Raw genomic sequence first — 56,637 nt, 5'->3', positions numbered from 1 at the left:
CACGGCCCAGACCCTTATCCAGGAGCCGGCGTACGACGCTGTTCGGCGTATTCGCCGCCTGCTTCGCACTGCTCCTGACCGTCCCCGCCGCCGGTGCGTCGGCGGCCGGGACGGAGTCGTTGCCGCTGTCCGGGGCGACGGGTTCCGGACTGCACAACGCCTACGACCCGGCCTCGTTCACGTATCTGGCGCAGGCGCTGGACACCGGCACCTCGATGGTCGAGATCGACGTGTGGGACGACTTCATCACCAAGGAGTGGAAGGTGAGCCACTCCAACCCGCTGGGCAACAAGAACAACTGCGTCAACGCCTCGACCCCGGCCCAGCTCTACAGCGGCAGCGCCAACAAGAACCTGGAGAGCTGCCTGGACGACGTACGCGTCTGGCTGGCCGCCCACCCCGGCCGCGGACCGCTGATGATCAAGCTGGAGATGAAGGCGGGCTTCCAGGCCCAGTACGGCCTCGGTCCCGCCCAGTTGGACCGCGCGATCAGCGCCCACCTGGGCTCGGCCGTCTTCCGCCCCGCGGACCTGCTGGCGAAGCCCGGCGGCGGCCAGTACGCCACCCTCGACGAGGCCGCGGTCGCGGGCAACTGGCCGACCCGCGCACAGCTCGCGGGGAAGGTCGTCCTCCAGGTCATCCCGGGCACCGTGGAGGAGGCCAACCCCACCGACTCCCTGTGGACCGACGCCGAGTACGCGGGCTACCTGCGTGACCTCCGGGCGAGCGGACACATCGGCCAGGCGCAGATCTTCCCGACGGTTCACAAGGCCCAGGCGGGCGACCCCCGTTCACGCTACAAGGACGCCTCGCTCCGCCCTTGGTTCGTGGTGTTCGACGGCGACGCGACCGCCTACGTCGACGGAACCATCGACACCGCCTGGTACGACACCCGCCACTATCTCCTCGTCATGACCGGCGCCCAGAGCGTCGCCCCGGCACTCGACGACAGGAACCCCGCCCCGGCCGACGCCCGGGCCCGCGTCGCCCGGCTCGCGGCGGCCCACGCCAGCATCGTCTCCAACGACTGGACGGGCCTGCCCGACGTGCAGGGGCTGACGCTGCCCCGCGGAACCGGCTGACCGCCGGCCGGAGCACCACGTGCCCGCAGGACGTTCAGCCCGAGGACCGCTTCGACGGGCTGGAGCCGGCCTGCGGGCCGTAGGTGGTCAGGAAGCGGTCGCGGAAGGTGTCCATGCGCCAGACGGGGGCCTGCGGGCCGGGCTTGAGCCCGCTCTGCCATTTCCAGCCCGACATCCGGTCCAGCACGGCCGGATCGTGGGCGACGATCGCGACGGGCACGTCCCGGCTGGCGTGCACACCGGAGACGATCGGGGCGGGCTGGTGGTCGCCGAGGAAGACGAGGACCGTGTTCTTGTTCCCGTACTTCTCGACGTACGACACGAGGCTGTTCACCGAGTACTGGATGGAACGGCCGTACTCGGTGCGCACCTGGGAGGCGTCCTTCCACACCTGCTTCGGGTCCTTGCCCGCCTTCGCGATCCCCTTGTAGACGGAGCCGTCGCCGACCTGGTCCCAGCCGAGCGTCTTCGGCAGGGGCGCCCAGGGCTCGTGGCTGGAGGTGAGGATGACCTCCGTCATCAGGGGCTTGTCGTGCCGCTTGCCGTGCTCCAGCCGCTGGAAGGCCGAGAGGGTGTACTGGTCGGGCATGCGCGACCAGCTGAAGTTCGGGCCCTGGTAGCCGAGGTGGTGCGAGTCGTAGACGTGGTCGAGGCCGTAGAACTTCGCCTCCGGCCAGGACCGTCGGACGCCGGGCATGATGCCGACCGTCCGCCAGGCGCCGGTGCGCTTGAAGGCGTCGGTGAGGCTCATCCGGCTGCTCGAGGTCACGGTGCGGTACCGCTGCTGGTCCTTGATCCACAGGCCCGACATGAAGGTCGAGTGGGCCAGCCAGCTCCCCCCGCCGAACGTGGGTGAGGTGAGCCAGGCGCTGCGGGTGGAGTATCCGGCGGCGCGCAGCCGCTCGGTGTCCTTCGCAAGCACCGCGTCGACCCCCGGCGCCATCCCCGGGTCCTCGACCGCGCCCCGGCCGTAGCTCTCGATGAAGGCGAAGATCACGTCCTTGCCGCGCAGCCCGGTCAGCAGCTGGTCGGACGGGGTCCGGGCGAAGTCGTCGTGTGCCGCGGCCTTGGCGAACGCCGCGTTGTCCTTGATGTCGGCGCGCACCTGGCCCACCCGGTCCTCGACGAGCGCGGCCACGTTCCTGGACGCGACCGGCGAGCCGATGACCTGGACGCCGAGCGCGGCGCAGGTCATCCACACCGTGCCGAGTATCAGGGTGGTACGGGTCGCAGCGACCCGGTGCCGGGCCATGAGCCGGGTCAGCCGCAGAACCGAGAAGACCATGAGGACGGGCAGTCCGAGGGCAAGGACGAGGATTCCGATGACGGCGCCGGTGGCGGCCGTCTGGCCCGCCGAGTCCCGGAAGGCCGACTCGGCGTCGCCGAGCAGGGGCCAGTCGAGCATCAGGTCGAAGGGCCGGTCGAGGATCGAGTAGAAGCCCATGTCGATGAGCTTCACAAGAGTGAGCAGGCCGAGTACCAGCCCCAGGAGCACCGCGACCGTCCGCCTGGCCCGGGACCGCAGCGCGAGCAGCGCCGCGGCGGCGAGTATCGCCTCCACGGGCAGTCGCACGAAGGTGCTGGGCTTCAGATAGGGCAGCGAGTTGGGGAGCAGGAAGGCGCAGAGCACGAGGACGGTGGCCGCGCCGGTGGCGACGAGCCCGGCCGTTCGGGCCACGGCCGGGTACCGGTCCCGCCAACTGCCGCCTGTGCCGGACGTGTCCGGGGAGCTGCTCGCGGTGGCCCCACCCGCGTCGGGGGCAGTGCCGTCGGCTGCTTGTTCCGTGGCCGAGGCGGTGTCTCCGGACACCCTCGCGGCACCCGAAGCGGAGCCTGCGGACACAACCTCGGTATCCGAAGCGGAGCCTGCGGACAAGCTCTTGGCATCGGGGGCAGCGCCTCCGGGCGTGCCCTGCGCATCCACGGGTGCGTCCCCCGCTGCTTCCTCGTCCTTGGTACCGGGGCCGGCTTCCGCCGTGGCGGTGGCTGCGGCCGTGGCTGCGTCGGAGGTGCCGTCATCGGCCGCCCCGTTCGCGCCGGGGGTGGCCTCGCCGTCTTCCGCGGCGTCCTCCCCTTCGGGGACGGTGTCCGCCGTCTCCGGGTTCCCGTCGGGGGTGGCGTCTACGGCGCCTTCGGTGTTCATGGCGCCCTCCGCGCCGGCGGCTCCGCCGGGAGGCGTCTCCTGCGGAGGGCCGGCCTCGGCAGGGTCCTCCGGCGTGGGTGCCTTTTCCGTGCTCGGCTGCTGACGAGAGCTCGAGGTGAGCGACAACCCGACATTCCTTCCACGTGAAGCCCGCTGGTGGCGCGGCGGGCCTAACCGGCACGGTGGGGCCGCCGTGGACTGGTACGGCTCACCGGCGGCTTTCGTTCAATGGCCGGCGCCACGCGCCCGGGAAGCGTACGGGGACCGCGCCGGGCCGCGGACGGCGGTCGCCGCGCAATGGACCTCTTCCCCTCACGGCCTGCGGTAGATCGTGATGGAATGGCCGACTTCGTCGATCTGCCTGCTCCCCTCGATCAGTGCCGTGAGCCGGCGGCCGCCCTTGACGATCGAGGAGTCCGACACCACCAGCAGACCGTGCACCATGCGCGGGGGCACCTTGCGCGGGTCGGAGGCGTGGATGCCGTACGCGGACGGCACGCCACTGCCCTTGTACACGAGCCAGACCCTGTCGTGCGGGTGACGCCGCCGCAGCCGGTCGGCCAGCCGCCCGAGGTCCTGGCCCCAGTCGACGTTCGAGTCGTGCAACCGCAGGTGCGTCTGCGCCGGCCCGCCGAACGCCTCGTTGGAGTAGGGCAGGTAGTACGGGTACGTCAGCAGTGAACTCACCGCGACGAACAGGACCATCGCGGACGTCACCACAGGTGCCCAGCGCCGCCGGAGGACGAGAACGGCGGCCCCGCCGACGGCCAGGAACATCGGCACGAACACGGCGTACCGGACGCCGAGGTCGCGCGATCCCGTCATCGCCGCGCCCAGCAGTACGGCCGTGGGGAGCAGGACGTACCCCGCGGCGGGCCGCAGCCGGGGAACCGTCACCAGCGCGACGGCGCCGATGAGCCACAGCGCGAGCATGCCGAGCGGTGTCTTCACCAGGAGAGCGGCCGGAAGGTAGTACCAGAGCGCACCGCGGTAGTGCCGGCCGAAGAGATATCCGCCCCACGTCCTGTCCTCGAAGCCGAACTGGACCCGCATCCCGTCCCCGTAGGGCCTCGGGAAGGGCAGCCACTCGGCGGCCGCACCCCGCAGCCCGTGGACGACCGGCAGATGGGCGGGCGCCGTCCAGCGCAGCCGTGGATCGACGGCGAGGTAGACCGCCCAGACCACTGCGACCGCGATGAGCGCCACCCCGGCCGCCGCCGCGACGCCGTGCACGAGGAGCCGCGCCCTCTCACGCGGACCGAGGCCGGACCTTCGGCGGGCGTGTCGGTACGACACGACGGCCAGAAGCAACACCACGGGTATCGCCGGCAGCGCACTCATCTTGGTGGCCAGGGCGGCTCCGAGGGCCAGTCCGGCGAGCGGGAGGTGGCGGAGCGGCCGCCGGCGGGCCCGCCACAGGGCCCAGAGCGACGTCAGCAGGAATCCGGCCGCCGGTACGTCGAGCGTCGCCAGCGACCCGTGGGCGATGACGTCCGGTGAGAACGCGAACAGGGCGAGCGCCGCCAATCCCCCGCCGGGACCGGTCAGATCACGGGCGAAGGCGAAGACGACCAGCCCGAACAGCAGGGTCAGTGCGATCACCGGCAGCCGGGCCCACAGGGTGAGCCGCCGCGGGTCGTTGCCCGACTCGTACAGCAGATGCCGCCCGAGGGCGCCCTGGTCGCCGGAGAAGCCCCGGTCGAGGTGCGGATGGGCGAACAGCAGTCCGGCCGCGATGATCAGCTTGCCCAGCGGCGGGTGCTCGGGGTTGTAGCGCAGGCTGTGCTGCTGCGTGTACACAACCGCCGTACCCATGTACACGGGCTCGTCGATGGTCGGGGTCTGCTGCACGGCCGTCGTGACCATCGCGACCGCCATCTCGGCGAGCAGCGCCGCCGCCGCAAGCCCGACCCCCCACCGCCGGAACCACCACGGGAGTGCCGCGGACCGTCGGCCCCGCTGCCCGGCGGCTCCGCCCACGCCCCCGGCACCGTCCGTCCGCTGCGTGGCACCGCCCTCCGTGTCCTCACGGCCGCGCCACGGTGGCGCGTCCCCCGGGGCGGGGGCGGAGCGCTGCGAGGAAACCGCGGGCCACCACGACGGCCGCTGACTCATGAGCGAAAACATCGACATCTCCGACGACGGCCCGGAACCCGATCCCGCCTGGCGGGTGGCTGACAACAATCTGAGCGGCGTACTGCGCGGCGGCCCGGACCCCGCGCTCGTGGCCCGGCGTTTCGTACGCGCGGGCCGGTCGTCCCGTTCATCGCCATGGGATGCGTACGGACGACGAGGGGACGGCCGGGGCGGGAGACCGGCGTCCGGTCTCCCGCCCCGGCCGCCCCCGTGCGTGGGCGACGTGGCGTGTCGGGTCAGGCGACGGCGGGCGGGCGTTCGCGCAGGAGCAGCGCGGCGGTCAGGACGACGAGTGCGGCGGTGAACCCGTGGATGCCGAACGCGGCAGCGGCCGAACCGTGGCTGCTCAGCACGACGACCATGTCCCCCGCGGGTACGAAGGCGATCGCCAGCATCGCCCATCCGAGGGCCCTGCGGTGACCGGTCAGCAGCAGCGCGAGCACGACCAGGCCCGTGGCGATGTCACGGACGCCCTTGACGGCGAGGAACGCGGTGCCCTGGTGCTCGGGCCACGTCGGGACGCCGAAGTCGGACGCGGCCGACTGCGGGGCGAGCAGAAAGCGGAGACCGATGTAGATGATGAACACGCCGCCCAGGACGGCGAGGATGGTGGCGAGACGCTTCATGGCTGATCAGTCCTTCGTGGGAAAGGGTGGGTGGGGCGGGCCCGGTGGGGCGGGAGAGGAAGGGCGCGCCGTGGAGCGCACCCGGCCTTGCAGCGCCGGTCCGTGGGCTCCGGGCGTGAGGCCCTTGTGCGGTCTGCGGACGACGCCGTGCGGCGCGCTGTCAGCCGCGGATGCGGCGCATCCGCCGGGCGTACTGCGGGCGGCCGACGGCGTACCAGAGCAGCCGGGCGGGCAGGGGCAGCCCGCCGAGGACCGTCGGGCGTTCGGTCGCGTCCGCGTCTTCGAGGACCATGCCCAGGAAGAACAGCAGCTTGGGCTTGGGCGTGGCGGCCTGGAAGTGCTCGCCCATCGCCTTCCACTCGTCCACGGTGAGATGCCTCTCGGCGAGCGGCAGCAAGGACCTCTCCTCCTCGTCGAGGTGTGCCACGAGGACCGCCCGGTGGTCGGCGAGGGCGGCGACGAGCGCGTCGCGCTCGGCCTCGCCCGCCCCGGACTCCCAGGCGGGCACGGCGACTTCGGCCGCCGCGAGGGTGGCCGCGACCCACTGGTGCTGGGCCTCCATCCGCAGGACGAGGTCGGCTTCGAGGTCGACACGGGCCAGCAGCGGCGGCCAGAGGTTCTCGTCCTCGCCGTGGTGGTGGTTGTGCAGACCCAGCCGGTAGTCGCGGAAGTGGGCGCCCAGGAGCCGGGCGCGGGCGGTGTCTCCGGGGGCCACGTCGGCGATCAGCTCGACCAGCAGGCGTGACTCGCGGCGCAGGCCCCGATGGATGATCACCATCTCGTGGGTGTTCGGGCGGGGTGTCGTGGTCGTGTTCGTGGTGTCCATGCGACGAGCCTGGCCCGGGGCTCATGGAGGGCACTTGGAGACGGCTTGGAGGGGCCCGGCGAAGATCGAAGGCATCTACGATGTGCGGCGAGATGATGTCCATACGTGTGCTCGGCGCCCTGGAAGCCGAGCGGGACGGCGAGCCGGTCCCGCTCGGCGGTCGTCGGCAGCGCTCGGTGCTCGCCCTGCTGGCCGTGGCGCACGGCCGGGTCGTCCCGGTCGACCGGATGATCGAGGACATCTGGCAAGGGGCGCCGCCTGCGCAGGCGGTGACGTCGCTGCAGGCGTACGTGTCGAATCTGCGCCGTCTGCTGGAGCCCGGCCGGCCGCCGCGCACCCCGGCGCGGCTGCTGGTGAGCGCACCGCCCGGGTATGCGCTGCGGTTGGCGGACGAGGCCGTCGACGGCTGGCGGTTCGAGCGGCTGCTCGGCGAGGCACGCGACGGGGCGGAGCGGCGGCCGGACGTCGCGCGCCGTCTGCTCGGCGAGGCGCTGTCGCTGTGGCAGGGACCGGCGTACGCGGAGTTCGCCGACGAGCCCTGGGCGCGCGCCGAGGTCGCGCGCCTGGACGAGCTGCGGCTGGTCGCGCGTGAGGTGAACGTGACCGCGGCGCTGAGGTCGGCGGATGTGGCCGGGGCCGTCGTCGAGGCCGAACTGCTCACCCGTGACGCGCCGTTGCGCGAGGAGGGCTGGCGGCTGCACGCGCTGGCGCTGTGGGCGGCCGACCGGCAGGCCGACGCCCTGGCTGCGCTGCGCCGGGCACGCGCGGTGCTCGCCGAGGAGATCGGTCTCGATCCGGGACCCGCGCTGAACGAGCTCGAAGCGGCCGTCCTCGGCGGGCACACCGAGCTGTTGCGCCGTGCGACGCAGGCGCCCCGCGGGGCGCCGGCCACCCCGGCGGAGCCTTCCGCACGGCCGTCGCACAACGCACCGGGAGCGTCACAACGGCCGCGCACCGCTCCGCACGCGTCGCACACCGCGCCGGGAACCGTGGCGCAACAGCCTCCTGCCGCGGTGGGCATGCCGGGTCGACGGCCGGGCACGGCGTCCCCGGGGGTACCGGCGCAACAGCCGCACACCGCGGCGGAAAGCCCCGCCCGAGCGCCCCGGGCCACGGCCCAGGATGCTTCCGCGTCTTCGCGCACCGCTCCGCAGGCCTTCACCCACGCACCGGCGGGGGGACCCACCCAAGCACCGCACACACCGGCGGAGGGACCCGCCCAACCACCCCGCACCGCAGCGGACTTACCGCCGCATCCGTCGCCGGGCGGGTCCGACCCGGTGGACCCGGGCCCGGCCCCCGCCGGTCGGGATCCGCAGCCGCCGGGCCGTCCCGCCGCGGAGCCGGAGCTGTTCGTCGGACGCGGTCCCGACCTCGCCCGGCTGGTCGAGTGCGCAGCCCGCGCGGCCGCCGCAGGCCCCGGGGTCGCCCTGGTCACCGGTGAGGCGGGGCTGGGGAAGTCGACGCTGCTGGACCGGTTCGGTGAACGTCTGCGCGCCGACGGCTGGCTCGTCGTGGTGGGCCGGACCACCGACGCCGAGGGTGCGCCGCCCGCCTGGCCCTGGGTCCAGGCGCTGCGCTCCGTCGCCGCCTCGGCACCGCCCCCGCCCGACTGTGCGCAGGACCTGGCCCCACTGCTCTGCGACGACGCCTCCGGTACGGCGCGCGTGACGCATGAGGACGCGGCCGCCGGCCGGTTCCGGCTGCATCGCGCGGTGTGGCGGTGGCTCGCGGCGGTGGCGCACGAGCGGCCACTCGCGGTGCTGTTGGACGACCTGCACTGGGCCGATGCGGAGACCCTCGCCCTGCTGGCGGCGTTGCCCGAGCCGCCGTCGGGGACCGCCCTCCTCGTCACGGCCGCCTACCGTCCGGACGAGATCGACGGCCGGCTCACCGACACTCTTGCCGTACTCGCCCGGCGGGCGCCGCTGCGGGTCGCGCTGGAGGGGCTGTCCGGGACCGCCGTCGCGGACGTGGTCCGGGCGGCGGGTGCGGGTCCGGTGGACGCGGAGACGGTCGCCGCGCTCACCGAGCGCACCGGCGGCAATCCCTTCTACGTCCGCGAGAGCGCCCGGCTGCTGAGCGCCGAGGGCGCGCTGGTGGCCCTCTCGGAGGTGCCGGACGGGGTGCGGGACGTGCTGCGCCGCAGGCTGGGGCGGCTGCCCGAGTCATCGGTCGCGGTACTGCGGCTGACGGCCGTCGCCGGGCGCGAGGCCGAGGTCGAGGTGCTGGTGGATGCCGCGGACACCGGCGAGGAGGCGGTGCTCGATGCACTGGACGCCGGTCTCGTCGCCGGGCTGCTGACGGAGCCGTCGCCGGGCCGGGTGCGGTTCACGCACGCGCTGGTGCGGGACACGCTGCTCGCCGATCTGAGCGGGATGCGGGTCGCACGGATGCACGGCCGGATCGCGGCGGCGCTGGAGCGGCTGGGTTCGGCCGATGTGTCCGCGCTGGCCCACCACTTCGCGCGGGCCTCGTCGTCGCCGACGGCCGCCAAGGCCGTGCAGTACTGTCTGCGCGCGGCCGCCCTGGCCGAGGGGCGCCATGCCCACGATGCGGCGGCCGACCTGCTCACCACGGCGCTGGACTGCCTCGAACGCATCCCGGAAGCGGCCACGGACGACCGGGACGCGGAGCGCATCGACCTGCTGGGCAGACTGTTGCGCGCGCAGGTGAGGACGGGCGCCGTCATGGCCGCCCGCGCGACCCGGCAGCGCGCGATCGAGGCCGCGGCCGGCAGCGGTCGCGACGAGCTGCTGGTCGGCGCGCTCACCGCGTGGTCCGAGCCGACGCCGTGGCAGACCCGGCCCTACGGTGTGGTCGACGAGCCGGTGGTCGCGCTGCTGGAGCGGACGCTGGACCTGCCGGGCCTGGCGCCGGCCGACCGTTGCGGGCTGCTGCTCGCCTACTGCGCCGAGCTCTCCGACATGCAGAACCCACGGGTGCGGGCGGCGGCCGACGAGGCTCTCGCCCTCGCCGGGACGCTCGGTGATCCGCACCTTCGTGCGCGGTCACTCGCGGCACTGGTGCGCGAACTCGACGTCGAGCGCGAAGGCGGCGAACAGGCGGTGCGGAGCGACGAACTCGTCGCGCTGGCCACCGAGCACGACCTGCCCGTGTTCCGCTGGTACGGCCTGTTCACGCTGGCTTCGTCCGCGGCGGCCGAGGGCGATCCGGACGGCGCGTACGAGCGTCTCGACGCGTGCATGGAGCTGGCCCGGGCCTACCGGATGCCGGGGCCGCTCGCGGTCGGCCTCACCGCGTCGGCGACGCGCGCGACGATCGAGGGGCGTGGCGAGGACGCCGAGAGGCTGTACGCCGAGGCGGCCGCCGGCATGGCCCGGCAGGGCTCGCCGCACGCCGAGGGATTCCTGCTCCTTGCGACGGCGATCGTCAGGGCCGGCCAGGGCCGGCTCGCCGAGGTCGTCCCGCAGGCACGAAGGATGGTCGACGACTACGGCTCCGCGGCGGCCGACCTGCTCGCGGCCGCGCTGTGTGCCGCCGGGGAGGAGGACGAGGCACGCGAGATCCTGGCGCGGGTCGGGCCGCTGCGCACCGATTTCTTCTTCAAGGTGTTCGCGACCTTCCGCGCGATGGCGGCGGTGGCGCTCGGTGAGAAGGACCGGGCCCGCGAGCTGTACGAGGCGCTGCTCCCGCACCGCGACGCCCAGCCGCCCTCGTCCGGCTTCACGGTGGCGATCCGGCCCGTCGCGTACACCCTCGGTGAACTCGCCGGTCTTCTGGGGCTCGACGGCGAGGCCGCCGCGCACCGCGCCCGTGCCGCCGCCATCGCCGAACGATGGCACACCGCCGCGGAAGGCGGCGTGCCCGGATGACCGGGCCTCCCGGTCGTGACGGGCGGGACACCGCCTGACGGGACGTGTCCGGCCGGTCGTGCGGCTGCTCCGGTTCCGGCTCACGCCCTGACCGCGGCACGGGGTCGGCGTGGCGATCCGACGGACGCCGAGCGGCACGGATACGGCCGTTCCTGCCGGTCAGAAGCGGGCGTTGCGGACGGCGGACGGCACGTGGGCGCCCGCCGAGCGGCGGCCCAGGACGGGCTCGGCCAGCAGCCTCGCCATCCCACAGAGGGTCTGGCCATGCCGGGCGAAGAGTTCGTCGCGCGAGTCGAAGTGGCCGAGGTCCGCCAGGACATGGGCCGAGAGATCGCACGCGGTACCGACGGCCGGGCAGACCGTCGTGCCGTCCCAGTCGATCGCCGTCCTGGACAGCGCCTCGAAGAGCGTCTCCGTGCCGGCGTTGGTGAAGCCACCACCGTGAGCCTCGCTCAACTCGTCCAGGTCACCGAAGAGTTCCGAGACCGTCAACCAGGGCGCGGTGGGGTGGTCGGTCGGCGACAGACCCCCGATGCGGAATTCCGGCCATGCGAGCACGACCTGGTGCGGGACGATCCGGTGCAGCCGGGGGAAACGCGGATACCAGAACGCCCCGTCCACCAGCAGGCCGCGCACCCGCGTGGCCACCCCTGATGCCCGCGCGACGGACTCCAGGACGGCCAGCCGCTGGCTGCACGAGCCGCGGCGACGGCGAAGCACCTCCGACACGGGCCGCTCGTCCTGCACCGAGTACACCGGCTGCACCGCTGCGGCGATCCATCGGTGGGCCCGACGCAGGGCTGCTGTCCGGCGGGCGGGACCCGAGGTGTCCTCCGAGTCCGCCGTGATCTCGATCCGCCGGAGCAGCGAGGCGACATGCGGATGCCGCCAGTCGAGGATCCGCGTCGGGGACGTGCTCCCCGCTGCCGTACCCCCGTCGGCCGTGCCCGAGCGGGCACGGCCTCGCGGCATGAGAAGCGAGCTCGTCATGACCGTGGTCCTCTCGTCCAGCACCCTCCGGGCGGCACGACGTATCGTGACAGAGAATTTGAACGCGTTCAACCACGGTGCGTCTCCACCGACCCCCTCGGCAGGATCGACCGGACCGTTCCCAGGGCCTGTTCGGAGTCGTGATCTCGGACCAGATGATCGCTTCCGGCAACGGCGATCGAACCGATGGATCTCTTGCGCGCTTCGACGTGAAGTGGCTTGGGTCGGGGTGCTGCCTTGGGCTGGAGTGCCTCTTACCCGAGTGGATGGTCCGCAGACGTTCATCCGCTTCGCCGACCACGTCCCGGCGAGTGCTGCTATTGACCGTGGTTTACCGTCTGATCTGGCACGCGGTCGTCGGCTGGTAGGTTGCTGCACCGTCTTCGGTGCCTTGCGAGCTCGGTCGTCAGGGATGCGCGGCGACCGGACGCAGAGGGGGAAACACCATGATTCAACTGTCGGACGGGCCCATGACCTGGGTGGCGACCGGGGACAGCATCACCCAGGCCGTATTGCACACCCACGGCGCCCGCGGCTGGGTCGAGCACCTGCACGAGCGGGTCAGGTGGCAGATGGACCGGCTCACCGACGTCGTGGTCAACACCGGCGTCTCCGCGTGGAGCGCGGTCGACGTGCTCGCGGCCCACGACCGCCTCATCGGGCGGTTCGAGCCCGATGTGCTGTCCGTGTCGCTCGGCACCAACGACTGCCTCGCCGGAGAGGACGGACTGCCCGACTTCCACGACGCGATGCACCGGATCATCTCCAGGGCGGAGCCGCAGACACAGGTCGTCCTGCATACGCCGGCGCTCGTCAGCGCCTCGGGGCGGAAGCAGCGCGCGGCCCTTCCCGCGTACTGCCAGGCCGTACGGGAGATCGCAAAGGACGCCGGCGCGCTACTCGTCGACCACGAGGCCCACTGGCTGGAGCACTACGGCACGGCCGACCCGATCCCATGGCTCGACGACCCGGCCCACCCCAACGCGGTCGGCCACCTGCACATGGCGAACCACACCCTGCGCGTCATGGGCCTGGGCGAGTTGGATCCCCTCTAGGGTCCGGATAGGGGCCGTACCGCCCGATCGGCAGATGAGGTCCCATCAGATCCCAGTCGGCGTCGCTCAGTTCATGCCGAAGCACGCAAGAGATCTACCGGTTCGATCACGGTTGCCGGAAGCGATCACCTGGACCAGGATCACGACTCCCAACAGGCCCTAGCCGTCCGGGAATCCCATGACCGGCCGGGCCCAGGCCGGCGGGTCCGGTGGCGACTGCCGGGCCGACTCGCCCATGCCTGGCTCCACCAGGGTCGGCGGATGGGTCCCCCGGCGGGGGGCGGCGGCGTCGGCCCGGCGCAGGGCGGCGACGAACTCCAGACAGGAGTCGTAACGGTCGTCGGGGACCTTGGCCAGGGCTCTCGCCATCGCGTCGTCGAGCGCGGGGCCGATACCCGGCCGCCGCTCGGACAGGGCGGGCGGCTGGTCGTACTGGTGCGCCCACAGCAGCGCCATGTCCTCCTCGCGCTGGAAGGGGGGCCCGCCCGCAAGGGTTTCGTACACGACACAGGCCAGGCTGTACTGGTCGCACCTGCCGTCGACGGGGCGTCCGGAGATCTGCTCCGGGGCCACGTAGTCGAGGGTGCCCACGAACTCGCCCACGGTGGTGAAGCCGGTCAGCGACAGGGACTTCTTCGTGAGCCCGAAGTCCGTGAGGTAGACGTGCTCGGGGTGGTCGCTGTCGGTGCCGCGGGCGACGAGGATGTTGCCGGGCTTGACGTCCCGGTGCACCAGGTCGTGCTCGTGGGCGGCGTCCAGTGCGGAGGCCACCTGCGCCGCGATGCGCAGGGCGGTGGTGACGGGCAGGGGCCCGTCACGGTCCAGCAGTGCCCGCAGGTCCAGTCCGGAGACGTAGCGCATGGCGATGTACAGCACGCCGTCGGTCTCGCCGGCCTCGAAGATCGGCACGATGTGGGGATGGTCGATCGCGGCCGCCACCCGTGACTCATGGGTGAAGCGGCGCCGGAAGGTGTCGTTGCGGGCGAGCTCCGGGGCCAGCAGTTTGAGCGCGACCGTGCGGTCCAGGCGGAGGTCCTTCGCGCAGTAGACCACGGCCATCCCGCCGCGTCCGATCACGCGCTCCACGCGGTAGCCCGCGATCTGCACCCCCACCAGCCCGGACGGCCGCCCCTGGACACCCATGTCGTGCGAAGCCGAGGGCATCAGGCACCTCCGCCACCGGTCGTGGCGATACCCCACCGCCGTACGCCCCGCCCGTCACCGCAGGCGCCACCCCCGCCGGGCTCACCCGCGGCCGCCCCGGTCCCGGTCCCCAGGACGGTCGGCACACCAGGCCGCACTCCCATGTTCGAATTCTATCGATCGATCCGCACAAGCGCTTGTACGAACCTGCGGCACCCGGCTCGCCCCGGAGCCGCCGCGTCGGTTCACCAGCCTTGTGGTCACCCCAGGGCCGGCAGCGGGCGGCGGAAGCGTACGCCGGGCCGTCCGGCGAGGACGATGCGTTCCACCTCGGAGAACCCGTTGCGGGCGAGCACGGTCATGGATGCTTCGTTGTCGAGTGTGGTGACCGCGACGAGCGCGGCGAGTGCGTACGTCTCGGCGGCGAGGCGGCACACGTCTCCGACCGCCGCGGTGGCGACACCCCGGCCCGCGGCGCTCTCGCCGATCCGGTAGCCGAGTTCGGCCGTCCCGTCCTCGACGTCCACGAGGTTGACCCGGCCGATCAGGTTCCCCCGGTCGTCCACGACGACGTGGAAGTGGCACACTCCCTCGTCCTGTTCGGCGAGGAGGGCCCGGTGACGGGAGGCGAACTCGGCGAAGTAGGCGTCCCCGCGGTCCGGTACGGACCGTGCGAAGTACTCCCGGTTCTCCCGTTCGAAGGCCAGCAGGGCATCCGCGTGTTCGGCCCGGAGCCGCTCCAAGGTCACCATCCGCCCAGAGTATGGGGGCGATCACGGCCCGTCGAAGGAGATTTCTCGGCGGCGGCCGGGTCCGCCGTACAGCGGTCCGCCTTCCGTGGCGGCGGGCGTCCGCGCGGAGACCCGGGAGGACGCCGGCGGGCGGGGAGGGCGCCCTGCGGGGTCAGTCGGCGTCGATCGGGTGCCGCCAGACGTACCCGCCCACCGCGGAGACGGCGGCGATCACACAGGCCGCGAACACCAGGCCCGCGTTGCGCAGCCCGATCGCGAGCGTCAGCGCGCCGACGCCCACCACCGGGACGGAGATCCCGACGTACGCGGTGACGAAGAACGCCGAGATGGTGGCACCCCGATGCGCGTCGGGGGCCGCGGAGCTCACCGCGGTCAGGGCCGCGCGGAAGGAGAGGCCCTGACCGACGCCGCCCGCCACGGCACCGGCCAGCAGCACCGGCAACGACCCCAGGAGCAACGACACGGCGACGAGGACGAGTCCCGCCACCAGCACCAGGCAGCCCCCCGGCAGGGCCCGTCGCACTCCGATCCTGCCCATCAGCAGCTGACCGCAGGTGGAGGAGCAGAAGACCAGGAAGACCACGGCGCCCGTCACCGCCAGGCTGTGCTCGCCCAGCGTTTCGGCCAGGAAGCTCGGAGCGACCGCCGTGAACAGGCCCAGCAGCGAGAACCCCGCCATGGCGGAGAGCGCCGAGGGCACGAACACGCCGCGCACGTCGGCGGGCACGACCATGCCCTGCGGTCGCAGCGGCGGCCGTGGCACCGGCCGGCGCACGGTCTCCGGCAGCAGCCAGGTCACCGCCGCGGCGGCCGCGAGGAGCCCCAGCTGCGTCAGGAAGGGCAGGCGCAGCGGGTACGGCGCGTACGCGGCCAGCAGACCGGCCAACAGCGGCCCCAGCCCCAGGCCCCCCATGTTCGCGGCGGTGGCGGCGAAAGCGGCCCGCGAACGCTTCCCGGCGGGTGCGAGTTCCAGTACCGCGGCCGTTCCCGTGCCGCTGAGCAGTCCCGCCGAGAACCCCGACAGGACACGGCCCCCGAACAGCAGGGGCAGCCCGCCCTCGAACAGGAAGCACAGCGCGCTGAGCGCGGCGAGGCCCAGGGCGCACAGCAGGACGGGGCGTCGGCCGACGACGTCCGAGAAGTCGCCGGCGACGAGCAGGGCGGCGATGACGCCGACCGCGTACACCGCGAAGACGACGGTGACGATCAGCTCCGAGAACCCGATCTGCTCCCGGTACAGCCCGTACAGCGGTGTCGGCAGGGTGGTGCCGATCATCCCGACCGCGAACACCCCCGCGGCGGCCACGTACCCGGGCCGTGCGGCCCCCTGTCGACGGTCCCCGGCTCGACTGATCACACCCCACCATAGGCAGCCGCCCCGACGGGTCCGTGGCACCTGTTGCCGGAACCGGGACCGAAGTTCAGCCGTCCGATCCGCCGGTCGGCCCTAACGGCCAGTCGGGCCCCGTGGGTTGGCCGGGCCGGGTGGGCGGTACGCCCCGGCGGTCAGGGCTCCGGCGCACTGTCCGGTTCGGGACGTTCGGGTGTGGTGATCTCCAGCCAGATCGTCTTGCCGCGGCCGCTGGGCGCGCTTCCCCACTGGCTTGCGAGCCCGTCGACGATCAGCAGACCCCTGCCGTGCTCCGCTCGTGTGTTGATGGCCTCCGTGGGCATGACGGGCGCGGGCAGGCTGGGGGTGGGCTCGGAGTCGCGCACCTCGAGCCGCACGTGGTCGGGGTACTCGCGCAGTCTGAGGTCCACGTCGCTGTCGGCGTGGATGAGGGCATTGGTGACGATCTCGGACGCCATGAGTTCCAGGTCGCCGACGAGTTCGTCGAGCCCCCAGAAGTGCAGCCGGTCGCGGATGAAGCGCCGCGCCGACTCCACCCCGGCCAGATCGTGACGCGCGATGTTGATACGGCTGATGTGGTGGTGGGGACCGAGCTCGGCCCCCTCGAACCGGGCGAGCAGCACCACCGCGTCGTCCCGGGGCACCGCCGATGCGGGCTGCGCCGCGGCGACCAGCCGGTCGGCGAGACCGTCCGGGAAGGAGTCGACCGCGTCCCCGGCGTCCCGGAACAGTCGCAGCGCGCCCTCGACGGGATCGGCGGCGACCGCGGCCGTGAACCCGTCGGTGTACAGCAGGAGGAGGGTGCCGGGCGTCAGGTCGGTCTCCACACTGCGGTACTCCGTGAGGGGCAGGGCGCCCAGCGGGGGCCCGGTGACCATGTCCGGCACCTCGATGGTGCCCTCCGGCCGGCGGATCAACGGGGCCGGGTGTCCGGCCGAGGCGATCTCGGCGGTGCCGGCGGAGACGTCCAGCCGGACCAGGCAGCAGCTGGCACGGGTCTCGCCGTCCAGCTCCGCGAGCAGCCGGCTGGTGCGGGTGAGCACCTGTCCTGCGTCGCGGCCGTCGGTCGCGTACGCCCGGATGGCGCTGCGCAGCTGGCCCATGAGGACGGCGCTCTGCAGGGACCGTCCCTCCACGTCACCGACCACGAGGGCGACGCCCCCGCCCGGTTCGGTGATCACGTCGTACCAGTCGCCGCCCGCCTCGGCCTCGGCGGGCGCCGGGAGGTAGCGGGCCGTGGTGAGGACCTGCGGGACCTCGGAGAGGGCGCGTGGCAGCAGTCTCTTCTGGATCCCCGAGGCGATCTGGTGCCGGCTCTCGGTGAGCCGGACCCGTTCCAGGGCCTGGCCGAGCAGGTCGGTCATCATCATGACGACGGCTTGCTCCGCGGGGGTGAAGCGGCGCGGCTGCTCGAAGCCGAGCAGACAGGTGCCGATGGGGTGGCCGCTGACCTCCAGCGGCAGGAACGCCCAGGCCTGCATCCCGTCCTCGAAGTCGTCCCTGCGGCCGTCCGCCCGCCAGGCCTCGGGACTGTCGAGGAACAGCGGGATGCCGTCCAGCAGGACGGCCGTGTCGGGGGCATGGCGGTCGATGCTGCGGCCGTGCAGGTGCTTGACCGCGGCCATGGGGTAGCCGCTGTGGCCGGCCACCCAGCTCCTGCCGTCGCTCGCGAGACTGACGACGAACCCCTGGGCCCCGAAGGGCTGCATGATCCACTCGCGGCCGGCCCGGACGACGTCCTGGAGGTCCACGGCCTCGTTGAGGGCCGTGGCGAGCTTGTGCAGGTGGTACATGAAGCTGAGGGTGGAGGAGCCGGGGATCTCGGGGACGCCCCAGTCCAGGCCGTCGGATCCGGTGTCCGGTGTGCGCTCTGCCATCGGCACCAGGACCGTGCGCGGGCCCGCCGTGACGGGCGTACCGCGGTCGGCGAGCGTCGACAGTGCCTGGCACAGGCGGTGTGCGATACCGCTCAGCCGTTCCAGGCATTCCCTGCTCAGGGGCTCCGTCAGCGGCGGAGTCCATACGGTGGTCAGGGCGCCGAGCCGCTGTCCTCCGGCGCTGATGGGCACGGCGGCTGCGGAGTTGGGGAAGGGCACCGTCGTGGCGAGCCGGCTCTGCTCGCCGACGTCCCGGGGCATGCCCGCGAACTCGAGCATGTCGTCCTGGTAGGCCTTGGCCGACACGACGGTCTCGGTCAGGGCGATCCGGTGCCTCAGCGCGAAGACGGCGGGCCGGATGCCGGCCACCGCGGCGGCCTTGAGATCGCCGGACGCCGATGCCGGGTCGACGAGGAAGACCACGGCGGCGGCGCACCCCATGACCTCGACGGCTTCACGGACCGCTGCGGCGACGATGCGGTCGCGCTCGACGGACCTCGCGGGCTGCCCGGTCGGCCGGCCCGGGTCGAGTGCGTCGTGCTTCGGCCGGCTCATGGGAGGTGCCTGGTCACAGGAAGCATGGTCTCCGCCTCGCACGGAGCCGCGCTCCTGCGGGGTGCTGGGGTTTCCCAGTATTCGGCACCGTGGGGGCCGCTGCAACGGACCGTACGCGGTGGATGCACGGCTGCCGGTCCGGTGCCGGCGGGACGAGCGCAGGGACGGCGCCACCCCGCCGCCGCTCCCCGGGACAGGCCCCGCCCCGGGGACGAGCGCGGCGGGACGGGCCCCGGACCAGCGCGACGCGCCGACACGGACTCCCCGGACCACGCCGGACCACCCCAGAATCTCGCATACTGGACAAATGCCCACTGATCCGGACGGGTGGCGGTCGCACGCATCGGGACGCGGGGCGTACGGCGACCGGATGTTCCGCCCCGACGCCAGCGGCGAGGACGCCCGCATCGATCTGGGCGCCCTGGCGTACGACGAGGTGACCGAGGCGAGGTTCCGGACCCTCGGGGTCGGCCCGGGCTGGAACTGCCTGGAGATCGGTGCGGGCACCGGCTCGGTGGCCCGGCTGCTGCTGCACCGGCTCGGCGTCGCCTCCGTTCTCGCCGTGGACAGGGACGTCCGCTTCCTGGCCTCCGAGGCGGTGCCGGGGATGCGCGTGCGGGAGGCGGACATCACAGCCGAGGACTTCACCCCGGGGGTGTTCCGTCTGGTCCACGCGCGATTCGTCCTGATGCACCTGCCCGACCGGGAGAGGGTGATCGACGCACTGAGCAGGCTGGTCGCACCCGGGGGCGTCCTGGTGCTGAGCGACGCGGTGGACCTCACGACCCGGACGGCGCCGCGGACGCCGTTCACCGTGGCGATGCGTGCCATGTGGCGGGCGCTGGCGGAGACCATCGGCACGGACGTCTCGTGGGCCCCCGACTACCCCCGACTGCTGCGGCGGACCGGGCTCTCGGACGTGGCCGCCGAGATCCACGTCCCGCCCCTCGCCCCCGGCAGTCCCATCAGCCGGTTCTGGGCCGACACCTGGAACCGGGCCCGGTCTGCGATGCTGGCCACCGGACTGGTCGACGAAGCCACGATCGACGAGGCCGTCCGCTACCTGGGGTCGGCCGACTGCGCGGATCTGTCACCAGGGATGATCACAGCATGGGGATGGCGCCCCAGGACGGGCCGGGAACCCTGAGGCACCCGTGCGGCGGCGGCCGCCGGGGCCCGGGAGGTCGGCCCGAGCACGTCGTCTCCCTGGCGTAGAGTGACTCCGTCCGTCTACAGGACTGTAGTCGAACCAGCGGTCTTGACCTCTCCTCACCCCAGAATTGGATGCCATGAGCGCGATCAGCATCGGCCAAGCCATTGTCCTTGGTGCCGTGGAGGGAGTGACGGAGTTCCTCCCCGTCTCCTCCACCGGTCATTTGAAGATCACCGAGGGACTCATGGGCATCCCGGTCGACGACAAGGCGGTCGTCGGCTTCTCCGCCGTGATCCAGGTCGGTGCCATCGCAGCCGTGCTCGTCTACTTCTTCAAGGACATCGTGCGCATCGTCTCCGCCTGGGGGCGCGGTCTGGTCAACCGCGAGGAGCGCTACCACCACGACTACAAGTTCGCCTGGTGGGTGATCTACGCAACGATTCCGATCGTGATCGTCGGCCTCGCGGCCAAGCCGCTGATCGACGGGCCGCTGGCCTCGCTGTGGGTGGTCGCCGGGTCCCTCATCGTCGGCAGTGGCGTCATGTGGGCGGCGGACCAGATGGGCCGGCACAAGCGCGGTGAGGACGACACCAGCTTCAAGGACGCGATGCTCGTCGGCTCCTCGCAGATCCTCGCCCTGCTCTTCCCCGGCTTCTCCCGCTCCGGCGCGACCATGTCCACCGCGCTCATCCTCGACCTCGACCGGGTGGCGGCCACGCGTCTGTCCTTCTTCCTCGGCATTCCGGCGCTGACCGGTGCCGGTCTGTACGAGCTGAAGGACGCGCTCGGCACCGGTGTCGGCGCCGCGCCCCTCGCCGTCGGGACCGTCGTGTCGTTCGTCGTCGCGTACGGATCGATCGCCTGGCTCCTGAAGTTCGTGGCCAAGCACTCCTTCAACGCCTTCGTGATCTACCGGATCGTGATCGGCGTCCTGCTCTTCGGCCTGCTCGGCGCGGACGTCATCAGCTGATCCCTGCGGACTCCCCGGGGGAGGCGGGCCCATGGGCCCCCTCCCCCTTCTTCATGTCCGCATCCGGCCCCGCGGGCTCAGAGGTCGGCCTCCTCGCCCAGGTACTGCCCGGCGAACGCCTTCGCCGCCTGCTCGGACCCCAGCAGCCGGCGCAGCCGTGCGGAGGCCGTACCGGCGCGGAAGCGGTCGCCGGAGGACGCGCCGTGGAGGACGTCCGACAGCCACTGGGAGAACTCCTGGTACTGCCAGACCCGCCGCAGACAGGCCTCCGAGTAGCCGGCGAGTCCGCCGTCGTCGCCCCGGTAGTGGCCGCACAGCGCGTCGGCGAGAAGCAGCGCGTCGTTGATGGCGAGGTTCATGCCCTTCGCCGCGATGGGCGCGACGAGGTGCGCCGCGTCACCCGCCAGGTACAGCCGGCCGTACGCCATGGGCTCCACGACGTAGTTGTGCATGTCCAGGACGACCTTCTCGACGAGCGGCCCTTCGGTCAGCCGCGGGGCGCCGGCGGCGGCGAGCCGGGTGTGCAGTTCGTCCCACACACGGGTGTGCGGCCAGTTCTCCGCGTCGTCGCCGGGCGGTACCTGGAGGTAGTAGCGGGTGGTCCGGGGGCCCCGCGCCATGTGGGCGCCGAACCCGCGCTCGTGGATGCCGAAGACCACCCCGTCCGCCGAGGGCGGCGCCTCGGCGAGCAGGGCGAGCCAGGCGACGCCGAGGTCATGGCGCGTCATGACGGTCCGGCCCTCGGGTATCGCGGCCCGGGTCACGCCGCGCGCGCCGTCGCAGCCGGCGACGAAGTCGCAGGTGATGTGGTGCCGGGCACCGCTGCGCGGGTCGGTGAACGACACGGCGGGCCGCTCTCCGGCCACGTCGTGCAGGCGTACGTCGCGCACGCCGAAGCGTATGTGCCTGCCCGCCCGGTCCGCGTAGGCGGCGAGCAGGTCGGTGACCAACAGCGGCTGCGGATAGACGAAGTGGCGTCGGCCCGACAGTTCGGCCGTCTCCACCACGTGCCGGCGCCCGTCGAAGCGGAACTCGAACTCCCCCTGGGTTTCGGCACGTTCGAGCAGCCGGTCGGCGAGCCCATGGGCGGCGAGGGCCCGGACGGCCCACTCCTCCAGGAATCCGGCGCGCGGCCGGCGCTCGATGAACTCCCTGCTCTCCGCCTCCAGCACGATGCAGTCGACTCCGGCTCGGTGCAGCAGATTGGCCAGGACGAGCCCGGCGGGTCCGGCGCCGACGACGACCACGGAGGTGTGTGCGGGGGTGGAGGTGGGGCTGGACGCGGTGGAGGACACGTCGGGGTGTTCCCTTCGGGTGGGGCCGATGATCGCTGGCAGTATCGCGTGTCAGCCCAGTGTCCGGTCCAGGTTGAAGGCCGCGCTGATCAGGGCGAGGTGGGTGAAGGCCTGCGGGAAGTTGCCGTGTTGTTCGCCGGTGTGGCCGATCTCCTCGGCGTACAGGCCGAGATGGTTGGCGTAGGTGAGCATCTTCTCGAAGGCGAGCCGTGCCTCGTCCAGGCGTCCCGCACGGGTGAGGGCCTCGACGTACCAGAACGAGCAGATCGAGAACGTGCCCTCGGTGCCCTGGAGCCCGTCAGGGCTGGCCTGGGGGTCGTAGCGGTAGACGAGCGAGTCCGACACCAGCTCCTCGCCCAGCGCGTCGAGCGTGGAGAGCCACTTCGGGTCGATCGGCGAGATGAACTTCGCGAGCGGCATCATCAGCACGGACGCGTCGAGGACATGACCGCCGTCGTACTGGACGAACGCGTTCCGTTCGTCCGACCAGCCCGCGCCCATGATGCGGCGGTAGATCGCGTCGCGGGCACGCCCCCACCGCGGCATGTCGGCGGGCAGCCCGCGGCGCTGGGCCAGCCGCATGGCGCGCTCGATCGCCACCCAGCACATGAGCCGTGAGAAGAGGAAGGGCTTGCGGCCGCCGCGGGTCTCCCAGATGCCTTCGTCGGGCTGGTCCCAGTTGTCGCACACCCAGTCGACGAGGTCGATGACGCTGTCCCAGTGCGCGCTGGACAGCGGCCGCCCCCACTTGTCGTAGAGATACAGGGAGTCGATGAGCGCTCCGTAGATGTCCAGCTGAAGCTGGTCCACGGCGTTGTTGCCGACGCGTACGGGCGCCGAGCCCCGGTAGCCCTCCAGGTGGCGCATCTCCTGTTCGGGCAGTTCACGGCGCCCGTCGATGCCGTACATGATCTGGAGCGGGTTCTCCGTACGGGGCCGGTCCCCGGGGGCCATATGGACGTACTCGGTCAGGAAGTGTATGAACGACTCGGCCTCCGCGGTGAAGCCGAGCCGGAGCAGGGCGTAGACGCAGAAGGCGGCGTCACGGACCCAGACGTAGCGGTAGTCCCAGTTGCGCTCGCCGCCGATCTGCTCGGGCAGGCTGGTGGTCGGGGCGGCGATGATGGCGCCGGTCGGGGCGTAGGTGAGGAGCTTCAGCGTGAGTGCGGAGCGGTGCACCATCTCCCGCCAGCGCCCGCGGTAGCGGGACTGCGACAGCCAGCGCCGCCAGTAGCCGACGGTGGTGTTGAACTGCTTCTCCGCCTCGGCCACGGCGCAGAAGCGGGGTGCGACCTCGCCGCCCACCCGGTCCAGGGTGAAGACGGCGGCCTCACCCTCGTGCAGCTTGAACAGCGACCACACGTCGGGCCCGGCCACCTCGTACGGCACGGTGGAGGTCAGCGCGAGCCGCAGATCGGCCGATTCGAAGACGGCCTGGCCGTTGTCGGTATGCACGGTGTGCGGCTGCGTCCCGAAGGCGAACCGGGGAGCCACCCGGGCGCGGAAGGGCAGCGTTCCCCGTACGCAGATGACACGGCGGATCAGCCGGTGCCGGTCGGCCTCGCGGGAGTCGTCCGCGACCGGCATGAAGTCCTGGATCTCGCCCACGCCGTCGTCCGCGAAGAAGCGGGTGATCAGCACATTGGTGTCGGGGAAGTAGAACTGCTTGGTGCGTGCCGGCACGTCCGCCGCGAGCTCGAAGCAGCCGCCACGGTCCGCGTCGAGGATCGAGGCGAAGACGCTCGGGGCGTCGAAGCGCGGGCAGCAGTACCAGTCGATGGTGCCGTTCGTGCCCACCAGGGCGGCACTGCGCAGATCACCGATCAGACCGTGCTCGGCGATCGGCAGGTAGCGTGGGCTGGCGCCCGCTGTGGCCTCGCTCGTCACGTCGGCCTCCCGAGGCTGGGTGCATCGTCGGCCCCTCCTCCTTTCACGATACGGGGCAAGGGGGCAGCGGACCGACCGGGCAGGACGAGGCGAGGGGGCCGGAGCGAACCGGGCAGGACGAGGCGAGGAGGCGCAGGACCGACCGGGCCGCCGTCGCCGCACCCGGATTGTCAGTGGCGGCTGGAACGATCATCGCCATGACCGAAACCACGGGTACCGCCGCCACAGCCACGGACGATGCGGCCGCCGCGTCCTCCGACCGCACCACCGCCGCGATCGCCGACTACTGGGATGCCGCGGCGGCCGCCTTCGACGACGAACCGGACCACGGACTGCGCGCGGAGCCGACACGCGACGCCTGGGCCCGGCGCCTGTACTCCTGGCTGCCCTCGGGCCCGCTGGACGTGCTCGACGTCGGGTGCGGGACGGGGTCGCTGTCACTGCTGCTCGCGCGGGCCGGGCACCGGGTCACCGGCGTCGACCTCGCGCCGCGCATGGTCGAGCAGGCGCGCACGAAGCTGGCCGCCGCCGGTCTCGAGGCGCAGTTCCTCGTCGGGGACGCTGCGCGACCGCCGACCGCGGAGCGGAGTTTCGACGTCCTGCTGTCGCGGCACCTGGTGTGGACGCTGCCGGACCCGCAGGCCGCCCTGCGCGCATGGGCCGCGCGGCTGCGGCCGGGCGGCCGGCTGGTGCTGGTCGAGGGGCGGTGGCGCGAGTCGGGGCAGAGCGGTGTGCCCTACGTGGCGGGAGCGGAGTCGCTGCCGTGGCACCTGGGCATCACCGCCCAGGACCTGGCCGCCGCCGTGGCCCCGCTCGTCGCCGAGCTGCGCATCGAACCGCTCGACGGCGACCCGCACTTGTGGGGCGGACCGGTGAGCGACGAGAGGTATGCGCTCGTCGCCCGGGTGTGATCACCGGGCGGAGCGGACCGTCCGGCCCCGCCCGCCCTTCAGCATCGGCCCGCGAAGCCGCACTGTCACCACGGGCCCGCAGGATCACGCTTTCACCGTCGGCCCGCGCCCGGGCCGACGGGACAGCGTGCGGGTCCCGGCCGGCGCCGGCGACGGGGCCGTTCGGTGACGGGCGGCGCGCTGCCGATGGGCGGCGGCTATTCCTCGCGCTCGGCTTCGGCTTGCGCCCGCTGGGCGTCCAGGTCCTTCTGAGCCGCCTGATACAGCTCACGAACGAACTTCCGGGCCTTCTCGTCGTCCGCGTCCGGGTTGAGGTCCTTCAAGCGGGTGGCCCAGGAATCCAGGGATTCGGTCATCTCGGCCTCCAACTGCCTCTCACGGCAACGATACGCCCTCGGACCGGGGCGTGAGGGGCCCTGTACGGGGGCGCCGGCGGCCCGCCGGGCGGCCGCACGATGTGCCGCGGGCCTCGGCTGGATACGATCGGAACTCCGGGCGGGGAACGCCCGCCGCCGCAGCCGGAGAGGCCACAGCTGCCCCTGCGATGGGCACCGCGGGCGGGGATACACCGCGGTCGGGGCGCACCGCGGGACCAGGACTCACCGAAGGACGAGGACTCACCGAAGGCAGGGGGACGGACTCCGGGCGGGGCGTCGGAACGCGAGGTGCGCGGACATGGTGGCCAAGCTCGTATCGGTCAATGTGGGACTGCCCAAGGACGTCGTCTGGCACGGGAGGACCGTGCACACGGGGATCTGGAAGAGCCCCGTCAGCGGTCCCCGGATGGTACGGCGGCTGAACATCGACGGGGACGGGCAGGGCGACCTGGCGGGGCACGGCGGTGAGATGCGCGCCGTCATGGTCTACCAGCTCGACTCCTACCGCTACTGGCAGCAGGAGCTGGGCCGCGACGACTTCGTGGCCGGCCAGTTCGGGGAGAACTTCACCGTGGAAGGGCTCGCCGACGACGAGGTGTGCGTCGGCGACCGCTACCGGATCGGGGAGGCGGTCTTCGAGGTGTCCCAGCCCCGGGTCACCTGCTACCGGGTGGGACTGCGGATGGACGAGCCCCGGATGCCGGCGCTGCTGGTCTCCCACCGGCGCCCGGGCTTCTACTTCCGGGTGATCACCGAGGGCGAGGTGGAGGCCGGGCAGGACATCGTCAAGATCGCGGACGGGCCGGGCCGGATGACGGTCGCCGAGATCGACGGGCTGCTGTACCTGCCAGGACATCCGCAGGACCGGCTCGAGAGGGCGCTGCGCATCCAGGCGCTCAGCCCCGGGTGGCGGGACTCGTTCCGGGCGCTGCTCGCCCAGGCCGGCGGCGGGCCCGACGGCGGGGCCGCGGGGAACGCCGGCCTGAGCGCCGCGGGCGCGGGCCCGCGTCCCGCGTGGGACGGCTTCCGCCCGCTGACCGTGGCCAGGGTCGACACGGAGAGCCAGGGCATCCGTTCCCTGTGGCTGGCGGCACCCGACGGAGCGCCGCTGCCGGCGGCCGCCCCGGGCCAGTACCTCACCGTACGGCTGGAGCCCGACGAGGACGGGCCGGCGCTGGTGCGCAGCTACTCCCTGTCCGGGCGTCCGGGTGCGGACCAGTACCGCATCAGCGTCAAACAGGAGCCGCACGGCACGGTCAGCACGCGGATCCACACCCGGGTGCGGGCCGGCGACACGCTCCAGGCCGCCGCCCCACGCGGCACCTTCACCCTGGCCGCGGGCACCGGCGCCGTGATCCTGGCGTCGGCGGGCGTGGGCGCGACGCCGGTCCTGGCGATGCTGCAGGCCCTCGCCGACGCCCGCTCGGACCGGGAGGTGTGGTGGCTGCACGGCGCCCGTGACGGTGAGCACCACCCGTTCGCCGAGGAGAGCGGGCGGCTGCTGGAACAGTTGCCCCACGCCCGGTCCCGCATCTGCTACAGCCACCCCGGCGCCGACGACCGCAGGGGAATCGACTACACCGACTCGGGCCATCTGACGGCCGGAATCGTCGGGCGCATCGCGCTGCCGACGGACGCCGACGCCTACCTGTGCGGTCCCGTGGCGTTCATGAGCGACCTCACCGACGCCCTCACCGGGCACGGTATGGACCCGCGGCGGATCCATACGGAGGTCTTCGGCGCCGGTCCCGCGATCACTCCGGGCATCGCACCGGCCGCGGCCCGCCCCCCGCACGCACCCACGGGTGCCGCGGGCACCGGTCCCGAGGTGTCGTTCGCCCGCAGCGGTCTCGCGGTCCGCTGGAAGCCCGAGTACCGGACGCTGTTGGAGATGGCGGAGGCCTGCGACGTCCCCGTGCGCTGGTCCTGCCGCACCGGAGTCTGTCACACCTGTGAGACCGCCCTGCTCGCGGGTGCCGTCGACTACGACCCGGACCCCGTGGAGCCCCCCGCGTCGGGCAACGCCCTGATCTGCTGTGCCAGGCCCCGGCAGGACGTCGCCCTCGACCTCTGAGCCACGACGTCCGGCGCGACGGAGCCGGCCCCTTTCCCCTGACATCACGTCACTTCGGGTGGGGAGGAAGCGAATCACGCAGGCCGCCCGCGGTCCGGCGACATCCGACCGCATGGTCGGTGGCCGGCCTCCGAGCGGGCCGGTTACGCATTCAAGTCGGGAACCCTTGATCCCATTACCATCTCGTTAGGGATTCATTCCTTGACGACGGCAGGCCTCCCGGGTTGGCTCTCAGCACCTTGGTTGCGACGTTGCGACCAGGTCAGGGAGGTACACAGAAGTGAAAAACCGTATGCTTGGCGCTGGCGCCACGACCGCAGTGTGTGCGCTGACTTTCTCGCTCACCGCATGCGGAGGTCTGCTGGGCTCGGATGACGGCGGAAAGGCGAGAAAGACCACGGGTGACGCGGTCAGAATCGGCCTGCTTCTGCCGGAGAGAGAAGCGGAACGTTACGAGAAGTTCGACCGGCCCATCATCGAGAAGCACATCAAGGAGCTGACCCACGGCAAGGCGACGGTCGACTATGCGAACGCCGAACAGGACGCCGCAAAGCAGAGCGCCCAGCTCGGCCAGATGGTCGCCGACAAGGTCGACACGGTGCTCCTCGACGCCGTCGACGCGAAGGGGATCGCACCGGCCGTCAAGAAGGCCAAGGAAGCGGGCGTGCATGTGATCGCCTACGACCGCCTCGCCGAAGGCCCCGTCGACGGATACGTCACCTTCGACAGCGATCTTGTCGGCCAGGTCCAGGGCCAGGCACTGCTGGAAGCCCTCGGCGACCGCGCGAAGCCGACCACCAAGATCGTCATGATGAACGGGTCGCCGACGGACCCGAACGCCGCGATATTCAAGCGCGGCGCCCTTTCCGAGCTCCAGAACAACGTCGACATCGCCAAGTCGTACGACACCACGGACTGGAAGCCGGAGAACGCCCGCGCGAATATGCAGGACGCGATCAGCGCACTCGGTGCGCGGAACATCGCGGGCGTGTACTCGGCCAACGACGGAATGGCGGGCGGTGTGATCGCCGCTCTCAAGGCCGCGGGCCTCACCACGCTCCCCCCGGTCACCGGTCAGGACTCGGACCTGCCCGCGGTGCAGCGCATCGTGTCGGGCGAGCAGTACATGAGCGTCTACAAGCCCTATCCGGACGAGGCGGAGAGCGCCGCCGAGATGGCGGTCCAGATCTCGCAGGGCCACATGATCGAATACGAGTCGCTGGCCCTCGACAAGTCCGACAACGCCAGCACGAAGAGCATCCCCACCCACCTGGTTCAGGTCCGCCCGCTGACGCAGAAGTCCATCAGGTCGACGGTCATCAGGGACGGCATTTACACGGTCCGGGAAATCTGCACGCCCAAGTACCTGGCCGCCTGCAAGCAGCTGGGCCTGAAGGGCTGAGCCGGGGCCGAACCCCGCGCACCGGGGCCGGCGCGGCCGTGAACGGGGGGGGACGGTGCGCCTTCCGCGGCGCCCCGGCGGCGCCGCACCATCCGGGCCGGTACAGGCCGCAGGCCGAGGACCTCAAGGGGGTGGTCCTCGGCCTGCGGCAGGCGCGGGAAGGTCGTGACGGCCCTGGCGTCACTTCCTTCCCGCGGCTCGGTGACCGGGGCTAACGGCCTCGGAAGCCGCCCCACGACTCGGTGTCGATGGTCCAGCCCCGGTTGTCGCGGAGGGTGGCGGTGTCACGGCTGTCCCACACGGCGTGGCGCTTGTCCATGAAGACATCGCGGTAGGTGTCACGGCCCGTGCCGGTGTGGACCCGGACGGAGGCACCGCCTTCGAGGCGGAAGTAGCCGAAGCGGTACGAGTTGCCGTCGCGGTCACTGAGGGTGTAGCCGTTCAGGTTGACGGTCTGCCGCCCCTGGTTCCGCACCTCGATCCATTCGGAGTTCAGGCTGCGGTTCGTCAGGCCCAGGCCGTAGCCCGGCTGGACGCTGCCGATCACCACGGAGGGGTAGCGGTCCCGCCCGTGGTCGTTGCCCCAGCGGTCGCCGTGGTCCCGGCCGTCACGGTCCCAGCCGTCACGGTCGTCGCCGTGACGGTCCCAGCCGTCACGGTCGTCGCCGTGACGGTCATCGCCGTGCCGGTCGCCGCGGTCGCTGATGTGGCGGTCGCCGCGGTCGTGGTCGTGTCCGTCGGCGAGCGCCGGCAGGGCCGCCGCGCCGACGAGGGCACCGGCCGCCAGGCAGGTGGCGACCAGACGGGCGGTGGTACGAGAAGCAGACATGGAGCTGTCCCCTCAAGTGTGTGCACACCGGCCCGGATCAGGGCCTCCGTGTGCGATCGGGTTCCCGGCTCGGTGCCGAGGGCCACACTGTGGCCCGTCTCCGCCACGCCACCCGACAGAACGGATTCGTGTTACAAAACACGGACATATCCGTAACCCTCCCTTGTACCGGCCATCGAACCGGGAGCGGCTCGCACCCGAGGTCGCACCCACAGCGCCTGGCCCCGCCCCGCCCGCCGGGAAGCGGACTGCCGGCCCACGGCCCCAAGCCCCGGTGACGCGGCGGGGGTCCAGCCGGAGTCGTTGATTTCGTAACGACACGGATGACTCCGTTCGGGCGACCCGCCACCTCGTGTCGTTCGGCGGCACATAACGCTCCATCTCATGAGATCCCGGGCCATAGTGGGCACATCACCGCAGTGGCCGTGGCAGCGGGCCGCCGAAGCACGGGAGATGCGATGCCGAAGTATCTGATCGAGGCCACCTACACCGCCGAAGGCGCGAAAGGGCTGGTCGCAGAGGGCGGGACCGGTCGGCGGGCCGCCGTTGAACGGGTCCTGCGCTCCTGCGGCGGCTCGCTGGAGGCGATGTACTTCGCCTACGGGGACACGGACTTGTACTGCATCGTCGACTTTCCCGACCACGTGTCGATGGCCGCCGTCGCCATGACGGTCCGGGCCTCCGGGGCGCTCCAGTCCAGGACCGTCCCGTTGCTGTCCGTCGACGACATCGACGAGGCGGCGAAGAAGAAGATCGACTTCCGCCCGCCGGGCAGCTGAGGCCGGGCCCGCGGCCGCTGCGGGGACTTCTCACGGGGAATCGGCTTCGTGACGGGCGCTCAGGGCGCCGCCGGAGCCATACCCGTGGGCCGGAGGCACATGGGCGGACGGCGGACGGTGGCCGAGCACCCCGCGGGCCACTGTCCGGCCGCGGCCCCTGCGCGGCACACCACCAGCGCGACGCGGCGCGGCGCCGTCACGAGGATCGCGCCCCGTGGTCCCCCACGACCGCTGCCACCCGGCCGACGTCGGGGTGGCCCCCCGCGCCCACCGTCACCCGGGCAGCGTCTGGGTGATCCGCCACAACCGCCGGGGCAGCGCACCCTCCTCGAAGGAGTGCAGCTCGTTCAGCACCCAGCCGTCCGCCAAGGTGTCGACCAGGTCGCGGGTGAAGAAGTGGACGGCGAAGCCACCGTGTTCGTGGATGTCGTCGCCGTGGGCGGTGCCGGTGCCGTAGTGGGCGTCGCCGACGTGGCGCACGGTGTACACGAACACGCCGCCGGGGCGCAGTACCCGGCGGACCTCACCGACCAGGGCCCGGATCTCCTCCGTGGACAGGGCCATGCACAGCAGCATGTGCGCGAACACCCCGTCCACGGACCCGTCGGGCCACGGAAGCGGCGCGCGCACGTCGTGCACGAGAGTCGTCACACGCCGGTCGACAGCCTGGTCCCGTGCGGCGCCGCGCAGCTGGTCGAGCGCGACCGAGCTGAAGTCGGCGGCGCACACGGCGAAGCCCTCGCGGGCGAAGTACAGGGTGTCGCGGCCGTGTCCGGCACCGAGTTCCAGGACTTCCCGCACCCCTGCGGCCCGGAACACCCCGACCGCGTGGACGGCCGGGTCGGAGGGCCGCCCACCGTACATCCCGGGATGTTCGATGTACGTCTCCTGCCAGTGCCGGCGCTGTTCCTCCGCCAGCTCCTGCCGATCGTCCGCCACGCCGTTCAGCTCCCCTTCACCCCGTCGGTCACCGCCAGCGTAGGCCCGGTACCCCATGTGCCAGGTCCGTCCGATGCGCTCGACACCCCTGCTCACGGAGCCGGCGGCCGGAGGCCCTGCGGTAAGCTGATCGTCTGCGGCGATCTTCTCGAATCGCCGCGCGGCGGTGGGGCCCGCCGTAACCGAACCGCGGCAAGGATGCCGACAACGGTCCCTACTTGCGAACGAGCGCGTCCCTGCGGATGCCCGCGAGTAGGGAGAGGTGTGTTCATGGGAGCCCGACGGTCATCCGTGGTGGAGGGGTCCGCCGCATCCGGCGTCCCCCGCTCCGGATCGGTGCTGCGGCGTGTTCCGGGACGCGGACAGGGGCCGGTCGTCGGCATGGTGGCGCTCGGCGGTGTGATCGGGGCGTCGGCGCGCTACGGAGCGGCGCTGCTGTGGCCCAGCGGCCCGAGTGCCTTTCCCTGGACGACGCTGCTGGTCAACACCGTCGGCTGTGCGGTGATCGGTGTGTTCATGGTGCTGATCACGGAGCTGTGGGCGGCACACCGGCTGGTGCGGCCGTTCTTCGGCACCGGAGTGCTGGGCGGGTTCACGACGTTCTCGACGTACGCCGTGGACGTCCAGCGGCTGGTGAGCGCGGGCCAGGCCGTGATGGGGCTGGTCTATCTCGTGTCGACGATGGTGGCGGCGCTCGCCGCCGTGTGGGCCGCGGCGGCGATGACGCGCCGCGTGATCGGATGGAGGTCGGCGCGATGACGAGGCTGACGGAACGTGCCCTGCGGGTCACGGTGTTCATCGGCGAGAGCGACACCTGGCACCACAAGCCGCTGTTCGCCGAGATCGTGCACCGGGCGCACAAGGCGGGTCTGGCCGGTGCGAGCGTGTTCCGCGGTGTGGAGGGCTTCGGCGCGTCGTCGCGTGTCCACACACAGCGTCTGCTGTCCCTGAGCGAGGACCTTCCGGTGGCGATCGTGATCGTCGACGCCGAGGACCGGGTCCGGGCGTTCCTGCCGCAGTTGGACGAACTGGTCACCGAAGGGCTGGTCACCCTCGACGAGGTCGAGGTGATCCGGTACGCGGGACGCGAGGGGGGCGAACGGTGAACTGGCTGCTGGTGATGGCCGGGGCGGTGGTCGGGGCGCCGCTGCGCTATCTGACCGACCGTGCGGTGCAGAGCCGTCACGACACGGTCTTCCCCTGGGGCACGTTCGCGGTGAACGTCGTGGGCTGTCTGGTACTGGGGCTGGTGACCGGCGCGGTGACCGCCGGTGCCGCCTCCTCGCAGGTGCAGCTGCTGCTGGGCACGGGTCTGTGCGGGGCGCTCACCACGTACTCCACCTTCTCGTACGAGACGTTGCGCCTGGTCGAGGACGGTGCGGGGCTGTTCGCCGCGGCCAACGCGGTCGGGAGTGCCGCGGCCGGTCTGGGCGCGGCCTTCACCGGTGCGGTGCTGGCCCAGGCGGTTTGGGGGTGAACGGAGGCCCGGCCGGATCCGCCGCCGAGGACCCGCTGAGAGCTGTCGGGGCCGGGATGCGGCCGTGGCGGTTCGTGGTCTGGTTCGGCACGGTGAGCCTGCTGGCCGACTGCGTCTACGAGGGCGCCCGGTCCATCACCGGCCCCCTGCTGGCCTCACTCGGTGCGTCGGCGGTACTGATCGGGACGGTGACCGGAGCGGGGGAAGCCGCAGCGCTGGGGCTCAGGCTGGTCTCCGGTCCGCTCGCCGACCGCACCGGACGGTTCTGGGGCCTGACGATCGCCGGGTACGCGCTGACCGTGGTCACCGTGCCGGTACTGGGCCTGACGAGCAGCCTGTGGGTGGCGTGCACCCTGGTGATCGGGGAGCGCGTCGGCAAGGCGGTGCGCAGTCCCGCAAAGGACACCATGCTGTCGCATGCCGCGTCGGCGACCGGACGCGGCCGGGGCTTCGCCGTGCACGAGGCGCTGGACCAGGTCGGAGCGCTGATCGGGCCGCTGGCCGTCGCCGGGATGCTCGCGCTGACCGGCGGCGACTACGGCCCGGCGCTGGGCGTGCTGGCCGCGCCGGGGGCGGCGGTGCTGGCGCTGCTCGTGCGGCTGCGGGCCGCGGTGCCGAATCCGGCGGCGTACGAGCAGGTCCCGGCGCCCTCCGAGGCGGGCGAGCCGGGCGGCGCGGGACGGCTCCCGGGGGCCTTCTGGACGTACGCGGCGTTCACGGCGGCCACCACGACCGGCTTCACGACCTTCGGCGTGCTCTCCTACCACCTCGTGGAGCGGCATCTGCTGCCGACGGCGGCAGTGCCCCTGGTGTACGCGGGCGCCATGTTCGTGGATGCACTGGCCGCGCTGGCGACCGGCTGGATGTACGACCGCGTCGGCGCGCGCGTCCTGGTGGTCCTGCCGCTGCTGGCCGCGGCGGTGCCGGCGCCGGCGTTCGCCGACACGGTCGGTGCGGCCGTGGCGGGCTCGCTGGTGTGGGGTGCGGCGCTCGGCGTGCAGGAGTCGACGCTGCGCGCGGTGGTCGCGGACCTGGTGCCCATGGGCCGGCGGGCGACCGCGTACGGGGTGTTCGCGGGCGTGGTCGGCGCGGCGAGCCTGGTCGGGGGTGCGCTGACGGGCGCCCTGTACGGGTACTCGATTCCGCTGCTGATCGCGGTGGTCGTGGTGATCCAGGTCCTCGCGCTGGTGCTGCTCGCCGTCACGGGCGCTCTGCGCGGCCGGAGTTCAGTCCGCTGACGCGGCCCGCTTCCGCGACGCCTCGATCTCGGCGTACGCCTGGTCGCGGTTCTCCCAGTGGGAGCCCTCGACGGACTTGCCGGGCTCCAGGTCCTTGTACACCTCGAAGAAGTGGGTGATCTCCAGCCGGTCGAACTTCGGTACGTCGCCGATGTCCTGGTACTCCCCGTAGCGCGGGTCGTGCGCGGGCACGCACAGGACCTTCTCGTCGGGACCCTTCTCGTCGCGCATCACGAACATGCCGATGGCGCGGCACTCGATGACACAGCCGGGGAAGGTCGGGTCGCCGACCAGTACAAGCGCGTCCAGCGGGTCTCCGTCCCCTCCCAGGGTGCCGTCGACGTAGCCGTAGTCGGCCGGGTACTGGGTGGCGGTGAACAGCATCCGGTCCAGCCGGATGCGGCCGCTCTCGTGGTCCATTTCGTACTTGTTGCGGGAGCCTTGCGGGATCTCCACGATCACGTCGAACTCCACGGCGTCCTCCTTGCCTCACCGGGTGTCCACGCCGCCCCTCCCCGGCGGCCGGCCGGTGCACGGCCCCCGTTCCGCCCGCCGTCGGCGGCGCTGCGGTGACCTGCGCTGCCGCGTACGCCTCCAGTGTGCTCCGCCGGACAGGTCGCGGCAGATCGTGTGCCGGCGGGCGGGTCGCCGCCCCCGGTGCCGCCCGCCACGCCCTCCGTACGGGCACGGGTGTGCTCCGGTTTCAGATGGTCCGGACCTGCTCGTTCCGAAACAACCGTTGACAGCAACATCGAACAGAACTGAACATCGCGGCAGAGGGGTGGTCCGGGCGAGTACTTGGGGCGGACCGCGATGTCCACACTGCGTCAGGACACGATCCTGCGTGCCGTGCGCCGCAGCGGCTCGGTCCGTGCGGCCGAGATGGCCGCGGAGCTCGGGGTGCCGGCGATGACCGTGCGACGGGACATCAACGCACTGGCGCGACGGGGAGCGGTCACCCGTGTCCACGGCGGTGCGACACTGCCCCGCCCCACCGAGCGGACACCCGCCCCGGCACCGGCCGCGCCGAGGGGGAGCCGGCCGACGGCCCTGGGATGGTCGTACCCGCCATGACGCACTACTACCGGCAGGTCGTCCAGGGCGCGTAGACGATGGCGGCCTGGGCAGCTCCGGGCCGCTCTCCGCGTCCGCGGCCCCGCCGAGCGGTGACTGCACCGTGACCCGAGGCGCCACCGCCGCCGTCCCGGTGACGATCACCAACACCTCCGGCTCCACCACCGCCGCGACACGGATGCAGACGATCGGCGGCCAGGCGCCGGGAGACCACGGCTACGACACCACCTGGCAGTACTGGGACGTTCCGGCCCTGGCCCCGGGCGCGGCCTTCAGGACGGCCCTGTATCTGCAGATCGACGCGGACCAGGACGACAGCACCGTGCCGCTGCGTCTCGGGACGGGCATCAGCGACACCCGGTGGGCCCTCGTGGTCATGTGACGCACCGCCGGATACACGCGGTGCCCGACCGGAGCCGTCTCCGGTCGGGCACCGCTTCCCCGCCGGGGACGCCCGGGCGGTCGGGCACCGGGGCCGTGCCGTCCCCCTTTGGCCGAAACACTCGACGAACCCCCCGTCGGCACCGGTCCGTTCCGGCCGGTGACGGGCCCCACCCGTCGACGGGCTCGTGGCGTACCGGATGATGCAGAGCGTGTCACTCAACTCCCAGGCCCACGCAATGAAACGTACGGTCGCCCGTGCGGCGGACCGGCCCTGCTCGCTGATCGTGTGCCGCGGCTGCTGCTGCGGCAACTCCCTCAAGCATCCCGGCACCGACCACGCCCGGCAGCTGGAGCGGCTGCGGACGGGCGCCGCGGACTCCGCAGGCCGCTTCACCGTCCGTACGACGGACTGTCTCGGCCCGTGCGACCAGGCCAACGTCGTGGTCGTGCAGCCGTCCTCCGCGGGGCGCCGCGCCGGCGGCCGCCCCACCTGGATCGGTTTCGCACTCGACGACGCGGCGACGGACGACCTGGTGCGCTGGGCGACCGCGGGCGGCCCCGGTGTCGCCGAGCCGCCCGTCGCACTGGAGTTGCAGTTCGTCCGGGCGCCGCGCGGGGCCCGAGCCCGGGCCCGCCGCTGACCCTCGGGACCCCGCGTCGCACACCGGGTGCGCAACGCTGCGGGCCGGTTCACCGTGCGGGCCGGTGGCTCAGCGCGGGTGCCCCGGCCCTTTCGCCGTGTCGTCAGGCGGGCAGTTCCGCCAGCAGCCTGCGGTCCCGCGGGGCCGACGCACGGTCCAGGCGGGCGGCGAGCAGATGCCGTGCCGCCTCGCAGCGACCGGAGGCGACGAGGGCGTAGAGCAGCGTCTCCTCGACGACTTCGCGCTGGGCCGCGCTGCCGCCGACCGTGCGCAGCACGGGCAGCAGTGCGTCGAGTCCGCGGGCCGCGTCGTGGAAGCGCTCCTCGACGAGGGCCGCGAACGCCTCGCAGAGGGGGACGATCACCTGGCGCTGCACGGGGTCGGCGCCCGCGGCGTGGTCGCGGAGCCTGCGCAGCGCCGGGAGGTCCCCCGCGGCACAGAGCGCGACCGCGGAGTGCAGGGCCGTGAACGCGGTGGCGGGCCGCTCCAGGACGTCGCGCGCGACCGCGTCCAGCACGTCGGCCACCGGCATCCGGCCCGGCCAGTTGTCGCTGATCCGGGCGCGCCACAGCAGGGATCCGGAGTCGACGAGGGCGCGTACCCCGGTGACGCGCCCGGGTGCGAGCTGGCTGAACCAGCGTCTGCGTACGGCGGCGGGGTCGTCCAGGGCCAGTTCGTGCAGCGCGATGTGCCAGGAGAAGTGCGCCCGGTGGACGACGCCCCTGCCCTGGCCCGACACCCAGCCGTCGAGCCAGTCGCGGCCCGCTTCGTGGGCGCCCGACTCGTAGTGGACGTGGGCGAGGGCGTGCACCGCGTGCCCGGAGGCCGGCTCCGCGCCGAGTGCGCGGTGGGCCAGCTCCCCGGCCTCGTGGAGGCGGCCCTGTTCCTGGCGCAGGAACGCCAGCAGCGAGGTGTGGAACCAGTGTCCGTCGTACGCGGGCGAGGTGCGCTCCACCAGGCGCAGCGCGTAGTCGTCGTCGAGGTCGTTGACACCGGAGAAGGCGATGGTGGGGACGGCGGCGGACAGCGCGAGGGCGTCGGCGGGGTGGGCGTCGAGATGGCGCAGCAGGGCGCGGTCGCCGTCGTCGCCGTGCACGCGGCGGGTGATGACCTCCACGAAGGAGCGTTCGCGTTCGTCGGCCCGTTCGCGTGCCGACCGCTGCGCGTCGGCGAGTGCGCGGGGTACGTCGACGTCGGCGGCGCACTCGTGCCCGAGCAGGGCGAGGGCGGCGTGGCCGAGTGCGAACCCGGGGTCGAGGGTGACGGCGCGCCGGAAGGCGTGCTCGGCTCCGGCACGGACCTTCAGGACGCGGTCGAGGCCGGTGCGGTACGCGGCGGCGGCGTCGGCGTGCGTGGACAGGGCGAGCCCGTGCAGGTCGACGGGCCTGCGGCGGGCCCGGCCCGGGGTGCGCGGGGGCCGGCTGATGGGCGCGAGCAGTTCCTGGGCCAGGGCCGCGGCCTGGACGCGGATCTCGGGGATGGCGGTGGTCTCCCACAGTTCGCCGCGACGCGGGGCACCGAGGGTGAACAGCGCCCGGTGGGTGCGTCCCTCGGTGTCGGTCAGGCGCCCGTCGCTGGTGGCTACGCCCATGCCGAGGGGGCCGGGGGCCGCGGCACCCGAGGCGAGCAGGGACTGCCACAGGGCATCGGCGGTGTCCGCCAGGCGCAGGCCGGGGCCGGTGCAGTCGATCACCCAGTCGGCGTGCAGTTCCCGTCCGTCGGAGAGCGTGACGGTGAGGGTGCCGTCGTCCCGGGCCACCGCGTCGACGACCCGGCCGGTGTGGACACGCAGCCGGCGCGCGGTGCGCGCGCGGGACACCGACTCGGCGGTGGCGGGGGCCATACGGTGGCGGTGCGTGTTCCACAGGGCGCCCTCACGCTCCAGGAACGAGGCCCGCTCCTCGGGGGTGAGGCTGCGCCACAGGTGCGCGGTGTGCGGACGCAGGCTGTCCAGGGCGGGGCGCCAGTCGCCCCGGGTACGGAGGGTCCTGCTGATGTGCCGGTAGACGACCCGGCGCAGTCCGGACAGGGACTGTCCGTCGAGGCCTTCGGGGCTCGCGACCGCGTCGGCGGGGGCGAGTGCGTGCGGCTGCGGGAGCAGGCCGTTGCGGGAGACGGCGTGCAGCGTGCGTCCGGCGTGGTCGAGGGTGAGCGCGAGGTCGACGGCGGTCAGCCCGGTGCCGACGAGGACGATGTCGGCGGCGGTCTCCGCGAGCGGGCGGTCCAGGGCGCCCACGGCCCAGGGGCCGGCGATGAAGCGGTCGGAGGTGCGCAGTGCGGGCGGGGCCCAGGCGCTCCGAGCGGCGGTGGGTCCGGTGGCGAGGACGACGGCGTCGGCCGTGAGGTGTTGTCCGTCCGCGAGGTGCAGGTCGATCCGGCCGTCCGGGGAGTCCGCGCAGCCCACCGCGCGGGTGCGCAGACGGCGCACGGTGACCGTGCCGTGGGCGCGTGTGATGGCCTGTCCGAGGGTGTCGGCGAGATAGGACCCGTACCGGTAGCGGGTGGCGAAGTCGGCCGCGGAGACGGTGGGTTCGCCGTGGCGGCAGAGCCACCGGGTGAAGTGGCCCGGGTCGTCGGGGTAGCAGCTCATGCCGCCCGCGGGCACGTTGAGCCGGTGGCGCGGATCGCGTGTGGCGTAGGCGATGCCCCGTCCGGCCTCCGGCGCCGGGTCGATCAGGACCAGGTCGAACGGTGCCCTGCGGCGGGCCGCCGTCTCGCAGAGCTGCACCGCGGTCAGGGTGCCGGCCGCGCCCGCTCCGACGACGGCGACGGTGTGCCGCTTGTGGGCTGGAATCACGGACTCCTCCGGCGGGGTCGGGTCGGCGGATGGCACGGTGTTCCTACTGTGGTCACAGCCCTGGTGCCGCGGACAACCGCTCATTCCGGCCGTCCGCGGATGCGGCTTCGGGAGTGTCAGCCCTGTGATATCGGGTTCAACGAATCGGGTGTGCGGTGCTGCGGCTGCGGCTCCCGGGCGGCGCGGTCCGTCGCCGTTGCGGGCCATGGCCGCGTCGGGCGCGTCGCACCCGTCGCCGAGCCGGTTCGATTCCTTCACGACATGAACTCCCTTTCCCTGTACGGGACTTTCTTTGCTTTAGCTCTTGACGACCGGAGTGACGGAGAGCACATTGAGCGCGCAGCCCCGTTGAGAGCGCTCTCACGACACCCGCATCCTTCGCTCCCGAAGAGGCCCCATGAGTGAATCCTCCGGAAGACGCCGCATGTGGCGGCTCCTCGTCGCCGTGCTCGGCACGCTCGGTCTGACCGCGGCGGCCGCCACCGCCGCCACCCTTCCCGCGAGCGCCTCCGCGCCGCCCCCGCCGTCGGGCTGGTCGAGGGTCTTCCTCGACGACTTCGACGGCGCGGCCGGATCCGGCGTCGACACGACCAACTGGCAGTACACGACCGGCACCAGCTATCCCGGCGGCCCCGCGGGCTTCGGCACCGGCGAGGTCGAGACCATGACGTCGAGCACCGACAACGTCGCGCTCGACGGCAGCGGCAATCTGCGCATCACGCCCCGGCGCGACGCCGCCGGGAACTGGACGTCGGGACGCATCGAGACCCGTCGTACGGACTTCCGGCCGCCCGCCGGCGGCACGTTGCGGGTCGAGGCCCGCCTCCAGATGCCGAACGTGACCGGCGCCGCCGCCAAGGGCTACTGGCCCGCGTTCTGGATGCTCGGCGCGCCGTTCCGCGGCAACTACTGGAACTGGCCGGGCATCGGTGAACTGGACATCATGGAGAACGTCCAGGGACTCAACAACGAGTGGGCCACCATGCACTGCGGCACCTCGCCCGGCGGGCCCTGCAACGAGACCACCGGCATCGGCGGCCAGAAGGCCTGCGACGGCACGACCTGCCAGGCCGGCTTCCACACCTACGCCGTGGAGTGGGACCGCTCCACCAGCCCCGAGGAGATGCGCTTCTCCCTCGACGGCACCACCTTCCACACCGTCAGGCAGAACCAGGTCGACGCCACCACCTGGGCCAACGCCACCGACCACGGGTACTTCCTCATCCTCAACGTCGCCATGGGAGGGGGCTTCCCCGCGGCGTTCGGCGGCGGTCCGGACGGCGGCACGGAGCCGGGCCATCCGCTGGTGGTCGACTACGTCCAGGTACTCCGGTCCTCCGGGGGCGACGGCGGCAGCACGCCCCCGCCGAATCCGGGCGGCCGGGACGCCTACTCCCCCATCCAGGCCGAGTCCTACGACGGCCAGGCGGGCGTCGGCACCGAGACGACCGCCGACACCGGCGGCGGCCAGGACATCGGCTCGCTCGCGAACGGCGACTGGACCCTGTACAAGGGCGTCGACTTCGGCTCCACGCCCGCCCGGCAGTTCTACGGCCGGGTCGCCAGCGGCGCCGCCGGAGGCGTCAGCGGACTGGTGGAGGTCCGCCTCGACAGCCGCAGCAGCACGCCCGTCGGCAGCTTCGCCGTGGCGGGCACCGGCGGCTGGCAGAACTGGCGGACGGTCCCTGCGAACATCACCGGCGTCACCGGCACGCACGACGTCTACCTGACCTTCAGCAGCGGCCAGCCCGCGGAGTTCGTGAATCTCAACTGGTTCGACTTCGGTCACTGACCCCGGCCCGGCACGCGTACGCCCGGTACGCGTGCCGGGTGCCCGGGACGGCGGACGACCGCCCGGGCGCGCCCCCGCCGGGCGGCGGCCCGCACGGTCGCGTCGTGGCCCTTTCGCCGCGCTCGCGTCACGGGCAGACCTCGGCCGGGGCACGGGACATCCCCGCCCGCAGATAGTCGGCGGTGACGGGCTCGGGCTCCTCCAGATGCGGTGTGGCGGCTCTCAGATTGGCCCGGTCGTAGCTGCGGATGGTCTGCCAGTGCGGGGTCAGATGGGCCGCGATCGAGCCGACCATCCGCGCGAGGGGACCGGTGTCGTCGGGGTCGAGACCCGGGTCCGGGCGGATGTCCAGCCAGGGCGCGTTCTCCAGCGCGAGGTGGATCAGTGCACCCACGTCGTAGTCGTGAGGGTGCGTCACGTGGAAGGTGCGCAGGGCGGACTCCCGGTGGTGCTCCGCCGCCTCGATCATCGCCCGTGCCGCCCAGGGGGCCTGGACCAGGTTCACCCGCGCGTCCTGCCGTCCGGGCACATGGACGGTCACCGGGCTGTCGCACAGCGGCCCCGAGCGCCCGGCGGCCTGCAGGAGTTGCTCGGGCTGCCGGGCGACGACCTCGACGCGACCGGCCAGCACGGACTGCCAGTGCCGTGGCACGCCCGGCGGGCTCGGCCGGTCCGTGACGAGGAGTCCGGGACGGAAGACGGCGGCGTGGCGGCCGCTGCGGCCGGCCCAGTCGCGTACCAGGCGTTCGGCCTCGAACTTCGACTCCTCGTACGGTGTCAGGAACCCCGCCGCATCGCTGAAGTCGTCCTCGTGGACCGTCCCCTGCCGCCGCCCGCCGGCCACGAAGGCCGTGCTCAGGTGGTGCACCGCGGTGTCGGGGCCCGACTCGTCGGCCAGTTCGAGGACGCGGGCGGTGCCGGTGACGTTGACCCTGCGGAGCTGTTCGCGCGGGCCGAAGGCCTGGGTCAGCGCGGCACAGTGCCAGATCTGCCGGGCCCGGCCGGCCAGGTTGCGGAACACCGCGCGCGGCAGCCCCAGGCCCGGGGCGTCGAGCCGGACGCGCACCGAGTGGACGTGCCGGGCGACATGCTCGCGGGGGACGGCGTCTCCGAGCACGGCGAGGGCGCGTGCCAGGCGGTCGGTGGTGGTGGCGGGGTCGTGGCCGACCAGGGCGGTGACGGGACCGGCCTCGCGGCGCAGCACTTCGGCCACGAGGTGCGCACCGACGAATCCGGTGGCACCGGTCATCACGATCACAGCAGCGCTCCGGGCGCCGGGGCCGACGATGCGTCAGCCGGCCCGGAAGCAGCGGAGAACCGCAGGTGGGGGGAGGTCATGGCCCGGCAGTATCGCAGCGCGGACGGGCCCCGCGACGCCGCCGCTCGGCTTGACGAGTGATTTCTCCCCGCGATGTACCCGCACGGGCGACCCGCGGGGCCCCGGCGCTCCCCTGCCCCGTCCCGGTCGGCCCGGTGGCGTCGGCCTGTTGGAAACGGTGCAGGGGTGCGATGACGCGCGGGCGGCCCTCCTGGGGGACGGGATGGTCCGAGGCCCGCCGCGGGGTGCCGGGACCCGAGCCGTGGTGAGCGATACGGCCTTCGGGGAGGAGCGGTCCGGGTTTGGCGGTAGCCCGGTGATCTCGGTACCGGTTCGGCGACTCGGGCTGTTTGGCCTGTTCAGCAGTCCTACGTTCCGGCTCGTGCCAGTTGATTTCCTGCCTGATGACCAGGTCTCCCGTTACGGCCGGTTCGCGGTGGCGCGGGCGTCACCGACGAGTCGGTGCTGTCCATGGCCCTGCACCTGCGCGAGCAGGAGATGAGCCTGCGCGACATCGCCAAACGCCTCGTCATCACCACCGGCACGAAGAAGGGCCAGCACCCCTCACCCGCCACCGTCATGCGCATGCTGCGTGAACACGACGAGCACACAACCGCTATGGAAACCGCCGGCTGACTCGCGGCCCAGCCCTTGACGCTGATTCCGCGAGATGAGTGATCACCTCGTGCCCGTCTTGGCTTGTGCGCCCACCAACTACCGGTAAGGCCCGTGGGGATGGGCGCCGCGCAAGAGGCCGGTGATCGTCACGGCGGGGGTTGAAAACACCCCCGTCAGGCTTCGGGCGGAGACGGCGCGGCATGGTCTCACCAGGGAATCGGCCCGTCCTCGGCCAGAAGGGCGCCCGTCGGGCCGTCCTCGCCCACAGTCGCCAGGTCAACCGCGACGGCCGCGCCCTCCTCCGCCGTGCGTATCCCGGTGTGGCGGTTGAGGTCGGTCGCGCAGTAGCCGGGACTCACCGCGTTGACCAGGATCCCTTCGGCGCGCAGTTCATTGGCGTAGAGCACGGTGATCGCGTTCAGCGCGCTCTTCGAGGTGCAGTAAGGGAGGAGAATCGAGGAGTAGGCGGACCACGGGCTGCCCGGGTCGGCCAGGTGGGTGAGGGAGCCGAGTTCGCTGGACATGTTGACGATGCGTGCGGCGGAGGAGCGGCGTAGCAGGGGGAGCATGGCGTGGGTCACCGCGATGACGCCGAACACGTTGGTCTCGTAGACCTGCCGGACGGTGGCGGCGGGGGTTTCACTCGGTTTTTGCGGTCCGGCGGCGATCGCGGCGTTGTTGACGAGGATGTCGAGGCGGCCGAACGTGGCGTCGATGTGCCTGGCGGCGGCCTGGACCGAGGTCTCGTCGGTGACGTCCAGCGGTACGAACCGTACGTCGGTGCCGTCGGCGCGAAGCTCCTCGACCGCCGTCTCGCCACGCTCGGCGTTGCGGGCGCCGATCAGCACCGTGATGCCGAGGGCTGCGAGCCTGCGCGCCGTTTCCTTGCCGATGCCCTTGTTCGCGCCGGTGATCAGAGCAGTCTTCTGCGAAGTCGTCATGGCACCCAGCCTCTCCTCACCCACGGGCGGCAGGGAAAGACCGGAAGACTCTGGATCTATAGTCCACAGATATGAGTGAGCTGGAGGTGCGGGAGCTGAGGTACTTCATCGCGGTCGCCGAGGAACTGAACTTCAGCCGGGCCGCGCAACGTCTGGGGATGGCGCAGCCCCCGCTGTCGAAGGCGATCGCTCAGATGGAGTCCCGGCTCGGTGTACGCCTGCTGGAGCGCACCACCCGGCAGGTGAGGCTGACCACCGCCGGTCAGGTGCTGCTCGACCAGGCCCGGATCGCGGTCGACGCGGTGCGCGCGGCGGCCCGGCGTGCACGCCGGGCCGGTCAGCCGACACCCCAGCTCGTCGTGGCGGTCAAGCCGGGAGGCGATGCCGGGCTGCTGCGGGAGATCCTCGCCGCCTACCGGGGAACGGGTTCGCATCTGCCGCCGCCTGAAGTCGTCGTCGGCGGCAGCGGAGAGCCGATCGCCATGCTGCGGGACGGCCGTGCCGATGTAGCGCTGCTGCGCAGCCCGTTCGACGAGCAAGGGCTGGATTCCCAGACGCTCGTGGTCGAGCCGCGACTGGCCGTTCTCCCCGCCGCGCACCGCCTGGCCGGACGCCGGCGACTGCGGCTGACCGACCTCAAGGGCGAACCGATCCCACGCTGGAAAGGGGCCGCCCCCTCCACCACCGCCTACTACACAGGGTGCGACGGAGCGGAAGCAGGCGATGGCCACACAGGCTTGGCGCCGGCCGACACTCCTGAGGGGCCGCTCGTGGCCAGCGTCGAGCAACTCCTGGAGGTGGTCGCGCTGGGCCAGGCGGTGGCGTTCCTGTCACTCTCCACCACCAAGCGGCACCAGCGCCCGGACATCGCATACCGGCCGGTCGTCGGCCTCAGTCCCAGCGCGGTCATGGTCGCCTGGCCGGAGACCTCGCGATCCGCAGCCGTCGCCGCCTTCGTCCAAGCCGCCCACGACGTCGCCGCCCACCACCCCGACCACATGACCGCACTGGCCTACTGACCGGGGACACTCACCCCTCGCCATGACGATCACCGCAGGACCAATTTCAGGCAACCACCAGCGCGAAGAAAGGCCAGCACCCCCTCACCCGCCACCGCCATGCGCATGCCGCCTCGTCCCCGCGCTCGACCGCTACGGCCGGTCCCTCAAGGACCTGGTCAACATGGTCGGCGAACTCCGCCGCCGCGAGATCGGCTTCTGCTCTCTGCACGAATGCCTGGACACCACCACCCCCGGCGGCCGTCTCGTCTTCCACGTCTTCGCCGCCCTCGCCGAGTTCATCCGCGAGCTCATCGTCTCCGGCACCCGCGAAGGCCTGGACGCCGCACGCGCCCGCGGCCGCGTCGGCGGACGCCCCACCGTCGCCACCCCCGAGCATCCGCGCCGCCCGCGACCTGCTCCCCAACCCCGAGAACTCGATCACCTCGATCGCCGAGATCCTCGGCGTCAGCCCGGCACCCTCTACAACCACATCCCCGGCCTACAGGAACTCCGCGCCTCCGGCCGCGTTCCGAACCGGCTCAGCGCAGACTGACCGCTACCGCCAAAACCCGGACCGATCCTCCCCGAAAGCCGATACGGCGGCCGCACGAGGCGGGACCGCGCTGCGCCGGCACCACCCGTGGCACACCGGAGGGCGCCCGCGTCAGGGCAGCGCCTGTTCGGTCCAGATGACCTTGCCGCGGCTGGTGTAGCGGGTGCCCCATCGCCCGGCGAGCTGGGCGACGAGGAAGAGCCCGCGGCCGCCCTCGTCCGCGAGGGTGGCGTGGCGCAGATGCGGAGAGGTGCTGCTGCCGTCCGAGACCTCGCAGATGAGGGTGCGGTCGCGCAGGAGGCGCACATGGACGGGTTCACCGCCGTAGCGGATGGCGTTGGTGATCAGTTCGCTGAGGACGAGTTCCGTGGTGAAGGCGAGTTCCTCAAGGTCCCAGGCGGCCAGCTGCCGGGCGGCGAGCGCACGGATGCGGGAGACCGCGGAGGCTTCGCACGGCACGTCCCACTCGGCGACCTGACCGGCCCGCAGCAGCCGGGTGCTGGCCACCAGCAGGGCGACGTCGTCCCGCTGCCGCGGCGAGAGGACCGCGTCGAGCACGTCCCTGCACGTCTGCTCGGGACTGCGCCGCTGCCCCGCGAGCACGTCCCGCAGCAGGTCGAGTCCGGTGTCGATGTCCCGCTCGCGGTCCTCGACGAGGCCGTCGGTGAACAGCACCAGCCGGCTGGCCTCGGGCAGGTCCACCTCGGTGGCCTCGAACGGCATGCCGCCGAGCCCCAGCGGCAGGCACGCGGGAACCTGGAGGAACTCCACCGTGCCGTCGGGGCGCACCAGTGCGGGCCCGGGGTGCCCGGCCCGGGCGATCGTGCAGCGCCCGCCGACCGGGTCGTAGATCGCGTACAGACAGGTGGCACCGGCCAGTCCGGCGCCGTCGGTGCGCCCGGCCTGCTCCTCCAGGTCGATCCGGCCGACGAGTTCGTCGAGCCTCCCGAGCAGCTCGTCGGGCGGCAGGTCGAGGGTCGAGAAGTTGTGCACGGCGGTGCGCAGGCGCCCCATCGTCGCCGCCGCGTGCATACCGTGCCCGACGACGTCGCCCACCACCAGTGCCACCCGCGCCCCCGGCAGCGGGATCACGTCGAACCAGTCGCCGCCCACTCCTGCCTGTGCCGGCAGATAGCGGTAGGCGACGTCCAGCGCGCTCTGCTCGGGCAGCACCCGGGGCAGCAGGCTGCGCTGGAGCGCCTCGGCCATGGAGTGCTCACGGCTGTAGCGGCGGGCGTTGTCGATGCAGACGGCGGCGCGCGTCGCAAGCTCCTCGGCGAAGGACGCGTCCTCCTCGTCGAACGGCTCGGACGTCTCCGCGCGCCAGAAGTTCGCCATGCCGAGCACCACACCGCGGGCCTGCAGCGGCACCGTGACGAGCGAGTGGATGCCGTACGCGAGGGCCCGGTCCGCGCCGTCGGGGTCCTGGGCGCGCCAGCCGACGGCCGCGTGCAGATCGGTCTCCAGGACCGCATGGCCGCCCATCAGTGCGGCTGCCATCGGCGTGCTGGGCACGACGAACCTGATCACCTCGCCGACCGGTTGCAGCGGAGGGTCCGCTCGGACGCCGCTCAGGGCGGCACGCCGCATCGCGGTGTGGACGCCGGTCGGCTCCTCGCCGCGCAGCACGGGGTCCAGCAGCTCGACCGTGACGAAGTCGGCGAAGCGCGGGACCGCCGCCTCGGCGAGTTCCTCGGCCGTGCGCACCACGTCCAGGGTGGTGCCGATCCGCCCCCCGGCCTCGTACAGCAGTTGCAACCGCAGGCCGGCGGCTGCGGCCCGGCCGGCGAGCGCCTGGAGCTCGGTGGTGTCCCGGAGCGTCGCGACGCTGCCCGGGGGGCCTCCGAACAGCTCGATGGGCCGGTGGTTGACGGCGAGCAGCCGTCCTCCCGCCAGGTGTACCTCGTCGGTGGCGGACCGGCCGGAGACCAGCAGGTCGCGAAGGTCGGCCGGCAGGCCGAGCCCGGTGACGTCGGTGCCCTCCGCGTCCGGGGGCAGGTCGAGAAGGCGGCGCGCCTCGTCGTTGGCGAGCAGCAGGCGCAGGCCGCCGTCGAGGATGAGCACGCCCTCCCGCACGGCGTGCAGGACCGCGTCGTGGTGCTCGTACATGCGGGTCATCTCGACGGGCCCGAGGCCGTGGGTCTGCCGCCGCAGCCGTCGGCTCACCAGCGCCGCGCCGCCGGTGGCCAGGACCAGCGCGCCGGCCGCGGCGCCGACGAGGACGGGGAGCTGGCGGTTCACCATGCCGGAGACATTGCCGATCTGGATGCCGGTGCTGACCAGACCGATGACGTGGCCGTCGCTGTCGAAGACCGGGGCGAGGGCGCGGACCGCGTCGTTCGGCCGGCCCTTGAAGATCTCCGTGAACGTCTCCCCGGTCGCGGCGCGGCGGATGTCCCCTTCGGCGCGCTTGCCGATCAGGTCCGGTCTGGTGTCGCTGAAGCGGACGCCCCGGATGCTCATGACGGAGACGAAGTCGACTCCCGAGGAGCGGGTTGCGGCCACGGTCAGGGGTTGCAGCGTCGTCGTGGGGTCGGGCGACCTCAGGGCCTGCACGATGCCCGGGGCGTGCGCGAAGGACTCGGCGGCGGCCAGCGAGCGGTCGCGAGCGTCATGCTCGGCCTGGCTGCGGGCCTGCACGGTGAGCAGCAGCGCCGCGGCGGCGATCAGTACCAGCACCACCAGCAGCTGGAGGGCGAAGACCTGGCCGGCGACGCTGTGCGCCCCCAGCAGCAGGCGCCTGGGCGGGGGCGTACGCGTGAGGCGGGACGCCTCGGACCCGCTCCCGCGCCCGGTGCCGCCGGAGCCCGGGCGCGCATCGCCGAGCCGGGCCCAGCGCGCCAGGGATCGCCGAAAACGTCCCTTCATGCACCATTTCTAGCACCGTCGGCCGACGCCGTTCCTCCGCACCCCCTCAGGCCCTTCCCGCCTCTTCCGCTTCCTTCCGCTTCCGCCCTCTTCCGAACTCCTCCGACCCCTTACGCCCCCTTCCGCGCTCTTCCGTTCTCAGGACTCCGGCGGAGGCTTGATCCATCCCAGGGAGCGTTCCACCGCGCGCTGCCAGTTGTCGTACTCCGCCTCCCGGCGCTCGGGGTCCATGTCCGGCAGCCACTGGCCCGCCCGGTGCCAGTTGCGGCGCAGCACCTCCAGGTCGGGCCAGTAGCCGGCGGCGAGCCCCGCGGCGTAGGCGGCACCGAGGGATACCGTCTCGGCGACCATCGGCCGGACCACGGGCACGTCGAGAACGTCGGCGATGAACTGCATGAGCAGGTGGTCCGACGTCATGCCGCCGTCGACCTTCAGCTGCCTCAGGGCGAGCGAGGAGTCGGCGTTCATCGCGTCGACGACCTCCCGGGTCTGCCAGCCGGTGGCCTCCAGGACCGCCCGGGCCAGGTGCCCCTTGGTGATGTACGAGGTCAGACCGACGATGACGCCGCGCGCGTCGCTGCGCCAGTGGGGCGCGAAGAGTCCGGAGAACGCGGGCACGATGTAGCAGCCGCCGTTGTCCTCGACGGTGCGGGCCAGGGTCTCGATCTCCGGTGCGCTGCTGATCAGTCCGAGCCGGTCGCGGAACCACTGGACGAGCGAGCCGGTGACGGCGATCGGGCCCTCCAGGGCGTAGACCGGGGGCTGGTCCTGGATCTTGTACCCGACGGTGGTGAGCAGGCCGTGCCGGGACCGCACCACGTCGGCGCCGGTGTTCAGCAGCAGGAAGCTGCCGGTGCCGTAGGTGCACTTCGCCTCGCCCGGCGAGAAGCAGGTCTGGCCGAAGAGGGCCGCCTGCTGGTCGCCGAGGGCGGCCGTGATGCGGACGCCGGGCAGGATCGCGCGGGCGTCGCCGTAGACCTCGGCCGATGAGCGGATCTCGGGGAGCATCACCCGCGGCACCCCGAAGAAGTCGAGCAGTTCCCTGTCCCAGGTGAGGGTGCGGATGTTCATGAGCATGGTGCGGCTGGCGTTGGTCGCGTCCGTGATGTGCAGACCTCCGGACGCGCCGCCGGTGAGGTTCCAGATCAGCCAGCTCTCGATGGTGCCGAACAGCACCTCGCCGTCCCTGGCGCGCTGCTCCAGACCGTCGACGTGGTCGAACAGCCAGCGGATCCGGGGCGCGGAGAAGTAGGTCGAGGGCTGGAGGCAGCAGCGGTCGAGGAAGAACTCGTCTCCGGGGCGCTCCCTCAGCTCGTCGACGAGCTCGGCGGTCCGGGTGTCCTGCCAGACCACCGCCCTGCCCAGCGGCGTGCCCGTGCTGCGGTCCCACAGCACGGTCGTCTCGCGCTGGTTGGCGATGCCGAGCGCGGCGACCTCGTCGGCGGTGATGTCCGCGCCGGACAGCGCCTCGGGCACCACGCGCTGGAGATTGCGCCAGATCTCGACGGCGTCGTGCTCGACCCAGCCGGGCCGGGGGAAGAACTGCTCGTGCTCGCGCTGGGCGACCGACACCAGACGCCCGCCATGGTCGAACAGGATGCATCGAGTGGACGTGGTGCCCTGATCGATGGACATCACATACCGGTCAACCATGATCGGGCCTGCCTTCCGATGCGTCGTGGAGGCGCTGGGACTCACCAGCGGGCCGCCCCCAGGTCTCTGGAGATCGCCCGTGCGGCCTCCCGGAGCAGAGTGATCAGGGCGGGCAGGGGCCGGCCTTTGCTGTCGCAGATCCGCTCGACCGGGCCGGACATCCCGATGGCGCCCACCACCAGACCGCCGTGCCCCCGGATCGGTGCGGCGATCCCCGCCTCGCCCATGCTCATCTCCTGCACTTCGGCGGCCCACCCGACCTCACGGATCTCAGCGAGCGCATGCTTCAGCTCCTCGGGGTCCACGAGGGTGTGCCGGGTGTAGGGCTCGGGGCCGGCCTCCAGCAGCGGCTCGACGGGCGTGGTGCCGTAGGCCAGCAGGACCTTGCCGAGCGAGGACGCGTGCAGCGGCAGCAGGGTCCCCACGTCGAGGGTCTGGAGGGTGTCGTCCGGGCGGAAGACGTGGTGGACGACGAGCACGTTGCCCTCCAGCGGCGTGCCCAGACGGACCGCCTCGCCGCAGCGGGCCGCGAGCGCGTCGGCCCAGTTCAGGGAACGCGACCGCAGCTCGTTCACGTCCAGGTAGCTGGTGCCGAGGTGCAGCAGGGCCGCCCCGAGCTGGTACTTCCCGGTGGCCTCGTCCTGCTCCACGAAGTCCACGTGCTGAAGGGTGCGCAGGATGCCGTGCGCGGTGCCCTTCGCCAGGCCGAGCGACGCCGCGACCTCGCCGAGCCCGAGCCGACGGGGACCACCGGCGAGCAGCCGCAGGATCGCCGCCGCCCGCTCGATCGACTGGACTGGGCCGGCCATGAAGCGATCGTAATCCCGCACCGACCGGTCCGCGTTGCGTGCCCGTTTTCGCAGCTCGCAACCCCCGTTCGGTAATGCCGACCGGGGTTCATTGACCTGCCGTTTTCCGGTTCCTTACCTTCCAAGCAAGTACCGGCGCGGTGCCGGCAGGGCCCTGAGGAGGGCACATGGCAGCACAGCTGCAGATGATGCGTCGCGAGGCGGTGGAACACGTGTGTCCGCTGCCGCACACTCCCGGCGCCGTACCGGCCGTGCGCCGTCGGATACGCAGCGTCCTCGCCCAGTGGGACCTGGCTCCCCACATTGCCGAAGACGCACTCCTGGTCGTCTCCGAGCTGGTCACCAACGCCGTGGTGCACGCCGCACCACTGGCCGTGCTGCGCCTGTCCTGGGTCCGGCTGCACGGGAAGCGTGCCCTGCGCATCGCGGTCACCGACGGCGGACCCGTGGTGCCCGTCGCGCAGCGGGCCGGCCGCTGTGCCGACCACGCCGCGGAGAACGGCCGGGGCATCCTCATCGTCACCGCCCTGGCCGACCGCTGCGGCCTGCGCGTCCACGCGGGCGGGATCACCAGGTGGGCGGATCTCGTCGCCGAGTGACGAGGGGCCGGTCCGGTCCGGGGCGCCGGACGGGCTCAGCGCGCCGCGGGAGCCGACGTCCGTCCCGAGGGTGAGGCGGACGGCTCGGCGGGCAGGTTGAGGCGGTGCCGGGGGGTGACGACACCGGTGATGGCCCGGCCGAACAGGGTGGACGTCTCGTAACCCTGGTACGGGACATCGGTGTTGATGAGGACGACCAGGGTCGCCTCGGCCTCGGGCAGATAGATGGTGAGCGACTGGTACCCGGGCAGCGAGCCGTTGTGTCCGATCCATCCGGCGACGTCGAAGATGCCGAGTCCGTAACCGGCGTTCGGGTATCCGGTGGGCAGCGTGCGCAGCCGCTCCGCCTGCGTGGCGGGGGTGAGCCGGGGAGCCGGTTGCACGACCAACGTACGTCCCCGCCCTCCGGGCGGCAGCCGGAGGACGGGGACGCCGGGACGTTCCGGAAGCGGGCCGAGGACGGTCAGACCCGGGCCGAGGACGGGCGGATGTTCTGGTTGAGGCGGAACAGGTTCGTCGGGTCGTACGTGTCCTTGACCCGCGTCAGACGGTCGTGGACGGCGCCCGGGTACGAGGCACGGGCCCTGTCCTCGGCCGCGTCTCCGGTGAAGTTGACGTACATCGCGCCGTCGCCGTGCGCGGAGATCTCCTCCCGGGACCGGCGCGCCCATGCGACGTGCTCGTCGAAGCCCGCCGCGTCGGGCGAGCGCGCGATCACATTGCACAGGACGCTCGCGTCGCGCCTGCTGAAGGCGGTCGCATCCGCGGGCACCCGTGCGAAGGCACCGCCGAGGTGGTGCAGGTGGAGTTCGCTGCCCGGCGCGGGCGTGGTGAGGTGCAGCCGGGTCACGGTGTCGAGCGCACTGTCGGAGGGCTCGATGAACGCCGAGGTGAAGTAGTTGTGCGCACCGGCGGTCCACAGCGGGTCCAGCATCGACTGCACGCCGAGGTACGGCGCGGGCCCCATCACGTCGGCGATCGGGGTGCCGAGCCGGCGCAGCGGCCGGACCGCCGCCTCTCCCCGCTCCATGGGTCCCGCGTACATCCCGGCGATGACCACGACCCGGGTGCCGTGCACCTCTTCCGGCAGGAACGGCACGGGCGGTGCGGTCGTCAGGTTCGCGAGGGTGGTCAGCTCGTCGGGCAGCTCGGGCATGAGGTCGCGCCACCGGGTGATCACCTGCCGGGCCTCGTCGGCGGGGTAGACGATCAGGCCGCCCAGCACCTGCGGGCCCACCGGGTGCAGTTGGAACTCGAAGGACGTGACGATGCCGAAGTTGCCGCCGCCCCCGCGCAGCGCCCAGAACAGCTCGGGGTTGTCATCGGCGTCGGCGTGCACGGCCTCGCCGTCCGCTGTGACGATGTCGGCGGCGATCAGGTTGTCGCTGGCCAGGCCGTGCCGGCGGACCAGCCAGCCCACCCCGCCGCCGAGGGTGAACCCGGCGATCCCGGTCGACGAGACGAGACCGCCGGTGACGGCGAGGCCGAAGGCCTGTGTCTCGTGGTCGAGCTCCCCCCAGGTCAGTCCGGCCTGCGCGACCACCCGGCGGCGCACGGGGTCGACCCGTACCCCCTTCATCCCGGACAGGTCGATGACGATCCCGCCGTCGCAGGTGGAGAACCCGGCGATGCTGTGCGCTCCGCCGCGGACCGCCACGAGCAGGTGCTGACTGCGGGCGAACTCGACCGCCCGGATCACGTCGGCGGTCCCGACGCAGCGGACGATCAGCGCGGGGTGCCGGTCGTGCGCGGCGTTCCAGACGGCGCGTGCCTCGTCGTAGGACGGGTCGCCCGGGCGGATCACCGTGCCCCGCAGCGCCGCCTCCAGCTCACCGATGGTGGCGTCCCCGAGGACGTTCCTTGCCGTGTCGATGGACATTGCCGGCCTCCTTGGTCGGGCTCGTTCCTGGTCATGGCAAGGACCGTAGGAAGCACCGCTTAGCACCGGCTTAGCGTCCGCTTTGCGCCCCGGCGGCGGTCCGGCGCAGCAGGGCCTGGCCCCTTCTGTCGCCCAGGCGGTCGAACAGGGCGCGGGCCCGTCCGGCGGCGGCGTCGGATGCGGCGCGGTCGCCCGCCCCGGCCGTCAGCTGGGCCAGCATGACCGCCACCCAGGCGGCGGCCCCGGTGGACCCGGCCACGCCTTCGAGGTCCATCGCCCGGGTGAACAGGGCGCGGGCCGTTTCGGTGTCGCCGTCGGCCCGTGCGACGAGTCCGAGGTGGAGGAGGCTGTTGGTGGTGCCGGGCAGGTCGTCGGTCTCCTCGAACCCGGCGAGGGCCCGGCCGATCGCCGCCCGTGCTCCCGCGATGTCGCCCGCGTCGAGGGCGAGCAGTCCGATGCAGCCCTGGCTGATACCGGCCTCGCGGCGGTCGCCGAGCCGGCGCCTGAGCCGCAGACCGGTGTCGAGGTGGCTGCGGGCGGCGTCGTGCTCGCGGCGAACGCGGCAGACGTTGCCGAGGGTGGTGAGGGCGAGGGACTCCCCCCGCGGATCGCCGAGTTCGCGGAAGCGGACCACGCTGCGGCCGGCCGCAGCGGCGGCGGTGTCGAGGTCGCCGTCCAGCCGGGCGGACCAGGCGAGGTTGGACTCCGCGTACCCGTGCGCCCGCGCCGCGCCCACCAGCCGTCCCAGCAGCACGGTCTCCTCGAAGAACAGCGACATCCGGCCCCCGGTGTCCTCCTGCGCCGTGTACCCGGGCGTCATGACCGGGAAGAACGGCGGCGTCGCGTCGTCGACGGCGTCGAGCAGACGCAGGCACAGGGCGAAGGCGTCACGGGCCGCCTGCGCGTCCTCTCGGCACATCGCCGCGATCCCGCGCTGGTGGGCGGCCACCGCGAGCAGCGCCGGATCCCCGTCGGCGAGGGCGCAGGCCTCGTCGAGCGCCGTCGCCGACCGGTCCCAGCTGCCGCGCATCCACAGGAGGACCGCCTGCTGGAAGTACGCGTAGGCGAGTGCCGTCCGGTCTCCTCGCGGCCGGTGGATCGCCACGATGTCCGTGCCGATCGACGCCAGCCGGGAGCTGTCCCCGAGGCGGATCGCGAGCACGCCCTGCCCCATGAGTGCCCGCGCCCGCAGGGGCGTCGGTGCGGGCGCGGCGGCGAGGGCGTCGTCGAGGCGGCGGCGTCCCTCCGCGAAGTGGCCGCGGTCGGCCCAGAACTGCCGCAGCGCCACGGCGAGGCGCAGTGCGGTGTCCGGCTCGGTCCGCAGCGCCGAGCCCAGGGCGGCGCGCAGGTTGTCGTGGTCGGCTTCGAGTCGCAGCAACGTCGGCGCGGGCGCGTCGGCGGGCGGCAGGAACGTGAGCTCGGGGTCGTACGACTCGGCGAGTGCGAGATAGAAGCCGCGGTGCCGGCGCTCGGTGTCGGCGAGTTCACCGCTGTCGCGCAGCCGGTCGCGCGCGTACTGACGGATGGTCTCCAGCAGGCGGTAGCGCGCCTCGTCGCCCTGCCGCTCCACGAGGACGAGCGACTTGTCGACCAGCCGTCCCAGTACGTCGAGGACGCCGGGCGCCGCACCGTCCGCGGCGCACACCTGCTCGACCGCGGTGAGCGAGAAGGACCCCGCGAAGACCGCGAGCCGGCGGAAGAGCCTTCGCTCATCGGCGTCGAGCAGGTCGTGGCTCCAGCGCAGGGTCGCGAGCAGGGTCTGCTGCCGGGTCACCCGGTGGCCGTCGCTGCGCCCGAGGAGGGTGAGGGCGTCGTCGAGCCGGCCGGCGATCTGATGCGGTGTCATCATGCGGACGCGGGCGGCGGCGAGTTCGAGGGCGAGGGGCATGCCGTCGAGCCGGAAGCAGATCTGTGCGACGGCGGCGGCGTTCTCCGCGTCGAGGCGGAACTGCGGTTCCGCCTCTCCGGCGCGTTCCACGAACAGCCGCACGGACGCGAACCGGTCCAGCTCGCCCGGCGGCGGCAGGCGGCGCGGGTCCGGGAGCGGGAGCGACGGCACCCGCCAGGTGCGTTCGCCGTAGGTCTGGAGGGGTTCGCGGCTGGTGGCCAGGACCGTGACACCGGGGCAGTGCGTCAGGACCTCCGTCACCAGTGCGGCGCACGGCTCGATCAGGTGCTCGCAGTTGTCGAGCACGAGCAGCACCTCCCTGACCGCGAGTGCCGCGACGAGGGCGGCCTGCGGGCGGTCTGACGGCGGGAGCTGGATGTCCAGGGCCCCGGCGACCGCTTCCGGCACGAGCCGCGGCTCGGTGAGTGCGCCGAGGTCGACGAACCGCGCGCCGTCGCGGTACCCGTCGGCGGCGCGGCCGGCGACGGCCAGCCCGAGCCTGGTCTTGCCGCAGCCCCCGGGGCCGGTCAGGGTCAGCAGACGGCTGCGTGCGAGGAGGTCCCTCACCTCCTCGCACTCGCGCTCCCTGCCGATGAAACTGCTCACCGGCGCGGGCAGGTTGTGCCGCGGCGGGCGGCCGCGCCCGGCGTCCTCGTCGGCCGTTGCGACGGAGCCCACCAGCAGGGTGCGGTAGAGACGGCGGGTCTGCGGGTCCGGGTCGGCCGCCATGTCACGGCGGAGTACGTCGCGCAGCCCCTCGTAGACCGCCAGCGCCTCCCGGCGTCGCCCGGCCGCCGCGAGGACCCGCATCAGGGCCCGGTGTCCCGGCTCGTTCCACTCGTCGTCGGCGACCAGGGCCCGCAGCACCTCGACCGCCTCCTCCGGGGCGCCCTCCCGTTCCAGGGCTTCGGCGAGCCCGGTCCGCAGCGCGGTGCGGCGTACGGCGAGTGCCTCGCGCGGCTGCTGCGTCCACGGCTCGAAGACGTCCTCGGGGAGCAGGTCGGGCGCGGCCAGGCCGAGTGCGTGGCGGTACGCCGCCGCGTCGCCGGCGGCCGCCGCGCGGCGTGCCGCGTCCTCCAGTTCGTCGAGGTCGACGGCGACGTCCCCGTCCGGCCCGAGGATCAGCACGTCGTCGCGGAGGCCCACGACATCTCCGGGGGTCCCGGCAGAGGCCAGTGCACGGCGGACGGCGTGCAGCACCTGGTGGAGGTTGTTGGCGGCGGCCGTGGCGTCGAGGTCCGGCCACAGCAGGTCGTAGACGCGGTCCCGGTGCAGCCGGTGACCCGGGGCCAGCGCAAGCAGCTTGAGCAGGCTCCTGGCCTTGCGCAGCCGCCATGCCCCGGCGGCGACGGGGCGGTCCGCGACCGCGACGCCGAAACCGCCGAGCACGCGAATGCGCACGTCGTCGGCCATCTCTGTCCCTGCTGGCAGATTATCGACGCGGGGTGCTCCCGTCGACCGGCGGCCGGGGCGGCCCGGGCCGGGTCGGGGCAGGGCGGGGGTACGGCCCCGGGACGGCGTGGAGGGCGCCGGGGTGTTCCTGCGGGACGGAGAGGGTGCGGGTCCGGGCCGTCGGCCCGGACCCGCGCGTGCGGCCGGTCAGGTCTGGACGGCGGGGAGCAGTCCGGTGACGGGCGCGATCAGGTCGGTGACCTGGTGCAGCTGGCCGAGCTGCTGCTGGGCCTGGCCGAGCCCGGCGAGCTGGCCGGACACCGTGGGCAACTCCTGCCGGTGCTCCGCGGGCACCGAGCTCGCGGACAGCTCGTCGAGTTCGTGGAGCACGGACGGAGCCTGTACCCCGTGCTGCTCGGCGGTGGCGGCCTGCGCGGCGGGGGCGACGAGACCTGTGGCGCCGGCGGCCAGGGCCATGGCGGCGAGGATGCGTTGCTTGTGGGTCATGCCCGTCCAACGTCCGGCGGTCACCCACGGACACGGTTCGCCCCGCGTCCTCACCCATGAGGTGCAGGGCGGTACCGGACAGGGCGGAGAACACGGCGCGGCCCGTGCGCTCATGCCACCGGGGCGACCGTGCGGGCGATGTCGAGGGTGAGCCGCTGCCAGGGGTCGCGCGGGTCGCGTCCCGTGAGGTCCCGGATGCGGCGAAGGCGGTAGCGCAGGG

47 protein-coding genes (2 of these 47 running past the window's edge) are annotated in these 56,637 nt (G+C 72.7%); 21 read left to right on the top strand and 26 right to left on the bottom strand.

Annotated elements, in window-relative coordinates:
* Window positions 1-1,082, top strand: the 3' portion of a protein-coding gene (locus ACWCP6_RS24015) for a phosphatidylinositol-specific phospholipase C domain-containing protein (protein ID WP_450934574.1). 10 nt of this gene lie to the left of the window's left edge; 1,082 of the gene's 1,092 nt are visible here — the last part of the coding sequence; its start codon lies beyond the left edge, outside the window; it ends in the stop codon at window positions 1,080-1,082.
* 34 nt (window positions 1,083-1,116) lie between these two features.
* Here ACWCP6_RS24015 and ACWCP6_RS24010 read toward each other — a convergent pair whose 3' ends face one another.
* The 4 genes from ACWCP6_RS24010 to ACWCP6_RS23995 all read right to left on the bottom strand — a co-directional run bounded on the left by ACWCP6_RS24010 (window position 1,117) and on the right by ACWCP6_RS23995 (window position 6,813).
* Window positions 1,117-3,225, bottom strand: a complete 2,109-nt coding sequence (locus ACWCP6_RS24010; protein ID WP_450934573.1) for a sulfatase — start codon at window positions 3,223-3,225, stop codon at window positions 1,117-1,119.
* Window positions 3,226-3,537: 312 nt separating this feature from the next.
* The gene (locus ACWCP6_RS24005; protein WP_450934589.1) at window positions 3,538-5,103 is read right to left on the bottom strand and encodes a phospholipid carrier-dependent glycosyltransferase; all 1,566 of its coding nucleotides are present in this window, start codon (window positions 5,101-5,103) and stop codon (window positions 3,538-3,540) included.
* A 494-nt stretch (window positions 5,104-5,597) separates the two neighbouring features.
* Window positions 5,598-5,987 (bottom strand): DUF4267 domain-containing protein, encoded by a 390-nt coding sequence (locus ACWCP6_RS24000; RefSeq protein ID WP_450934572.1) that lies wholly within the window; start codon window positions 5,985-5,987, stop codon window positions 5,598-5,600.
* 160 nt (window positions 5,988-6,147) lie between these two features.
* Window positions 6,148-6,813 (bottom strand): hemerythrin domain-containing protein, encoded by a 666-nt coding sequence (locus ACWCP6_RS23995; protein ID WP_450934571.1) that lies wholly within the window; start codon window positions 6,811-6,813, stop codon window positions 6,148-6,150.
* A 92-nt stretch (window positions 6,814-6,905) separates the two neighbouring features.
* On the opposite strand from ACWCP6_RS23995, the gene ACWCP6_RS23990 reads away from it, so the two are divergent.
* Window positions 6,906-10,649 carry a BTAD domain-containing putative transcriptional regulator gene (locus ACWCP6_RS23990; RefSeq protein WP_450934570.1) on the top strand — a complete coding sequence of 1,248 codons (3,744 nt, stop codon included), beginning with the start codon at window positions 6,906-6,908 and terminating at the stop codon, window positions 10,647-10,649.
* A 159-nt stretch (window positions 10,650-10,808) separates the two neighbouring features.
* Here ACWCP6_RS23990 and ACWCP6_RS23985 read toward each other — a convergent pair whose 3' ends face one another.
* A complete protein-coding gene (locus ACWCP6_RS23985) occupies window positions 10,809-11,639 on the bottom strand; it encodes a transglutaminase domain-containing protein (RefSeq protein ID WP_450934569.1) in 831 nt (276 codons plus the stop codon).
* A gap of 446 nt (window positions 11,640-12,085) precedes the next feature.
* On the opposite strand from ACWCP6_RS23985, the gene ACWCP6_RS23980 reads away from it, so the two are divergent.
* Entirely contained in the window at window positions 12,086-12,694 is a 609-nt protein-coding gene (locus ACWCP6_RS23980; RefSeq protein WP_450934568.1) for an SGNH/GDSL hydrolase family protein, read from the top strand.
* Between the two features lie 159 nt (window positions 12,695-12,853).
* On the opposite strand, the gene ACWCP6_RS23975 is transcribed toward ACWCP6_RS23980, so the two are convergent.
* The 4 genes from ACWCP6_RS23975 to ACWCP6_RS23960 all read right to left on the bottom strand — a co-directional run bounded on the left by ACWCP6_RS23975 (window position 12,854) and on the right by ACWCP6_RS23960 (window position 18,372).
* On the bottom strand, window positions 12,854-13,858 hold the full coding sequence (locus ACWCP6_RS23975) for a serine/threonine-protein kinase (RefSeq protein ID WP_450934567.1): 1,005 nt from the start codon (window positions 13,856-13,858) through the stop codon (window positions 12,854-12,856).
* Window positions 13,859-14,097: 239 nt separating this feature from the next.
* Window positions 14,098-14,589 (bottom strand): GNAT family N-acetyltransferase, encoded by a 492-nt coding sequence (locus ACWCP6_RS23970; protein WP_450934566.1) that lies wholly within the window; start codon window positions 14,587-14,589, stop codon window positions 14,098-14,100.
* 151 nt (window positions 14,590-14,740) lie between these two features.
* Complete coding sequence (locus ACWCP6_RS23965) at window positions 14,741-15,946, bottom strand: MFS transporter (RefSeq protein WP_450934565.1); 1,206 nt, start codon at window positions 15,944-15,946, stop codon at window positions 14,741-14,743.
* 149 nt (window positions 15,947-16,095) lie between these two features.
* Window positions 16,096-18,372: a SpoIIE family protein phosphatase gene (locus ACWCP6_RS23960; protein WP_450934564.1), complete on the bottom strand. Its 2,277-nt coding sequence runs from the start codon at window positions 18,370-18,372 to the stop codon at window positions 16,096-16,098.
* A 307-nt stretch (window positions 18,373-18,679) separates the two neighbouring features.
* On the opposite strand from ACWCP6_RS23960, the gene ACWCP6_RS23955 reads away from it, so the two are divergent.
* Both ACWCP6_RS23955 and ACWCP6_RS23950 read left to right on the top strand, forming a co-directional pair.
* Window positions 18,680-19,519 carry a class I SAM-dependent methyltransferase gene (locus ACWCP6_RS23955; protein ID WP_450934563.1) on the top strand — a complete coding sequence of 280 codons (840 nt, stop codon included), beginning with the start codon at window positions 18,680-18,682 and terminating at the stop codon, window positions 19,517-19,519.
* A 142-nt stretch (window positions 19,520-19,661) separates the two neighbouring features.
* Window positions 19,662-20,495, top strand: a complete 834-nt coding sequence (locus tag ACWCP6_RS23950; protein WP_450934562.1) for an undecaprenyl-diphosphate phosphatase — start codon at window positions 19,662-19,664, stop codon at window positions 20,493-20,495.
* 77 nt (window positions 20,496-20,572) lie between these two features.
* Here ACWCP6_RS23950 and ACWCP6_RS23945 read toward each other — a convergent pair whose 3' ends face one another.
* Window positions 20,573-21,790 (bottom strand): 4-hydroxybenzoate 3-monooxygenase, encoded by a 1,218-nt coding sequence (locus tag ACWCP6_RS23945; RefSeq protein WP_450934561.1) that lies wholly within the window; start codon window positions 21,788-21,790, stop codon window positions 20,573-20,575.
* Window positions 21,791-21,841: 51 nt separating this feature from the next.
* A complete protein-coding gene (locus ACWCP6_RS23940) occupies window positions 21,842-23,677 on the bottom strand; it encodes a glycoside hydrolase family 15 protein (RefSeq protein ID WP_450934560.1) in 1,836 nt (611 codons plus the stop codon).
* A gap of 197 nt (window positions 23,678-23,874) precedes the next feature.
* Here ACWCP6_RS23940 and ACWCP6_RS23935 point away from each other — a divergent pair, with 197 nt between their 5' ends.
* Window positions 23,875-24,588, top strand: coding sequence for a class I SAM-dependent methyltransferase (locus tag ACWCP6_RS23935; protein WP_450934559.1), 714 nt, complete (start codon window positions 23,875-23,877; stop codon window positions 24,586-24,588).
* A gap of 197 nt (window positions 24,589-24,785) precedes the next feature.
* Here ACWCP6_RS23935 and ACWCP6_RS23930 read toward each other — a convergent pair whose 3' ends face one another.
* Window positions 24,786-24,944 (bottom strand): hypothetical protein, encoded by a 159-nt coding sequence (locus tag ACWCP6_RS23930; RefSeq protein WP_450934558.1) that lies wholly within the window; start codon window positions 24,942-24,944, stop codon window positions 24,786-24,788.
* A gap of 319 nt (window positions 24,945-25,263) precedes the next feature.
* Between ACWCP6_RS23930 and ACWCP6_RS23925 the strand changes: the two genes are divergently transcribed.
* Window positions 25,264-27,039 (top strand): MOSC domain-containing protein, encoded by a 1,776-nt coding sequence (locus tag ACWCP6_RS23925; RefSeq protein ID WP_450934557.1) that lies wholly within the window; start codon window positions 25,264-25,266, stop codon window positions 27,037-27,039.
* A gap of 292 nt (window positions 27,040-27,331) precedes the next feature.
* Window positions 27,332-28,441: a sugar ABC transporter substrate-binding protein gene (locus ACWCP6_RS23920; protein ID WP_450934556.1), complete on the top strand. Its 1,110-nt coding sequence runs from the start codon at window positions 27,332-27,334 to the stop codon at window positions 28,439-28,441.
* Between the two features lie 211 nt (window positions 28,442-28,652).
* Here ACWCP6_RS23920 and ACWCP6_RS23915 read toward each other — a convergent pair whose 3' ends face one another.
* Complete coding sequence (locus ACWCP6_RS23915) at window positions 28,653-29,270, bottom strand: lamin tail domain-containing protein (protein ID WP_450934555.1); 618 nt, start codon at window positions 29,268-29,270, stop codon at window positions 28,653-28,655.
* A 458-nt stretch (window positions 29,271-29,728) separates the two neighbouring features.
* On the opposite strand from ACWCP6_RS23915, the gene ACWCP6_RS23910 reads away from it, so the two are divergent.
* A complete protein-coding gene (locus ACWCP6_RS23910; protein WP_450934554.1) occupies window positions 29,729-30,049 on the top strand; it encodes a GYD domain-containing protein in 321 nt (106 codons plus the stop codon).
* A gap of 273 nt (window positions 30,050-30,322) precedes the next feature.
* On the opposite strand, the gene ACWCP6_RS23905 is transcribed toward ACWCP6_RS23910, so the two are convergent.
* Window positions 30,323-30,988, bottom strand: a complete 666-nt coding sequence (locus ACWCP6_RS23905) for a class I SAM-dependent methyltransferase (protein WP_450934553.1) — start codon at window positions 30,986-30,988, stop codon at window positions 30,323-30,325.
* A gap of 381 nt (window positions 30,989-31,369) precedes the next feature.
* Here ACWCP6_RS23905 and crcB (ACWCP6_RS23900) point away from each other — a divergent pair, with 381 nt between their 5' ends.
* The 4 genes from crcB (ACWCP6_RS23900) to ACWCP6_RS23885 are packed head-to-tail and all read left to right on the top strand — an operon-like array spanning window position 31,370 to window position 33,703.
* The gene (crcB, locus tag ACWCP6_RS23900; protein ID WP_450934588.1) at window positions 31,370-31,747 is read left to right on the top strand and encodes a fluoride efflux transporter CrcB; all 378 of its coding nucleotides are present in this window, start codon (window positions 31,370-31,372) and stop codon (window positions 31,745-31,747) included.
* Window positions 31,744-32,094, top strand: a complete 351-nt coding sequence (locus tag ACWCP6_RS23895) for a DUF190 domain-containing protein (RefSeq protein WP_450934552.1) — start codon at window positions 31,744-31,746, stop codon at window positions 32,092-32,094. Before crcB (ACWCP6_RS23900) ends, ACWCP6_RS23895 begins: the two co-directional genes overlap by 4 nt.
* The gene (gene crcB, locus ACWCP6_RS23890) at window positions 32,091-32,465 is read left to right on the top strand and encodes a fluoride efflux transporter CrcB (protein ID WP_450934551.1); all 375 of its coding nucleotides are present in this window, start codon (window positions 32,091-32,093) and stop codon (window positions 32,463-32,465) included. The genes ACWCP6_RS23895 and crcB (ACWCP6_RS23890) overlap by 4 nt, the downstream gene beginning before the upstream one ends.
* Window positions 32,462-33,703 (top strand): MFS transporter, encoded by a 1,242-nt coding sequence (locus ACWCP6_RS23885; protein ID WP_450934550.1) that lies wholly within the window; start codon window positions 32,462-32,464, stop codon window positions 33,701-33,703. Before crcB (ACWCP6_RS23890) ends, ACWCP6_RS23885 begins: the two co-directional genes overlap by 4 nt.
* Here the strand turns inward: ACWCP6_RS23885 and ACWCP6_RS23880 are convergent.
* Window positions 33,692-34,177 (bottom strand): inorganic diphosphatase, encoded by a 486-nt coding sequence (locus ACWCP6_RS23880; RefSeq protein WP_450934549.1) that lies wholly within the window; start codon window positions 34,175-34,177, stop codon window positions 33,692-33,694. The two genes, ACWCP6_RS23885 and ACWCP6_RS23880, sit on opposite strands and share 12 nt — an antisense overlap.
* Window positions 34,178-34,516: 339 nt before the next feature.
* On the opposite strand from ACWCP6_RS23880, the gene ACWCP6_RS23875 reads away from it, so the two are divergent.
* The 3 genes from ACWCP6_RS23875 (at window position 34,517) to ACWCP6_RS23865 (ending at window position 35,802) form a co-directional block, all read left to right on the top strand.
* On the top strand, window positions 34,517-34,777 hold the full coding sequence (locus ACWCP6_RS23875; RefSeq protein WP_450934548.1) for a DeoR family transcriptional regulator: 261 nt from the start codon (window positions 34,517-34,519) through the stop codon (window positions 34,775-34,777).
* Window positions 34,778-34,880: 103 nt separating this feature from the next.
* Window positions 34,881-35,159 (top strand): hypothetical protein, encoded by a 279-nt coding sequence (locus tag ACWCP6_RS23870; RefSeq protein ID WP_450934547.1) that lies wholly within the window; start codon window positions 34,881-34,883, stop codon window positions 35,157-35,159.
* Window positions 35,160-35,397: 238 nt separating this feature from the next.
* Window positions 35,398-35,802 carry a (2Fe-2S) ferredoxin domain-containing protein gene (locus ACWCP6_RS23865; protein WP_450934587.1) on the top strand — a complete coding sequence of 135 codons (405 nt, stop codon included), beginning with the start codon at window positions 35,398-35,400 and terminating at the stop codon, window positions 35,800-35,802.
* Window positions 35,803-35,905: 103 nt separating this feature from the next.
* On the opposite strand, the gene ACWCP6_RS23860 is transcribed toward ACWCP6_RS23865, so the two are convergent.
* Window positions 35,906-38,599, bottom strand: coding sequence for an FAD/NAD(P)-binding protein (locus ACWCP6_RS23860; RefSeq protein WP_450934546.1), 2,694 nt, complete (start codon window positions 38,597-38,599; stop codon window positions 35,906-35,908).
* A gap of 397 nt (window positions 38,600-38,996) precedes the next feature.
* Here ACWCP6_RS23860 and ACWCP6_RS23855 point away from each other — a divergent pair, with 397 nt between their 5' ends.
* On the top strand, window positions 38,997-40,391 hold the full coding sequence (locus ACWCP6_RS23855; RefSeq protein ID WP_450934545.1) for a glycoside hydrolase family 16 protein: 1,395 nt from the start codon (window positions 38,997-38,999) through the stop codon (window positions 40,389-40,391).
* Between the two features lie 127 nt (window positions 40,392-40,518).
* Here the strand turns inward: ACWCP6_RS23855 and ACWCP6_RS23850 are convergent, their stop codons facing one another.
* Window positions 40,519-41,640, bottom strand: a complete 1,122-nt coding sequence (locus ACWCP6_RS23850; protein WP_450934544.1) for an SDR family oxidoreductase — start codon at window positions 41,638-41,640, stop codon at window positions 40,519-40,521.
* A gap of 540 nt (window positions 41,641-42,180) precedes the next feature.
* Between ACWCP6_RS23850 and ACWCP6_RS23845 the strand changes: the two genes are divergently transcribed.
* Window positions 42,181-42,345, top strand: a complete 165-nt coding sequence (locus ACWCP6_RS23845; RefSeq protein ID WP_450934543.1) for a hypothetical protein — start codon at window positions 42,181-42,183, stop codon at window positions 42,343-42,345.
* A 188-nt stretch (window positions 42,346-42,533) separates the two neighbouring features.
* Here the strand turns inward: ACWCP6_RS23845 and ACWCP6_RS23840 are convergent, their stop codons facing one another.
* Window positions 42,534-43,268 carry an SDR family oxidoreductase gene (locus ACWCP6_RS23840; RefSeq protein ID WP_450934542.1) on the bottom strand — a complete coding sequence of 245 codons (735 nt, stop codon included), beginning with the start codon at window positions 43,266-43,268 and terminating at the stop codon, window positions 42,534-42,536.
* A 71-nt stretch (window positions 43,269-43,339) separates the two neighbouring features.
* Between ACWCP6_RS23840 and ACWCP6_RS23835 the strand changes: the two genes are divergently transcribed.
* Window positions 43,340-44,287 (top strand): LysR family transcriptional regulator, encoded by a 948-nt coding sequence (locus ACWCP6_RS23835; RefSeq protein ID WP_450934541.1) that lies wholly within the window; start codon window positions 43,340-43,342, stop codon window positions 44,285-44,287.
* Between the two features lie 22 nt (window positions 44,288-44,309).
* Window positions 44,310-44,822 (top strand): recombinase family protein, encoded by a 513-nt coding sequence (locus ACWCP6_RS23830; RefSeq protein WP_450934540.1) that lies wholly within the window; start codon window positions 44,310-44,312, stop codon window positions 44,820-44,822.
* Between the two features lie 111 nt (window positions 44,823-44,933).
* Here the strand turns inward: ACWCP6_RS23830 and ACWCP6_RS23825 are convergent, their stop codons facing one another.
* The 3 genes from ACWCP6_RS23825 to ACWCP6_RS23815 form a co-directional block, all read right to left on the bottom strand.
* Window positions 44,934-47,690, bottom strand: a complete 2,757-nt coding sequence (locus ACWCP6_RS23825) for a SpoIIE family protein phosphatase (protein ID WP_450934539.1) — start codon at window positions 47,688-47,690, stop codon at window positions 44,934-44,936.
* 138 nt (window positions 47,691-47,828) lie between these two features.
* Window positions 47,829-49,343: a glycerol kinase GlpK gene (glpK, locus tag ACWCP6_RS23820; protein WP_450934538.1), complete on the bottom strand. Its 1,515-nt coding sequence runs from the start codon at window positions 49,341-49,343 to the stop codon at window positions 47,829-47,831.
* A 41-nt stretch (window positions 49,344-49,384) separates the two neighbouring features.
* A complete protein-coding gene (locus tag ACWCP6_RS23815; RefSeq protein ID WP_450934537.1) occupies window positions 49,385-50,152 on the bottom strand; it encodes an IclR family transcriptional regulator in 768 nt (255 codons plus the stop codon).
* Between the two features lie 167 nt (window positions 50,153-50,319).
* On the opposite strand from ACWCP6_RS23815, the gene ACWCP6_RS23810 reads away from it, so the two are divergent.
* Window positions 50,320-50,751: an ATP-binding protein gene (locus ACWCP6_RS23810; RefSeq protein WP_450934536.1), complete on the top strand. Its 432-nt coding sequence runs from the start codon at window positions 50,320-50,322 to the stop codon at window positions 50,749-50,751.
* A gap of 35 nt (window positions 50,752-50,786) precedes the next feature.
* Here ACWCP6_RS23810 and ACWCP6_RS23805 read toward each other — a convergent pair whose 3' ends face one another.
* From ACWCP6_RS23805 to ACWCP6_RS23785, 5 genes are all read right to left on the bottom strand, one after another.
* Window positions 50,787-51,134, bottom strand: coding sequence for a serine hydrolase (locus tag ACWCP6_RS23805; RefSeq protein WP_450934535.1), 348 nt, complete (start codon window positions 51,132-51,134; stop codon window positions 50,787-50,789).
* Between the two features lie 80 nt (window positions 51,135-51,214).
* Entirely contained in the window at window positions 51,215-52,630 is a 1,416-nt protein-coding gene (locus ACWCP6_RS23800) for an FAD-binding oxidoreductase (protein ID WP_450934534.1), read from the bottom strand.
* Window positions 52,631-52,700: 70 nt separating this feature from the next.
* A complete protein-coding gene (locus ACWCP6_RS23795; RefSeq protein WP_450934533.1) occupies window positions 52,701-55,931 on the bottom strand; it encodes an AfsR/SARP family transcriptional regulator in 3,231 nt (1,076 codons plus the stop codon).
* Between the two features lie 186 nt (window positions 55,932-56,117).
* Window positions 56,118-56,417: a hypothetical protein gene (locus tag ACWCP6_RS23790; protein WP_450934532.1), complete on the bottom strand. Its 300-nt coding sequence runs from the start codon at window positions 56,415-56,417 to the stop codon at window positions 56,118-56,120.
* 110 nt (window positions 56,418-56,527) lie between these two features.
* Window positions 56,528-56,637: the end of a PucR family transcriptional regulator gene (locus tag ACWCP6_RS23785; protein WP_450934531.1), read on the bottom strand. Its footprint extends 1,060 nt past the window's final position; 110 of the gene's 1,170 nt are visible here — the last part of the coding sequence; its start codon lies off the right edge, out of view; the stop codon is at window positions 56,528-56,530.

Source organism: Streptomyces sp. NPDC002004, from assembly GCF_053593975.1.
Note: the sequence above shows the minus strand (reverse complement) of the source record. Positions and strands in the feature narration are given on the sequence as shown.

Bases quoted from the DNA above. Each gene is read 5' to 3' on its own strand.
- ACWCP6_RS24010 (WP_450934573.1), bottom strand. From the start codon at position 3,225: ATGAACACCGAAGGCGCCGTAGACGCCACCCCCGACGGGAACCCGGAG.
- ACWCP6_RS24005 (WP_450934589.1), bottom strand. From the start codon at position 5,103: ATGGCGGTCGCGATGGTCACGACGGCCGTGCAGCAGACCCCGACCATC.
- ACWCP6_RS24000 (WP_450934572.1), bottom strand. From the start codon at position 5,987: ATGAAGCGTCTCGCCACCATCCTCGCCGTCCTGGGCGGCGTGTTCATC.
- ACWCP6_RS23995 (WP_450934571.1), bottom strand. From the start codon at position 6,813: ATGGACACCACGAACACGACCACGACACCCCGCCCGAACACCCACGAG.
- ACWCP6_RS23990 (WP_450934570.1), top strand. From the start codon at position 6,906: ATGATGTCCATACGTGTGCTCGGCGCCCTGGAAGCCGAGCGGGACGGC.
- ACWCP6_RS23985 (WP_450934569.1), bottom strand. From the start codon at position 11,639: ATGACGAGCTCGCTTCTCATGCCGCGAGGCCGTGCCCGCTCGGGCACG.
- ACWCP6_RS23980 (WP_450934568.1), top strand. From the start codon at position 12,086: ATGATTCAACTGTCGGACGGGCCCATGACCTGGGTGGCGACCGGGGAC.
- ACWCP6_RS23975 (WP_450934567.1), bottom strand. From the start codon at position 13,858: ATGCCCTCGGCTTCGCACGACATGGGTGTCCAGGGGCGGCCGTCCGGG.
- ACWCP6_RS23970 (WP_450934566.1), bottom strand. From the start codon at position 14,589: ATGGTGACCTTGGAGCGGCTCCGGGCCGAACACGCGGATGCCCTGCTG.
- ACWCP6_RS23960 (WP_450934564.1), bottom strand. From the start codon at position 18,372: ATGAGCCGGCCGAAGCACGACGCACTCGACCCGGGCCGGCCGACCGGG.
- ACWCP6_RS23955 (WP_450934563.1), top strand. From the start codon at position 18,680: ATGCCCACTGATCCGGACGGGTGGCGGTCGCACGCATCGGGACGCGGG.
- ACWCP6_RS23950 (WP_450934562.1), top strand. From the start codon at position 19,662: ATGAGCGCGATCAGCATCGGCCAAGCCATTGTCCTTGGTGCCGTGGAG.
- ACWCP6_RS23935 (WP_450934559.1), top strand. From the start codon at position 23,875: ATGACCGAAACCACGGGTACCGCCGCCACAGCCACGGACGATGCGGCC.
- ACWCP6_RS23930 (WP_450934558.1), bottom strand. From the start codon at position 24,944: ATGACCGAATCCCTGGATTCCTGGGCCACCCGCTTGAAGGACCTCAAC.
- ACWCP6_RS23925 (WP_450934557.1), top strand. From the start codon at position 25,264: ATGGTGGCCAAGCTCGTATCGGTCAATGTGGGACTGCCCAAGGACGTC.
- ACWCP6_RS23920 (WP_450934556.1), top strand. From the start codon at position 27,332: ATGCTTGGCGCTGGCGCCACGACCGCAGTGTGTGCGCTGACTTTCTCG.
- ACWCP6_RS23915 (WP_450934555.1), bottom strand. From the start codon at position 29,270: ATGTCTGCTTCTCGTACCACCGCCCGTCTGGTCGCCACCTGCCTGGCG.
- ACWCP6_RS23910 (WP_450934554.1), top strand. From the start codon at position 29,729: ATGCCGAAGTATCTGATCGAGGCCACCTACACCGCCGAAGGCGCGAAA.
- crcB (WP_450934588.1), top strand. From the start codon at position 31,370: ATGGTGGCGCTCGGCGGTGTGATCGGGGCGTCGGCGCGCTACGGAGCG.
- ACWCP6_RS23895 (WP_450934552.1), top strand. From the start codon at position 31,744: ATGACGAGGCTGACGGAACGTGCCCTGCGGGTCACGGTGTTCATCGGC.
- ACWCP6_RS23875 (WP_450934548.1), top strand. From the start codon at position 34,517: ATGTCCACACTGCGTCAGGACACGATCCTGCGTGCCGTGCGCCGCAGC.
- ACWCP6_RS23865 (WP_450934587.1), top strand. From the start codon at position 35,398: ATGAAACGTACGGTCGCCCGTGCGGCGGACCGGCCCTGCTCGCTGATC.
- ACWCP6_RS23855 (WP_450934545.1), top strand. From the start codon at position 38,997: ATGAGTGAATCCTCCGGAAGACGCCGCATGTGGCGGCTCCTCGTCGCC.
- ACWCP6_RS23850 (WP_450934544.1), bottom strand. From the start codon at position 41,640: ATGACCGGTGCCACCGGATTCGTCGGTGCGCACCTCGTGGCCGAAGTG.
- ACWCP6_RS23845 (WP_450934543.1), top strand. From the start codon at position 42,181: ATGGCCCTGCACCTGCGCGAGCAGGAGATGAGCCTGCGCGACATCGCC.
- ACWCP6_RS23840 (WP_450934542.1), bottom strand. From the start codon at position 43,268: ATGACGACTTCGCAGAAGACTGCTCTGATCACCGGCGCGAACAAGGGC.
- ACWCP6_RS23835 (WP_450934541.1), top strand. From the start codon at position 43,340: ATGAGTGAGCTGGAGGTGCGGGAGCTGAGGTACTTCATCGCGGTCGCC.
- ACWCP6_RS23830 (WP_450934540.1), top strand. From the start codon at position 44,310: ATGACGATCACCGCAGGACCAATTTCAGGCAACCACCAGCGCGAAGAA.
- ACWCP6_RS23825 (WP_450934539.1), bottom strand. From the start codon at position 47,690: ATGAAGGGACGTTTTCGGCGATCCCTGGCGCGCTGGGCCCGGCTCGGC.
- glpK (WP_450934538.1), bottom strand. From the start codon at position 49,343: ATGGTTGACCGGTATGTGATGTCCATCGATCAGGGCACCACGTCCACT.
- ACWCP6_RS23815 (WP_450934537.1), bottom strand. From the start codon at position 50,152: ATGGCCGGCCCAGTCCAGTCGATCGAGCGGGCGGCGGCGATCCTGCGG.
- ACWCP6_RS23810 (WP_450934536.1), top strand. From the start codon at position 50,320: ATGGCAGCACAGCTGCAGATGATGCGTCGCGAGGCGGTGGAACACGTG.
- ACWCP6_RS23800 (WP_450934534.1), bottom strand. From the start codon at position 52,630: ATGTCCATCGACACGGCAAGGAACGTCCTCGGGGACGCCACCATCGGT.
- ACWCP6_RS23795 (WP_450934533.1), bottom strand. From the start codon at position 55,931: ATGGCCGACGACGTGCGCATTCGCGTGCTCGGCGGTTTCGGCGTCGCG.
- ACWCP6_RS23790 (WP_450934532.1), bottom strand. From the start codon at position 56,417: ATGACCCACAAGCAACGCATCCTCGCCGCCATGGCCCTGGCCGCCGGC.